The organism is Dyella monticola, assembly GCF_003363155.1.
In the GTDB taxonomy this organism is placed as follows: Bacteria; Pseudomonadota; Gammaproteobacteria; order Xanthomonadales; family Rhodanobacteraceae; genus Dyella_B; species Dyella_B monticola.
The window spans coordinates 1-57,671 of the sequence record NZ_QRBE01000003.1; the positions used below are offsets into that span (position 1 = coordinate 1).

General features: G+C 59.4%; 50 protein-coding genes. 23 read left to right on the forward strand and 27 right to left on the reverse strand.

The annotated features are described in order from the left end of the window. Positions 1-1,331: hypothetical protein (locus tag DWU98_RS21905; RefSeq protein ID WP_158544986.1), on the forward strand; the 1,331-nt coding region annotated here is incomplete at its 5' end. A 194-nt stretch (positions 1,332-1,525) separates the two neighbouring features. Here DWU98_RS21905 and fusA read toward each other — a convergent pair. The 4 genes from fusA to DWU98_RS06220 form a co-directional block, all read right to left on the reverse strand. Then, positions 1,526-3,664, reverse strand: coding sequence for an elongation factor G (fusA, locus tag DWU98_RS06205; RefSeq protein WP_115494647.1), 2,139 nt, complete (start codon positions 3,662-3,664; stop codon positions 1,526-1,528). Positions 3,665-3,793: 129 nt separating this feature from the next. Next, the gene (locus DWU98_RS06210; protein WP_230474728.1) at positions 3,794-4,462 is read right to left on the reverse strand and encodes a M24 family metallopeptidase; all 669 of its coding nucleotides are present in this window, start codon (positions 4,460-4,462) and stop codon (positions 3,794-3,796) included. Between the two features lie 4 nt (positions 4,463-4,466). Next, positions 4,467-4,826, reverse strand: a complete 360-nt coding sequence (locus DWU98_RS06215) for a DUF1304 domain-containing protein (protein ID WP_115494648.1) — start codon at positions 4,824-4,826, stop codon at positions 4,467-4,469. Positions 4,827-4,836: 10 nt separating this feature from the next. Beyond that, the gene (locus tag DWU98_RS06220; RefSeq protein WP_115494649.1) at positions 4,837-5,772 is read right to left on the reverse strand and encodes a carbohydrate kinase family protein; all 936 of its coding nucleotides are present in this window, start codon (positions 5,770-5,772) and stop codon (positions 4,837-4,839) included. A 236-nt stretch (positions 5,773-6,008) separates the two neighbouring features. On the opposite strand from DWU98_RS06220, the gene DWU98_RS06225 reads away from it, so the two are divergent. The 12 genes from DWU98_RS06225 to DWU98_RS06280 all read left to right on the forward strand — a co-directional run bounded on the left by DWU98_RS06225 (position 6,009) and on the right by DWU98_RS06280 (position 19,792). After that, positions 6,009-7,055, forward strand: a complete 1,047-nt coding sequence (locus DWU98_RS06225) for a rod shape-determining protein (protein WP_115494650.1) — start codon at positions 6,009-6,011, stop codon at positions 7,053-7,055. A gap of 22 nt (positions 7,056-7,077) precedes the next feature. Further along, positions 7,078-8,076: a rod shape-determining protein MreC gene (gene mreC, locus DWU98_RS06230; RefSeq protein WP_115494651.1), complete on the forward strand. Its 999-nt coding sequence runs from the start codon at positions 7,078-7,080 to the stop codon at positions 8,074-8,076. Further along, positions 8,073-8,561 (forward strand): rod shape-determining protein MreD, encoded by a 489-nt coding sequence (gene mreD / locus DWU98_RS06235; protein WP_115494652.1) that lies wholly within the window; start codon positions 8,073-8,075, stop codon positions 8,559-8,561. Before mreC ends, mreD begins: the two co-directional genes overlap by 4 nt. Then, complete coding sequence (gene mrdA / locus DWU98_RS06240) at positions 8,558-10,567, forward strand: penicillin-binding protein 2 (RefSeq protein WP_425480217.1); 2,010 nt, start codon at positions 8,558-8,560, stop codon at positions 10,565-10,567. Before mreD ends, mrdA begins: the two co-directional genes overlap by 4 nt. Next, entirely contained in the window at positions 10,567-11,682 is a 1,116-nt protein-coding gene (gene rodA, locus DWU98_RS06245; RefSeq protein WP_115494653.1) for a rod shape-determining protein RodA, read from the forward strand. Before mrdA ends, rodA begins: the two co-directional genes overlap by 1 nt. Before the next feature lie 327 nt (positions 11,683-12,009). Continuing rightward, positions 12,010-12,954: a lytic murein transglycosylase B gene (mltB, locus tag DWU98_RS06250; protein WP_230474752.1), complete on the forward strand. Its 945-nt coding sequence runs from the start codon at positions 12,010-12,012 to the stop codon at positions 12,952-12,954. Positions 12,955-12,992: 38 nt separating this feature from the next. Further along, entirely contained in the window at positions 12,993-13,874 is an 882-nt protein-coding gene (locus DWU98_RS06255; RefSeq protein WP_115495074.1) for a septal ring lytic transglycosylase RlpA family protein, read from the forward strand. A gap of 56 nt (positions 13,875-13,930) precedes the next feature. Continuing rightward, a complete protein-coding gene (locus DWU98_RS06260; RefSeq protein WP_115494655.1) occupies positions 13,931-15,160 on the forward strand; it encodes a D-alanyl-D-alanine carboxypeptidase family protein in 1,230 nt (409 codons plus the stop codon). Between the two features lie 169 nt (positions 15,161-15,329). Further along, entirely contained in the window at positions 15,330-15,620 is a 291-nt protein-coding gene (locus DWU98_RS06265) for a YbeD family protein (protein ID WP_115494656.1), read from the forward strand. 155 nt (positions 15,621-15,775) lie between these two features. Further along, a complete protein-coding gene (gene lipB / locus DWU98_RS06270; protein ID WP_115494657.1) occupies positions 15,776-16,444 on the forward strand; it encodes a lipoyl(octanoyl) transferase LipB in 669 nt (222 codons plus the stop codon). Positions 16,445-16,452: 8 nt separating this feature from the next. Then, complete coding sequence (gene lipA, locus DWU98_RS06275) at positions 16,453-17,460, forward strand: lipoyl synthase (RefSeq protein WP_115494658.1); 1,008 nt, start codon at positions 16,453-16,455, stop codon at positions 17,458-17,460. Between the two features lie 10 nt (positions 17,461-17,470). After that, positions 17,471-19,792 carry a carboxy terminal-processing peptidase gene (locus tag DWU98_RS06280; RefSeq protein WP_115494659.1) on the forward strand — a complete coding sequence of 774 codons (2,322 nt, stop codon included), beginning with the start codon at positions 17,471-17,473 and terminating at the stop codon, positions 19,790-19,792. A gap of 376 nt (positions 19,793-20,168) precedes the next feature. Here DWU98_RS06280 and DWU98_RS06285 read toward each other — a convergent pair whose 3' ends face one another. From DWU98_RS06285 to DWU98_RS06305, 5 genes are all read right to left on the reverse strand, one after another. Next, the gene (locus tag DWU98_RS06285) at positions 20,169-21,956 is read right to left on the reverse strand and encodes a M1 family metallopeptidase (RefSeq protein ID WP_230474729.1); all 1,788 of its coding nucleotides are present in this window, start codon (positions 21,954-21,956) and stop codon (positions 20,169-20,171) included. Between the two features lie 83 nt (positions 21,957-22,039). Then, positions 22,040-23,416, reverse strand: a complete 1,377-nt coding sequence (locus DWU98_RS06290; protein WP_115494661.1) for a leucyl aminopeptidase family protein — start codon at positions 23,414-23,416, stop codon at positions 22,040-22,042. A gap of 380 nt (positions 23,417-23,796) precedes the next feature. Further along, complete coding sequence (locus DWU98_RS06295; RefSeq protein WP_115494662.1) at positions 23,797-24,513, reverse strand: HAD family hydrolase; 717 nt, start codon at positions 24,511-24,513, stop codon at positions 23,797-23,799. Positions 24,514-24,527: 14 nt separating this feature from the next. Beyond that, positions 24,528-25,913 (reverse strand): LysM peptidoglycan-binding domain-containing protein, encoded by a 1,386-nt coding sequence (locus DWU98_RS06300; protein ID WP_115494663.1) that lies wholly within the window; start codon positions 25,911-25,913, stop codon positions 24,528-24,530. Positions 25,914-26,375: 462 nt separating this feature from the next. Then, positions 26,376-27,749, reverse strand: a complete 1,374-nt coding sequence (locus DWU98_RS06305; protein WP_115494664.1) for a DegQ family serine endoprotease — start codon at positions 27,747-27,749, stop codon at positions 26,376-26,378. 451 nt (positions 27,750-28,200) lie between these two features. Between DWU98_RS06305 and DWU98_RS06310 the strand changes: the two genes are divergently transcribed. The 3 genes from DWU98_RS06310 (at position 28,201) to DWU98_RS06320 (ending at position 31,853) form a co-directional block, all read left to right on the forward strand. Next, positions 28,201-30,348, forward strand: a complete 2,148-nt coding sequence (locus DWU98_RS06310) for an adenosylcobalamin-dependent ribonucleoside-diphosphate reductase (RefSeq protein ID WP_115494665.1) — start codon at positions 28,201-28,203, stop codon at positions 30,346-30,348. A 104-nt stretch (positions 30,349-30,452) separates the two neighbouring features. After that, positions 30,453-30,938, forward strand: coding sequence for a histidine biosynthesis protein HisIE (locus DWU98_RS06315; RefSeq protein ID WP_115494666.1), 486 nt, complete (start codon positions 30,453-30,455; stop codon positions 30,936-30,938). A gap of 180 nt (positions 30,939-31,118) precedes the next feature. Beyond that, positions 31,119-31,853: a TSCPD domain-containing protein gene (locus DWU98_RS06320; RefSeq protein WP_115494667.1), complete on the forward strand. Its 735-nt coding sequence runs from the start codon at positions 31,119-31,121 to the stop codon at positions 31,851-31,853. Between the two features lie 574 nt (positions 31,854-32,427). On the opposite strand, the gene DWU98_RS06325 is transcribed toward DWU98_RS06320, so the two are convergent. The 3 genes from DWU98_RS06325 to DWU98_RS06335 all read right to left on the reverse strand — a co-directional run bounded on the left by DWU98_RS06325 (position 32,428) and on the right by DWU98_RS06335 (position 34,930). Then, positions 32,428-32,952 carry a CcdC protein domain-containing protein gene (locus DWU98_RS06325; protein WP_115494668.1) on the reverse strand — a complete coding sequence of 175 codons (525 nt, stop codon included), beginning with the start codon at positions 32,950-32,952 and terminating at the stop codon, positions 32,428-32,430. Between the two features lie 164 nt (positions 32,953-33,116). Beyond that, entirely contained in the window at positions 33,117-34,016 is a 900-nt protein-coding gene (locus tag DWU98_RS06330) for a HEAT repeat domain-containing protein (RefSeq protein WP_115494669.1), read from the reverse strand. Positions 34,017-34,030: 14 nt separating this feature from the next. Beyond that, the gene (locus DWU98_RS06335) at positions 34,031-34,930 is read right to left on the reverse strand and encodes a HEAT repeat domain-containing protein (RefSeq protein ID WP_115494670.1); all 900 of its coding nucleotides are present in this window, start codon (positions 34,928-34,930) and stop codon (positions 34,031-34,033) included. A gap of 261 nt (positions 34,931-35,191) precedes the next feature. Between DWU98_RS06335 and DWU98_RS21910 the strand changes: the two genes are divergently transcribed. Continuing rightward, the gene (locus DWU98_RS21910; RefSeq protein ID WP_158544987.1) at positions 35,192-35,341 is read left to right on the forward strand and encodes a hypothetical protein; all 150 of its coding nucleotides are present in this window, start codon (positions 35,192-35,194) and stop codon (positions 35,339-35,341) included. 50 nt (positions 35,342-35,391) lie between these two features. On the opposite strand, the gene DWU98_RS06340 is transcribed toward DWU98_RS21910, so the two are convergent. From DWU98_RS06340 to DWU98_RS21640, 14 genes are all read right to left on the reverse strand, one after another. Then, positions 35,392-36,183, reverse strand: a complete 792-nt coding sequence (locus DWU98_RS06340) for an efflux RND transporter periplasmic adaptor subunit (protein ID WP_230474753.1) — start codon at positions 36,181-36,183, stop codon at positions 35,392-35,394. Between the two features lie 239 nt (positions 36,184-36,422). After that, positions 36,423-37,835, reverse strand: coding sequence for a TldD/PmbA family protein (locus DWU98_RS06345; RefSeq protein ID WP_147293230.1), 1,413 nt, complete (start codon positions 37,833-37,835; stop codon positions 36,423-36,425). After that, a complete protein-coding gene (locus tag DWU98_RS06350) occupies positions 37,832-38,800 on the reverse strand; it encodes a hypothetical protein (RefSeq protein WP_115494673.1) in 969 nt (322 codons plus the stop codon). Before DWU98_RS06350 ends, DWU98_RS06345 begins: the two co-directional genes overlap by 4 nt. A gap of 25 nt (positions 38,801-38,825) precedes the next feature. Then, positions 38,826-40,115: an ABC transporter permease gene (locus DWU98_RS06355; protein ID WP_115494674.1), complete on the reverse strand. Its 1,290-nt coding sequence runs from the start codon at positions 40,113-40,115 to the stop codon at positions 38,826-38,828. A 9-nt stretch (positions 40,116-40,124) separates the two neighbouring features. Then, entirely contained in the window at positions 40,125-41,291 is a 1,167-nt protein-coding gene (locus tag DWU98_RS06360) for an ABC transporter permease (protein ID WP_115494675.1), read from the reverse strand. Continuing rightward, positions 41,288-41,980: an ABC transporter ATP-binding protein gene (locus DWU98_RS06365; RefSeq protein ID WP_115494676.1), complete on the reverse strand. Its 693-nt coding sequence runs from the start codon at positions 41,978-41,980 to the stop codon at positions 41,288-41,290. Before DWU98_RS06365 ends, DWU98_RS06360 begins: the two co-directional genes overlap by 4 nt. Then, positions 41,977-42,381 carry a PadR family transcriptional regulator gene (locus DWU98_RS21915; RefSeq protein WP_158544989.1) on the reverse strand — a complete coding sequence of 135 codons (405 nt, stop codon included), beginning with the start codon at positions 42,379-42,381 and terminating at the stop codon, positions 41,977-41,979. Before DWU98_RS21915 ends, DWU98_RS06365 begins: the two co-directional genes overlap by 4 nt. 38 nt (positions 42,382-42,419) lie before the next feature. Further along, positions 42,420-43,196: an ABC transporter permease gene (locus tag DWU98_RS06375; protein ID WP_115494677.1), complete on the reverse strand. Its 777-nt coding sequence runs from the start codon at positions 43,194-43,196 to the stop codon at positions 42,420-42,422. A gap of 2 nt (positions 43,197-43,198) precedes the next feature. Beyond that, positions 43,199-44,107, reverse strand: coding sequence for an ABC transporter ATP-binding protein (locus DWU98_RS06380; RefSeq protein WP_115494678.1), 909 nt, complete (start codon positions 44,105-44,107; stop codon positions 43,199-43,201). Between the two features lie 469 nt (positions 44,108-44,576). Further along, positions 44,577-46,049, reverse strand: coding sequence for a hypothetical protein (locus tag DWU98_RS06385; protein ID WP_147293231.1), 1,473 nt, complete (start codon positions 46,047-46,049; stop codon positions 44,577-44,579). Next, on the reverse strand, positions 46,046-46,933 hold the full coding sequence (locus DWU98_RS06390) for an ABC transporter ATP-binding protein (RefSeq protein ID WP_115494680.1): 888 nt from the start codon (positions 46,931-46,933) through the stop codon (positions 46,046-46,048). Before DWU98_RS06390 ends, DWU98_RS06385 begins: the two co-directional genes overlap by 4 nt. Positions 46,934-46,973: 40 nt before the next feature. Next, complete coding sequence (locus DWU98_RS06395; protein ID WP_115494681.1) at positions 46,974-47,363, reverse strand: GntR family transcriptional regulator; 390 nt, start codon at positions 47,361-47,363, stop codon at positions 46,974-46,976. 453 nt (positions 47,364-47,816) lie between these two features. Further along, positions 47,817-48,902: a DUF748 domain-containing protein gene (locus DWU98_RS06400; RefSeq protein ID WP_115494682.1), complete on the reverse strand. Its 1,086-nt coding sequence runs from the start codon at positions 48,900-48,902 to the stop codon at positions 47,817-47,819. Between the two features lie 654 nt (positions 48,903-49,556). Further along, entirely contained in the window at positions 49,557-49,790 is a 234-nt protein-coding gene (locus DWU98_RS21640) for a hypothetical protein (RefSeq protein ID WP_147293232.1), read from the reverse strand. Positions 49,791-50,282: 492 nt separating this feature from the next. On the opposite strand from DWU98_RS21640, the gene DWU98_RS06405 reads away from it, so the two are divergent. From DWU98_RS06405 to DWU98_RS06430, 6 genes are all read left to right on the forward strand, one after another. Then, entirely contained in the window at positions 50,283-50,858 is a 576-nt protein-coding gene (locus tag DWU98_RS06405; protein WP_147293233.1) for a fimbrial protein, read from the forward strand. Between the two features lie 73 nt (positions 50,859-50,931). Beyond that, positions 50,932-51,678 carry a fimbrial biogenesis chaperone gene (locus tag DWU98_RS06410; RefSeq protein WP_115494684.1) on the forward strand — a complete coding sequence of 249 codons (747 nt, stop codon included), beginning with the start codon at positions 50,932-50,934 and terminating at the stop codon, positions 51,676-51,678. A 180-nt stretch (positions 51,679-51,858) separates the two neighbouring features. Then, the gene (locus DWU98_RS06415; RefSeq protein WP_158544990.1) at positions 51,859-54,528 is read left to right on the forward strand and encodes a fimbria/pilus outer membrane usher protein; all 2,670 of its coding nucleotides are present in this window, start codon (positions 51,859-51,861) and stop codon (positions 54,526-54,528) included. Between the two features lie 206 nt (positions 54,529-54,734). Then, entirely contained in the window at positions 54,735-55,289 is a 555-nt protein-coding gene (locus DWU98_RS06420; RefSeq protein WP_158544991.1) for a fimbrial protein, read from the forward strand. Between the two features lie 43 nt (positions 55,290-55,332). Then, positions 55,333-55,896 (forward strand): fimbrial protein, encoded by a 564-nt coding sequence (locus DWU98_RS06425; RefSeq protein ID WP_115494687.1) that lies wholly within the window; start codon positions 55,333-55,335, stop codon positions 55,894-55,896. Between the two features lie 238 nt (positions 55,897-56,134). Next, positions 56,135-56,650 carry a fimbrial protein gene (locus tag DWU98_RS06430; RefSeq protein ID WP_115494688.1) on the forward strand — a complete coding sequence of 172 codons (516 nt, stop codon included), beginning with the start codon at positions 56,135-56,137 and terminating at the stop codon, positions 56,648-56,650. A gap of 248 nt (positions 56,651-56,898) precedes the next feature. On the opposite strand, the gene DWU98_RS06435 is transcribed toward DWU98_RS06430, so the two are convergent. Then, positions 56,899-57,357, reverse strand: coding sequence for a hypothetical protein (locus DWU98_RS06435; protein WP_147293234.1), 459 nt, complete (start codon positions 57,355-57,357; stop codon positions 56,899-56,901). Positions 57,358-57,671 lie beyond the last annotated feature (314 nt).

Sequence of the window (57,671 nt, forward strand, 5' to 3'; positions counted from 1 at the left end):
CCGACGCCAATGCGACGACCGATTTCGAGGTCACGCTGGAGAATGGGTTGACGTACGCGCACCTGGCCTACCAGCTCGCCAAGATGATCGTGCCTAACTGGGTGACCATTCCGCTTGAATTGAGTGAGGTGGCCGCCAACCTCTTTCAAGGCTATCAAGCATATAACCTGGGCGACAAAGGGCGCGCCAGCCACGCGTTATTCGATGCGTTAGTGGGTGTGGCTGCCCTCCCGCTCGATGCGGTCGGTGCACGCAATGAATTAGGTGCGTTCAAGGTGCCGCGGTCGGTGGTGGCTGCGTCAAAGAATGGACTGCGCTTCGAAGCGCCTGGAACTTTCTCGGGTGACGCTCCGGGCTTCGTTCCGCTGCCGGCCGGATCGCGTTTTGCCGGGATGTATGCCAAGGAGGGTAAGTTCTACGTCAAGCTGGGCGATGACTATGAGGAAGCTTATTTCGATAAGGCAAACAACATCGTGCGCGTGGGAAATCCGCGCTCATCCACGGCGGGTACATGGGCTGATACGAATTCGCAAATACAGCGCGATCCGGTTTCGGGTCATTGGCGGACGGTGCCGCGTTTGGACCTTAAAGGTGGCAGCCCGGATTCGTTCGCACAACAGTTCAGCACGAAGTTTCCGCAAACGCCGGGCAGCAGTGCGCAAAAGTTCGACGCCATTATGAATCCAGCCGATGGCGACCAATTAGGTGCGGTGGGGGGTCGTGCCAATTTTCCTAAAGTCAGCTGGTACGACAGCAACTCAAAGTACCAGGTCATTCCTTCCGAAATGGCCTCGCACACCCCGAATGGATTTTATTCGGAGCAGTTCCTCAAGGACGTCACGCGCAATGATTACCATGTGCTCCTGGGTGAATTTCCCCGCACTGATGCAAACGGGCTCGTAGACATGCATGGCTACCAGGGCTTCAATATGAGACTGAACAAAGATCCTGCGAACCCTGCATCGCCCAAGGCAAAGCTTAAAGAGCTGAAGGAGGTGATTCCGGATCCGAACCTGCGCGCGAAAATGTCGGAAGTGGCGCATCAAGGTCTTATGTTCGACCCAACCTATGGGTTGATTACGCGCTTGAAGGGTGACCTTCAATTCCGAAGCGACAATGCAGAGTATTACCTCTACTACAATCCCGATAGCAAAGACACCGCTAAAGTGATGGTGGAGTCATGGGGCTCCATCTTGGATCCCAACACGTCAGCCAAGGTTCCTGGAATAGGCGTGCACATGCAGCGGTCGATCGATCTGCACAAGGATGCCAAGGGAGAATGGGAGCTCAACCCTTCTGCTCCCATTCGTTACGAAGTGAGGGTCTCGTAGGTTACCGGTGAAACCTCAACGCGCGACTGAGCGGATGACATCCCACGAAGCCTCATGCTGAAGCGTGGTCGCGAACGGCACCCTTCTTGCGATGACAAGCATGCGGATAGATCACTCGTACGAAGATGGCAACGCACAAATAAAAAGCCCGGGAAATTTCCCGGGCTTTTTCGTTACGGCGATCCGCAAAGCAATTACTTCGCTTCTTTCTCCATCAACTTGGCGACCATGCTCGCCGGCACTTCTTCGTAATGATCGAAGATCATTGTGAAGGTGCCGCGGCCGCTGGTGGCCGAGCGCAGGAAGTTGATGTAGCCGAACATTTCCGCCAGCGGTACGAAGCCCTGCACGAAGGCGTTGGTACCCTTCTGGCCCTGTTCGCTGATGGAGCCGCGACGACGGTTGATGTCGCCGATCACGTCGCCGAGGTAATCGGCTTCGGTCACCACTTCGAGTTTCATCACCGGCTCAAGCAGCTTGGGCTTGGACATCCGCTGCGCTTCGCGGAAGCAGGCGCGGCCGGCGATTTCGAAGGCGAGTGCGGAGGAGTCCACGTCGTGGTACTTGCCGTCGATCAGGCGTGCCTTGAAATCCAGCACTTCATAGCCGGCTACCTGGCCCTGACGCGATTCCACTTCGATGGCGTGTTCCACCGCCGGGATGTATTCGCGCGGCACGCGGCCACCAACGACTTCGTCGGAGAACACCACGCCGCTACCGGGTTCGCCGGGCTCGAAGATCATCTTCACTTCGGCGAACTGGCCCGAACCGCCGGACTGCTTCTTGTGCGTGTAGGTGTGTTCGACGGTCTGGCCGAACGCTTCACGGAAGCTGACCTTGGGCTTGCCCATGTTCGCTTCGACACCCAGTTCCGTGCGCATGCGGTCGATGGTGATTTCCAGATGCAGTTCGCCCATGCCCTTGAGCACGGTCTGCCCGGTTTCCTGGTCCACTTCCATGCGCAGCGACGGATCGGCCTTCACCATCTTGTAGAGCGCGGTGGAGAGCTTGTCGATGTCGTTGCGGCTCTTCGGTTCCACCGCCACGCTGATCACCGGGTCGGGGAAGCGCATGCGCTCCAGCAGCACCGGGTGCTGCGGATCGGCGAGCGAGTCGCCGGTCTCGGTTTCCTTCAGCGAGACGAACGCACAGATATCGCCGGCGCGCACTTCCTCGATTTCCTTGGTGGCGTTGGCTTGCACTTCCACGATGCGGCCGATGCGCTCTTTCTTGCCGCGCGTGACGTTCTGCAGCGTGTCGCCCTTCTTGATCACGCCGGAGTAGATGCGCGTGAAGGTGAGGGTGCCGAACTGGTCGTTGATCACCTTGAAGGCGAGCGCGCGCACCGGAGCGTCGTCGGTGACGGACTGTTCGCCGATGACGTTGCCGTCTTCGTCCACCATCGAGATGCCGCCGTTTTCGCCCGGGTAGGGCATGTAATCGATCACGCCGTCGAGCATCTGCTGCACGCCCTTGTTGCGGTACGAAGAGCCGCAGAAGATCGGTACGATCTTGCCGGCCACGCACCCCTTGCGGATGCATTTTTTCAGCGTTTCCAGCGTCGGCTCGTTACCGTCCAGGTAGGCGTGCATGGCGTCGTCGTCCATTTCTACGGCGCTTTCGATGCTGTGCGCGCGCAGTTCGGCAAGCTGGGACACCCATTGCGTGTCGGCGGTGGTGGTGAACGCCTTGACTTTCGGATGGTCGGCGACCTGGTCCAGGGGAATCGTTTCCCACTTGCTGTCCTTGTCGCTGCTGTCCCAGATATAGCCCGCGCCGGCGATCAGGTCGACCATGCCGATGAAGTCGTCGCTGCTGCCCAATGGCACCTGGCAGAGCACGATGTTGGCACCCAGGCGATTCTTGATACCGTCGACGGCGTGTTTGAAGTTCGCGCCGATGCGGTCCATCTTGTTGATGTAGCACATGCGCGGCACGTTGTACTGGTCGGCCAGGCGCCAGTTGGTCTCGGTCTGCGGTTCCACGCCGGCCACGCCATCGAACACCACCACCGCGCCGTCGAGCACGCGCAAGGAGCGGTTCACTTCAATGGTGAAGTCCACGTGCCCTGGGGTATCGATCACGTTGATCTGATGACCCTTCCACTCGGTCGACACGGCGGCCGACTGGATGGTGATGCCGCGCTTCTTTTCCTGTTCCAGGTAGTCGGTGGTCGTCGAGCCCTTGCCATCCTTCGTGTCATGCACGTCGATGATCTGGTGCTTCTTACCCGTGTAGTACAGGATGCGCTCGGTGGTGGTGGTCTTACCGGCATCGATGTGCGCGATGATGCCGATGTTGCGATAGAGGTTCAGAGGTTTCTGGCGGGCCACTGTCTTGGTTCCGTAGTAGAAAGTCGTTGTCGAACAGATAAAGAATCAAAGGTTAGCTAGACGGACCGTCCCTGGGCTCGCAGCGTACGTTTCAAATGTGTAGGCATCGTTGCCGGTCAGGCGCGTTCATCACGCAGGGTCGGCAAGCAAATCTTCGTAAAAGGCCCCGAACGGTTCGGTGGGGTGCGCAAGCTGGATTTCGAGTATCCACAAACCGTTGCCTGGTTTGCGGTCGAGGTCGCCCAGATTGCCGCCCTTGTGCACCGAATGCGGGAAATCGCTGACGCGATGGCCCTTGATGGCATGGTTGAAGCGCCAACCCATCGCCTCGGCGCGCTCGCGCGCATAATCATAAAGCTTCTGGCCGTTCCAGCCTTCGGTGCGCCAGATCCTGGCCACATCATGGAACACTTCGCGTGCAGCTTGCGCGCAAGCCTGCCGTTCGGGCGCATGGCCGACCACGAAAGTGTCGCCCACATCGCCCTCATGCCCACTGAATACCAGGCCCAGGTCGATGAAGTAGCTGTCGTTCTCGCCCAGGCGCACGCCCGGTTGGGAGGGCTCCCGGTAGGTCCGGACGGTGTTCGGGCCGATGCGGATGATCACCGGATGCCACAGGCGCTCCATGCCTAAGGCTTCGAACACCTGCATGGCCTGGGTTTGCGCTTGATCTTCGCTGATGCCTGGCTGCATGTGCTCGCGGATGCCGTGCAGCGCCTGCCAACTCAGCGCGCGGGCGCGCTGCATCAGGGCGGGATCGTACCGCTGGCCGACGGCTTCGCGATCGCCCTGCGCCATGGCGTCAGCCCGCCACCAGCAGGGCAATGCCGATCGCCGCGGGCAGTGCCTGCACCCACAGCACCTTGCGCGTGGCAGTCAGGCCGCCGTAGACGCCCGCGATCAGCACACAGGCGAGGAAGAACAGCTTCACGTGCATCCCTTCCACGCCACCCAGCAGCAGCCCCCAGAACAGGCCGGCGGCCAGGAAACCGTTGTACAGCCCCTGGTTGGCTGCCAGCACTTTGGTCTGCGCGGCGTATTCGGCGGTAATGCCGAACGCACGCAGGCCCGTGGGCTTGTCCCACAGCGCCATTTCCAGGATCAGGAACCATACGTGCATCAGCGCGATGATCGTGATCACGATGCTGGCAAGGGTCGGCATGCCTAGGTCCTCAACTCAGCGCGTAGCCGAATTGTTCCTTGAATTGGGCGGCGAACGACTCGTACGTGAAGTGCTGGTTCTGCGTGCCGGGATGTTCCACCTTCAGCGCGCCCATGAGCGAGGACATGCGGCCGATGGTGGGCCAGTCCAAGCCCTTCATGATCCCGAAAATGAGGCCGGCACGGTACGCGTCGCCGCAGCCGGTGGGATCCACCACCTGGCGTTCGCGCGCCGCCGGAATCTCGTGTGTGGTGCCGTCGGTGTGGATCAGCGAACCACGCGGACCTAAGGTGACGATGTAGGCCTTCACGCGCGAGGCGATCTCTGCCGCGCTCCAGCCGGTGCGCTGCTGCAGGAGCTGCGATTCGTAGTCGTTGACGATCACGTAGGTGGCTTTTTCGATCATCGCCCGGAATTCCTCGCCGTTGAACAACGGCATGGCCTGGCCGGGATCAAACACGAACGGCACGCCGCGCGCAGCGAATTCATCCACGTGCTGCAGCATGGCCTCGCGGCCATCGGGGGCGACGATGCCGAAGGTCACATCGGGAATGTTGCGCACATGGTTGGCGTGCGCGCTGGACATGGCGCCCGGGTGGAAGGCGGTGATCTGGTTGTTGTCCAGGTCGGTGGTGATAAAGCACTGCGGGGTGAACTGCTCCTCGAACACTCGGATGCAGTCCATGCGGATGCCGCAGCGTTCCAGGTGCTCTCGGTACGGGGCGAAATCCTGTCCCACGGCCGCCACCGGCAGCGGATCGCCGCCCAGGAGCTTGAGGTTATAGGCGATATTGCCGGCGCAACCGCCGAACTCGCGGCGCATCCGCGGTACGAGGAAGGACACGTTCAGGATATGCACCTGATCGGGAAGAATGTGGTTCTTGAACTGGTCCTGGAACACCATGATGGTGTCGTAGGCGAGCGATCCGCAGATGACGGCAGACATGGTTGGCGGTCCGTGTGGGCTGGCTGGCAAACACAACATCGTAGCTGGTGAGGTGGGGTGCGGGAAACGGGGAGGGTGACGCCGCCGGCGCCGACGCCGTTGGCTTTTCACCTGTCTGGCCGCGTGATTGCCCTAAAAAAACCGCATTTTTTAACGCCAATGTCCTTGCGGACAGGGGGTTTGCTGACTAGACTGGCGCGCTTACTTTTTAGCCAGAGTGGACACGCGGCGGCCCCATGTTCAAGAAGTTTCGCGGGATGTTTTCCAACGATGTTTCCATCGACCTTGGCACCGCCAATACGCTCATTTACGTGCGTGGCCAGGGCATCGTCCTGAACGAACCTTCCGTCGTCGCCATCCGCCAGGATCGCGGCCCGGGTGGCCCCCGCACAGTCGCCGCCGTCGGTGGCGACGCCAAGCGCATGCTGGGCCGCACGCCCGGCAACATCGCCACCGTGCGTCCGATGAAGGATGGCGTCATCGCCGACTTCACCATGACCGAGGCGATGTTGCAGCACTTCATCCGCCAGGTGCATCGCTCGCGCTTCTTGCGTCCCAGCCCGCGCGTGCTGGTGTGTGTGCCGTGTGGTTCCACCCAGGTGGAACGCCGCGCCATCAAGGAGTCGGCCGAAGGCGCCGGCGCCCGCGACGTGTTCCTGATCGAAGAACCGATGGCCGCCGCCATTGGCGCCGGCATCCCGGTGCATGAGGCGCGCGGCTCGATGGTGCTGGACATCGGTGGCGGCACCTCCGAGGTGGCGGTGATCTCCTTGAACGGCATCGTCTACTCGCAGTCCGTACGCGTGGGCGGCGACCGTTTCGACGAGTCCATCATCAACTACGTACGCCGCAACCACGGCACGCTGATTGGTGAATCCACGGCCGAGCGCATCAAGCTCGAGATCGGCTGCGCGTTCCCGCAGAGCCAGGTCAAGGAGATCGAAATTTCCGGCCGCAACCTGGCCGAGGGCGTGCCGCGCATGTTCACGGTCAACTCCAACGAGATCCTCGAGGCTCTGCACGAGCCGCTGGCCGGCATCGTGGCGGCGGTGAAGGCGGCGCTGGAACAGACGCCGCCGGAGCTGTGCTCGGACGTCGCCGAGCGCGGCATCGTGCTCACTGGCGGCGGTGCGCTGCTGCGCGACCTGGATCGCCTGCTCTCCGAAGAAACCGGCCTGCACGTGCAGGTGGCGGACGATCCGCTCACCTGCGTGGCGCGCGGCGGCGGCAAGGCGCTGGAGCTGATCGATCAGCACGGCAGCGATTTCTTCGCTCCCGAATAATCCGCACGCAGGGGTGTAGGCCATGCCGCTCGCGCGCGAGGAATCCTCGCCCCTGTTTGCCGGTACCGCCGCCGGAACCCTGCGGCTGATCTTCTATCTCGCGCTGGCGATGGTGTTGATGGTGCTGGACCATCGCAACGGTTGGCTCTGGCGCCTGCGCTACACCACGGCGATCGTGGTCGAACCCATCTATCGCCTGGCGAGCGCGCCGGCCGATGGCTTGCATGCGGCGAGCGTCGCCTTCGCCGACCGCCGCATGCTCACCGAGCAAAACCAGCGCCTGCGCGAAGACCTTTTGCTCGCCAACGCCAAGCTCAATCGCATGGCAGCGGTCGCCGAGCAGAACCAGCGCCTGAAGGAACTGCTCGATACCCAGCACAGTCTGGAACTGCATGTGCAGATGGCGCGGGTGATTGGCATCGATATGGGCGCGTTTCGCCATCGCATGATGATCAACCTCGGCGCGCGCGACGGTATCAGGGCCGGCCAGCCGGTGATCGATGCGCATGGCGTGATGGGGCAGATCATCGATGTGCTGCCCAATTCGGCGACGGTGATGCTGGTGACCGATCCGGATCATGCGCTGCCGGTGGTGATCCAGCGCACCGGCCTGCGTACGATCGCCTACGGCTCGCGCAACGGCGAGGAGCTCACCCTGCCGAACATCCCGATGGCTGCCGATGTGCGCGCTGGCGACAAGCTCTTGACCTCGGGTATCGGCGGACGTTTTCCTGAAGGTTTCCCCGTCGGACAGATCGATACGGTGCAGCCCGCGCCGACCGGCATGTTCCTGGAAGCGCACGCCACGCCCAGTGCCGATCTGGATCGCAGCGACGAGGTGCTGGTCCTGCATGATCTAGCCGAACCGGCTGGCCCGCCGCCGCCCGCAACACCGGCCGGTCCGCCCGCGAGCGACGCGCCTGCGCCTCCCTCGACGGCTTCGGCGCCGCGCGTGCCGATGCCCACTGGCGCGCCGCTCAAGCCTGCGTCCGCCCAAACCACTGGAACGCCGCCGACATGAGCCGCCAGCGACTGTCCTTCTGGTGGTTCGTGGGCACGCTGCTGGTGTCCTTGCTGCTGATGCTGGTGCCGCTGCCGCACGTGCTGGAGGCGTTCAAGCCGTATTGGCCTGCGCTGGTGCTGTTGTATTGGGCGCTCGAATCGGGTGATCAGCGCATCACGCTCGGCCTTGCTTTCATCTTCGGTGTCTGCGCGGACCTGCTCACCGGCGTGCTGCTGGGTGAACAGGCGTTGCGCTTGTGCGTGCTGGCGTTCATCGCGCTGCGGTTTCGCTCGCGATTGCGTTTCTTCCCGATGTGGCAGCAGACGCTGGCGGTGCTGGCGCTCTTGCTCAACGATCGTTTTCTGCAGTTGGTCGTGCGCGCGTTTGCCGGTGAATCCACGCCGCCGGCGCTATGGTGGATGTCACCGTTCATCAGTGCGGCGCTCTGGCCGTTCTTGTTCCTGCTGCTCGATGATCTGCGGATGCGGTTGAGGTTGCAGTGAAACGCCTGCGTCACTATAAGGACACGCGCGGCGAAGGGGAGATGTTCCGCCGGCGTGCGCTAGCAGGTTTCGGGCTGATTTTGCTCGGCCTGGGTGTGCTGGTGGGGCGCTACGTGTTTCTGCAGGTGCTGCATCACGACGAATACGCACTGCGTTCAGTCAGCAACAGCGTGAAGCCGCGGGCGATTCCGCCTGCGCGCGGTCTCATCTACGATCGCAACGGTGTGCTGCTGGCCGACAACGTGCCGGCGTTCCGTCTGGAGGTGCGGCCCGATCAAGTGCAGCACATGAACCAGATGCTGGCCGAGCTGGGCAGGGTGGTGCCGCTGGATCAGGATGATCTGGACGCCTTTCGCAAGCAGCTCAGGCAGAGTCGCCGGTTCGACAGCGTGCCGCTGAAAATGCGCCTCACCGAAGATGACATTGCGCGCTTCGCGGTGAACCGATGGCGATTCCCGGGTGTGGACGTGGTGCCGTACCTGACGCGCTATTACCCGATGGGCTCGCTGTTTGCGGACGTGGTCGGCTACGTGAGCCGCATCGATGCGGACGACCTGACGAAACTCGACCCGGATCGCTACAAGGGCACCACGCACATCGGACGCACGGGCCTGGAGCGTTCGTACGAAGACATGCTGCACGGCACGCCCGGCTATGAACTGGACGAAGTCAACGCCGATGGCCAGATTCAGCGCGTGCTGGAAACGCATCCGCCCATACCGGGCAAGAATCTTTATCTGAGTATCGATGCGCGCGTGCAGAAAGCCGCGCAGGATGCTTTCCAGGGGCGGCCTGGCGCGGCCGTGGCGATCGATCCGCGCAATGGGCAAGTGTTGGCGATGGTCAGTGTGCCGACCTACGACCCGAACCTGTTCGTCAACGGCATCAGCACCGCCGACTACAAAGCCTTGCTCAATGCGCCGGATAAACCCTTGCTCAATCGCGCGCTGGCGAGCGCCTATCCGCCGGGTTCCACGGTGAAGCCATTCATGGGCCTGGCGGGTCTGGAAGACGGCGTGCGTACACCGGAAGACACCGTTTTTTCCAACGGCGTGTTCTACATTCCCGGCCAATCGCGCGGTTACCGCGATGACCAGCGCTATGGCGCGGGCACGGTGAATCTGTATAAAGCGATCTACGCGTCGGTCAATACGTACTTCTACAAGCTTGCGCTGGACCTGGGCATCGACCGCATCAGCGAGTTCATGAGCGCTTATGGATTCGGACGGCCCACCGGCGTGGATGTTCCGGGCGAAGTGTCCGGCGTGGTGCCGTCGCGTGCATGGAAGGCCAAACATTCACCCAAGGAGCGCACCTGGTACCCCGGCGAGACGGTGATCACGGGTATCGGGCAAGGCTACTGGGAGGTCACGGCCATGCAACTGGCGCATGCCTTGGCGACGTTTGCCGGCCGTGGCGTGCCGTACGCACCGCGCGTGGTGATGTCCACCGCAGATGTCGGCAAGCCATCGTCGCCGCTGCTCAACCCGCCCACCGGTCCGTCCCTGATCAAGAACATGAAAGATTGGGAGGCGGTGAACGAGGGCATGCAATTGGTGATCTACAGCAACGACCCGCTGTCCACCGGTTATGGTCACAACCTCGGCGGAGGCTTCCCCTATCGCCTTGCCGGCAAAAGCGGTACGGCGGAGCGTTTCTCGCGTACCACCAACGCCTATAACGAGGACCGCAATACGGCCTATCTTGCCGCGCGCCACCGTGCCTGGTTCGAAGTCTTTACGCCTGCGGAGAATCCGCGCATTGCAGTGGCTGTGGTACTGGAGGCAGGCGCCTGGGGCGCGGAGGATTCCGGCCCGATTGCACGCAAGATTCTCGATGCATGGCTCACCACGCAGGGTGGGGCGGTGCCGCCGGATACACCGTTGCCGGAATCGGCGGTCGCGGCATCCTCGTCGGCGCAAAATTCGCCGAATGCACCGGAAGATTTGCCGCAAAGCGACGCACCTGCGCCGGACAGCTCCAGCGGGGGAGATGCCACGCCATGATGATCGATACTCTGCGCATCCGCTTTCACCGTTTTTTCCGCCGGTTGTGGACGCGTCCTCGCATCGACCTGCCATTGGCGTTCGCCTTGCTCGTTCTATGTGGTGTGGGGCTGGTTACGCTCTACAGCGCCGGCGACAGCAATCTTTCGCTAGTGATCGGACAGGCAGCGCGCTTTGTGCTCGGCGCGCTTTTCATCCTGGTGATGTCGCGCATTCCACCGTCGGCCCTACGCAATTGGACCCCTTGGCTTTACATCGGCAGCGTGATGCTGCTGCTCGTGGTGGCCGTGCTGGGCGAAGGCCGCGGCGCAGATCGCTGGCTGAATCTGGGCATCATGCGCTTCCAGCCGTCTGAGCTGATGAAGCTGACGATGCCGATGATGGTGGCCTGGTACCTGCATCCGCGCCAGTTGCCGCCGCGCTGGAAGGACATCGTGGTGGTGGGCGTGATGATTGGTATTCCCGCCGCGCTGATTGCCCACCAGCCCGATCTTGGCACTGCTCTGCTGGTGTCGGCGGCCGGTGGCTTTGCGCTGTTCCTGTCGGGTATGGCGTGGTGGCGCATCGGTCTGTTGCTCGCTGGTGCGGCTGGCATGGTGCCGATCGCTTGGCACTTCATGCATCAGTATCAGCGCGATCGCATCCTCACCATGCTCAATCCGGAGTCCGATCCACTCGGCAACGGCTGGCACATCATTCAATCGCAGATCGCAGTGGGTTCGGGCGGTATCTTCGGCAAAGGCTTCGAGCAGAGCACGCAATCGCGCCTGGACTTCCTGCCTGAACACACCACCGATTTCATCTTCGCCGTGTTTTGCGAGGAATTCGGCTTGATCGGGGTATGCGCCATCCTGGTGCTGTACGCGTTCATCATCGGCCGCTGTCTGTGGATTGCAATGGAGGCCAAGGATACGTATTCACGCCTGCTCGCCGGCGCTATCGGCATGAGCTTCTTCGTGTACGTGTTCGTCAATGGCGGCATGGTGGCCGGTCTCTTGCCCGTGGTGGGCGTGCCGATGCCGATGGTGAGCTACGGCGGCACCTCGGCGGTCTCGCTGCTAGTGGGCTTTGGTGTGCTGATGTCGATTCATGCCAATCGCAAAGTGCATGATTGAGGTCGTTCCGGCGTGTTCTTGCCGGGCAACCCCATTCCGCGTTGCCGTCATTCCGGCGACGGCCGAGGCGCTTTACAACGGCGAAGCTGGTCCATCCCGTTTTAATCAACCATGCGAAGCACACAAAATCCATTGGTGCTGAGTGCTTCGCACGACGTATTTGCACTGGATTCCGGCCTTCACCGGAATGACGATGAGGCAATTCCGTGCGCTCTGAAAAGACGCATGACGCAAGGAAAAAACAGGCGAGCAAAAATGCGCACGCATGCTAACCTCCACCGCATGAAGGGAAAAATCGCTTTTGCACTCGCAGCGCTATGTTTCGCGATGCCCATTGCAGCCTGGGCCGACCATCCCGGTCAGGCGCAACTGGTCGCCGAAGTGGCGAAAGATACCGGCAAGGATCCCGCCGTGCTGAACGCGCTGCTCGATGGCGCAAAACGGCAACAGAGCATTATCGATGCTATGAACCGCCCGGCCGAAGCCAAGCCGTGGAGTGAGTATCGCCAGATCTTCCTCACGTCCAATCGCATCGACGCAGGCGTGAGGTTCTATCGCGATAACGAAGCATTGCTGCAGCGGATCGGCGCGAAGTATGGCGTCGCGCCGGAGTACATCGTCGCTATTCTCGGCGTGGAAACCTTCTACGGGCGCAACACCGGCAAGTACAAGGTGCTCGATGCACTGGTGACGCTGGGTTTGTATTACCCGCCGCGCGCGGCGTTTTTCCGCGATCAGCTCAAGACCCTGCTGGAACTGCCGGAAAACCAGCTCGCCGGCCCGCTCGATTCGTTGACCGGTTCCTACGCCGGTGCGCAAGGCTGGGGGCAATTCATGCCCGGCAGCATCCGCGATTACGCGGTCGATGAAGATGGCGATGGCCGTATCGACCTGCAGAACTCACTACCCGACATCATCGGCAGCGTGGCCAATTACTTCGCCAAGCACGGCTGGGTCACGGGCGGCCCGGTCGCAGCGCGCGCGCAGCCTGACGCGGCGGCGAAGCCGTTGATGGTGAAGGATGCCCAGCCGCAGTGGACGGTCGAACAACTGCAGGCGTGGGGTTATGCGCCGCTGCAGCACCTGGATCCGGGTGCGCAGAGCAGCCTGCAGACGTTGCAGGGCGAGAACGGTCCGGAATACTGGTTCACCTTCAAGAATTTTCAGGTGATCACCACCTACAACCGCAGCGCGATGTACGCGATGGCCGTCAACCAGCTCGCTCAGGCGATCATCGAAGTGGTGCACGCGCAGGAGGCGAGCGCGCCTTGATCAAGACGCTTTGGCGCCTATGTTGCCTGCTCGCGATCATGCTGCTGCTGGTCGGCTGCGGCGGTCGCCGCAGCACGCGTCCATCTTCGTCATCCGCCGGCGGCGGATCGTATGGATACGGCTCCGCGTCCGGCGGTGTCTACGACGATACCAGCAAGCCGCAAGGCAGCCGTTATCGCGACGGCAGCGATAGCATCCCCAATGGCCCGCCCCCGGATGTGGACAGCCTGCCCGAGCCCGTGCCCAAGGTGGAGCCGCACTCGCTCTATGGCAACAAATCGCCCTACACCGTGCTCGGCCATACCTACACCGTGCTGCCCAGTGCGAGCGGCTACGACGAGCGCGGTATCGCCTCTTTCTACGGCAGCAAATTTCATGGCTACAAGACCTCGAATCTCGAGGACTACGACATGTACAAGTTCACCGCTGCCAGCACGGTGCTGCCGCTGCCCAGCTATGCGCGTGTGACGAACCTGCAAAACGGCAAGAGCGTGATCGTGCGCGTAAACGATCGCGGTCCCTTTCACGCGGATCGCATCATCGATCTGTCTTACGCCGCCGCGGTGAAGATTGGCGTCTGGCCCAAGGGCACCGGACTGGTGGAAGTGCAGGGCATCGACCCCTCTGCCCCTCCGGCGGCGGAGGCACCCTCCCCGCCCATTGTCAGCGCTACGCCCGCACATCCGCCCACTATTTACCTGCAAGTGGGCGCATTCTCCGATCCGGCCAACGCCGAACGCGTGGCCGCGCAATTGCGTGTTGCGAATTTCGCTCCGGTGCAGGTGTCAGACGCCACGATTGGCGGCCGACTCGTGCACCGCGTGCGCGTGGGCCCGCTGTCAGATGTGGACAGCGCGGACCAGGTCAGCGCCAAGATCGAACAAATGGGTCTGCCGCAGCCGCAGGTCGCGATAGACTGAGCACTTTTATCGAAGTAGGCGCCGCGCGCGCCGAGCATTGACGGATTAATCCCACCATGAACCTGTTCCGCCGCCCCTTGCACATTCTTGCTGCCGCCGCGCTGGTGTTTGGCACCAGCGCCATCGCCCAGCAAACGCCTCCCAAGCCCGTACCCAATCCGCCGCCAGCGCCAGCCGCCGTGGCAGTACCGGTACCGCCGCCGCCGGATGTGGACGCCAAGACCTGGGTGCTGATGGATTACGCCACCGGCCAGATCCTCGCGGCGAAAGACCCTGACGAGCGTGTGGTACCCGCCTCGATCACCAAGGTGATGACCGATTACGTGGTCTCGGCGCAGATCGCCTCGGGGAAGATTCACCTCACCGACCCGGTGACGATCAGCGAGCATGCCTGGCGCGCCGGTGGCGCGGGCACGGACGGCTCCACCAGCTTTCTCAAGCTCAACAGCCAGGTGCCGTTGAAGGATCTGCTGTACGGCATGATCATCCAGTCCGGCAATGACGCGGCCATCGCGCTTGCCGAGCACACGGCGGGTTCGGAGGACACCTTCGCGAACCTGATGAACGCCTACGCCAAACAGCTGGGCATGGTGAACACGCACTTCGCCAATGCGTCCGGCTATCCGGTCGATAACCACTACACCACGGCGCATGACATCGCCATCCTCACCCGCGCGCTGATCCATGATTACCCCGATGACTACGCCATCTCGGCGATCAAGGAATTCGAGTGGAACGGCATCAAGCAGGGCAACCGCAACACCTTGCTGTGGCGTGACCCCAGCGTGGACGGCGTGAAGACCGGCCACACCGCCGAGGCAGGCTTCTGCCTGGATGCGTCGGCCAAGCACGGCGACCAGCGCATGATTGCCATCGTGATGGGTTCCAGCAGCGAAAAAGGGCGCGCGGACGCGGCCATGGCGCTGCTCAACTATGGTTTCCGCTTTTTCGAAACCCACAAGCTGTATGAAGCCGGCAAGGCACTGACCTCGCCGCGCCTGTGGAAGGGCGAGGATGACCAGATTCCGCTCGGCGTCACGCAGGACGTGCTGGTGACCGTGAAGACCGGTGATTATGAAAAGCTCAAGGCCACGATGGACATTCCGTCCACGTTGATTGCGCCCTTCAAGAAGGGACAGCAAGTTGGCACGCTGCACATTGCCCAGGACGGCCAGACCGTCATGGATGTGCCGCTGGTTGCACTCAATGACGCGCCGCAGGGCGGCTTCTTCAAGCGCCTGTGGGACACGATCCTGTTGTGGTTCCACGGTAGCGGCAAAAAGTAACCGCACGCTCCCTCCTCTGCGTGCAGTAGGGGAGGGTTGGGATGGGGGTGAAGCCCTCAGCTCGCGGCGAGTGCAGTTTGCGTGGCAAGCTCGTACAACCCCACCCCAGCCTCCCTGCCAGGCAGGGGGGCGCAGTTTCGCGACATGTTGAGTTTTACGGAGGCGCCCCATGAAAGATCTGACCCGCATCCAGGCGCAGCAGGAAGGCCAGGGTTTCCAGTTTCCCGGCGAGTTCGAGATCACCGCGATGGGCAATGCCAGCGCGGACCTCAAAGCCCGCGTGCCGCAGATACTGGAAGGCATCGGCCTGCACGTGCTGCATGAGACGGTGAAGCATCGCCACTCGCGCGAAGGCAATTTCCTATCCGTCACCGTCAGCTTCCGCTGCGACACACGCGAGCACTATGACCAGGCACACGCGGCACTGCGAGCGGATCCCGATATCCGGTACACGCTGTAACACAGCGGTTTACCGCTCTCGGCTGCAATGGTTGTTTTCTCGTCGCCCCGGTGACGGCCGGAGCCCGGGGTCGGTAGTGAAATGGGTCTTTACTCACTTGCAAGCCTCCGCCTTCGGCCACAGATTTGGCTGCACTCTCCGCAGGTTCGCGATCCATGCCCCTTCCCCTGAAAATCCGCCGCCTGGGTCGCCAGCCCTATGAACCCGTGTGGCGGGCGATGAGCGCGTTCACCGACAACCGCACGGCGTCTACCACGGACGAGCTGTGGGTGCTGGAGCACGATCCGGTATTCACCTTGGGCCAGGCCGGCAAGATGGAACACGTGCTGGCGCCGGGGGATATCCCGGTCGTGCCGGTGGATCGCGGCGGGCAGGTCACCTATCACGGCCCCGGCCAGATCGTTGCCTATCCGTTAATCGACCTGCGCCGCGTGGGCGTGAGCGTGCGCGACCTGGTGCACGGGATCGAGCAGGCCCTCATCGATACGTTGGCGAACTGGAACATCGAGGCCGTGCGCCGCGAGGGCGCTCCAGGCGTCTACGTGGCGGACGCCAAGGTGGCAGCCCTGGGGCTGCGTGTGCGGCGTGGCTGCAGCTTTCACGGGCTGGCCTTCAATGTGAACATGAGCCTGGAACCCTTCCATCGCATTAATCCTTGCGGTTACAAAGGTCTGGCGGTCACGCAGGTGCTAGACTTAGGCGGTCCGTCGCGGCTGTCGGATGTCGAGGATGTGCTGATCGGCGAGCTCTGCCGGCAGTTCGGCTTCGAACCTGAACCGGCTGCTCCCGTGATCCCCGAACTCCCCGCTCGCATGGCGGTCTGAGCTATTTCATGAGCGATAACAGCGCATCATCCATCAAGGCTATTCCGATCAGCGTCGTCAGTGGCGCACCCGCCGAGAAGCAACTGGGTGGCGAAAAGATCGCGCTCAATCGCGCGGGCTTCGACACCAGCGTTCCCACTTTGCGCAAGCCGAGCTGGATTCGCGTGCGCCTGCCGCAAGGCAACGCCGTGCAGCAACTGAAAGCGCGCCTGCGTGAAAACGCGCTGGTGACGGTGTGCGAAGAAGCCTCCTGCCCGAACATCCACGAATGTTTCAGCAAGGGCACCGCCACCTTCATGATCCTGGGCGATGTGTGCACACGCCGCTGCTCGTTCTGCGACGTTGCGCATGGCCGTCCGGCTGCTCCCGATCCGCTGGAGCCGGCGCGCCTGGCCGACACGATCCGCGACATGCGCTTGAAGTACGTGGTAATCACTTCGGTCGATCGCGACGATCTGCGCGACGGCGGCGCCGAACACTTCGCTGCATGCATCCGCGCCGTGCGTCACGCCAATCCCACCACGCGCATCGAAATTCTCACGCCCGATTTCCGCGGCAAGGGGCGCATGGAACGTGCGCTGGAAGTGCTGAAGGATTTCCCGCCGGACGTGTTCAACCACAATCTTGAAACCGTGCCGCACCTGTATCGCGAAGTGCGTCCGGGCGCCGATTACCAGTGGTCGCTGGATCTGCTCAAGCGCTTCAAGGCGCAGCATCCGGACGTGCCCACCAAATCCGGCATCATGCTGGGTTTGGGCGAAACCTACGAGCAGGTGATCGAAACGCTGTGCGATCTGCGTGCGCATGACGTGGAAATGGTCACCATCGGCCAATACCTGCAGCCCACGCCGCATCATCATCCGGTGGTGCGCTATTGGACGCCGGATGAATTCGAATCGCTGCGCATCGCAGGCGAAGCCATGGGCTTTCATCACGTTGCCTCCGGCCCCCTTGTCCGTTCTTCCTATCACGCCGACCAGCAGGCTCACGCAGCTGGCGTCACCGAGCACGCCTGAAGAGAAACCCATGACCTTTCGCTTTCGTCCCTTGCTCGCTCTGCTGTTTGCCGTTGGCGTAAGCGCCTCGGCGTTTGCGCAATCGGCCGCCGATCTCGGCGCCACCACACCGCGCAAATACTCCCAGCTGCCGCTGCAGCCCACCAACGATGAAGCGGATGCGGCGCTGATCTCCGCGCATCTGCTCACGCGCTTCCACTACGACGCGCAGCCGCTCGACGATGCGATGTCGGAGAAGATCTACAGCATGTACTTCAAGCTGCTGGACGGTGAGAAGGTCTTCTTCACGCAGCAGGACATGGCGAATTTCTCCAGCAAGTACAAGGACAAGTTCGACGACGCGATCTGGAACAAAGATCTTTCCGGTCCGTTCGACATCTTCAACCAGTACATCCTGCGCGTCATCGACCGCATGAACTACGCGCGGGGCCTGCTCAAGCAAGGCTTCGACTTCACTACCAACGACACCTACACCATCGATCGCAAGAAGGCCGATTGGCCCAAGGACAAGACCGAGCTGGACAAGCTGTGGCGCGAGCGCACCATGAACGACTGGTTGCGCCTGAAGCTCGCCGGCAAGACCGACGACGACATCCGCAAGACGCTGGACAAGCGCTACAGCAACTACATCGACCGCATGAAGCAGCTCGATAGCCAGGATGCGTTCCAGACCTTCATGACGGCGTACACGAATTGCACCGACCCCCATACCGACTACATGGGTCCGCGTGCGGCGGAGAACTTCGACATCAGCATGAAGCTGTCGCTGGAGGGCATCGGCGCCGTGCTGCAGCAGCGCGACGATTACACCGTCATCCGCGAGCTCGTGCCCGGTAGCCCGGCGATCAAGTCCGGCAAGCTGCATGTGGGCGACTACGTGCTGGGCGTGGGCCAGGGCGACGCCGGCAGCATTCAGGACGTGGTCGGCTGGCGCATTGACGATGTGGTCAACCTCATCCGTGGCAAGAAAGACACCACGGTTCGCCTGGAAATCGTTCCCGGCGACCAGGGCACCGATGGCAAGCATGAAATGGTCTCGCTGGTGCGCAAGAAGGTCACCATCGAAGAGCAGTCTGCCAAGAAGAAGGTCATCCAGATCACCGAAGGCGGCGTCACGCGCAAGATCGGCGTGATCGAGCTGCCGATGTTCTATTCCGACTTCGGCGCGCGCAGCGAAGGCGACAAGGACTTCAAGAGCGCCACTCGCGATGTCGCCAAGTTGCTGGGCGAACTGAAAGCCGAAGGCGTGCAGGGCGTGGTGGTGGATCTGCGCAACAACGGCGGCGGTTCGCTGTACGAAGCGAACGAACTCACCGGCCTGTTCATCGACAAGGGCCCAACGGTCCAGGTGCGCAAGGCGAACGGCCAGGTGGAAGTGCAGGGCGACGACGACCCTGGGATGGCCTGGAGCGGCCCGCTCGCCGTGCTGGTCAACCGCGGTACCGCCTCGGCGTCGGAGATTTTCTCCGCCGCAATCCAGGATTACGGCCGTGGTGTGATCATCGGCACGCCGACCTTCGGCAAGGGCACCGTGCAAACGCTCATTGATCTGAACCGCTTCGCCTCCGATTCGGATACCAAGTCCGACTACGGCGCGCTGAAGATGACCATCCAGGAGTTCTTCCGCATCAATGGCGGTTCCACGCAGTTGCGCGGCGTCACGCCGGATATCCAGTATCCGAACAACGACGACGACAAGGATTACGGCGAATCCACCTACGACAACGCGTTGCCGTGGACGCAGATCGCGCCCGCCGATTACAAGCCGGTCGCCGATATGAAGGCCTATCTGCCGCAGCTCGAACAGTTGCACGACGCGCGCGTGGCCAAGTCGCCGGCCTGGCAGCTCATGCTGGACGAGTTGAACCAGTACAAGAAGCTGGCCGACCGTACGACCATCTCGCTCAACTACGATCAGCGCGAGGCCGAACGCAAGCAGCTCGATGCCGTCCAGGCGGAATTCCGCACGCGGCACAAGGCGATCGACGGCAACACTACTGATATCGACGATGAAAGCCAGCTTGACGACGGTCTCAACCCGAGCGAGCGCAGCCTCAAATCCGAGATCCAGGAACAGGAAGAAGCCAAGAACGCGCCCGATCCGGAACTGCAGGAAACCGCGCACGTCCTGTTCGACGCAGTCGGCCTGATCGATGCCAACCCCAAACTGGCGATGGAAGTGCTGCCGTACGGTGGCAAGCAAGGCGACACGGCTTCGGTTGCTTCGACAAACGCCGCTGTTTCGCTGCCAACGCCGATGGCCGAACCGGGTGCATCGTCCTCACCCGCGCAGCAGCAGCCGGCACCTGCGTCATCGAGTGGTGGCAAGTAGGGCGGCGCACCGTCAGGATCAAAAAAAGCAGCGCTTAGGCGCTGCTTTTTTTATGCGGCATTCCGGCGAAGGCCGCAATCCCGTTTGAATACGCCGTGGCCCGCGTGCGGCATCCGCAAGTGCGAAAGCGGCGCAGTGCTACGAGCTTGCCGTGATTGCTCCCTCCCTTGCGTGCAGGGGGCAGGTCTATGCAAGGGGAGGTAGCACGCGATGCGATCATCGACACGCGATGCCGCTTCCTCCCCTACGTGCAGTAGGGGAGGGTTGGGTTGGGGTGAGGTCCCCACTCTCGCGGTGAACGTGTGCCTGCGACAAGCGCGTGCAACCCCACCCCGGCCCTCCCCTGCAAGCAGGAGAGGAGGCACGTGTCGACGGGTTAGTTGGACTTCGCCTTACCCTTCGCTTTCTGTTCCTTTTCTTTCTCTTCCTTCTGCGCCTTCATCCAAGCCTGAAACTCCGTTATCTGCGGCATATCCCGCAGCAGCTTGGAATGCGGATCGATGACCACCACGGCATCCGCCGGTACCTTGAGCGTACCGCTGCCATCGGCCATCGGCAGCACATGCAACGCATCGTCCACTTGCACTTCCACCGGCATCGGGAACGGCAGGTTCTTTGGCGTGCGCCAATGCAAGGTAAGTGTGTCGCCCTGGCGTTGCTCGTCCAGCGCGGGGAGGGCGGCCTGGTAGAGATACACATTGAAGAACCAGCTCAGGTCGCGTCCGGTGACCTTGTTCACGATGTCGATGTAATCGTGTGAGCTGGCGTAATGCGGCGCAAAGTTGCCGGGCTTGGGATCAGGCCTTCCGTACACCAGCATGCGCAGCGACTCGAAGAACGCGTGATCGCCGATCAGGCCACGCAACGAGTGCAGCATCAATGCGCTCTTGTTGTAGATATCCAGGCCCGGGCCGTGGTCGTCATCGTAGACCTGCTCCTCGGTCTTGCTGCTACCCGAAACGATGGGGAAGCGATCGCGCAAGGTCAGGCGGATTTTGTCCAGCCACGCGTAATAGCCCAGGTCGCCATTGATCGACCAGCTATACAACGGCTGCATGTAGGTGGCGAAACCCTCGTGCAGCCACATGTCGTCCCAGTCGGCATTGGTCATCTGGTTGCCGAACCACTCGTGCGCGAACTCGTGCTGCAGCAGCCAGTCGAAACCGGTGCCGTCTTTCGCGTAGTGGTTGCCATAGGCGTTGATGGTCTGGTGCTCCATGCCCAGATACGGTGTTTCCACCACGCCCATCTTTTCATCGCCGAACGGGTAGGGGCCGATCATCGCCTCGTTGAAGGCCAGCATGCGCGAAAACTCGGCGAACAGCTTGTGTGCCTGTTCGTCTTCGCCAGGCAGATACCAATACTGCAGCGGAATTACGTTGCCGTAGCGGCTGTGGTATTCGCCGGTGAGTTCCTTGTACGGGCCCACGTTGATGGAAATGGCATATGTCGTAGGATGCTTCGCGCGCCAGTGATAGGTGCGCGTCTTGCCTTCGTCGCTGATGCCCACCAGTACACCGTTACCCGGCGCCGCCAGCGGCTTGGGCACGGTCACATACAGATCCACCAGATCGGGCTTGCCTTGCGGATTGTCGATGCATGGCCAGAACAGGTCGCAGCCTTCGCCTTCCACGGCGCTGCCGACCCAGGGCTGGCCGTCTTTCGTATGGCTCCACACGAAACCACCATCCCACGGTGCGTGCTTTGCCACGTGCGGGCGACCGCCATAGTGGATCGTGGTCGAGACCTGCTGGCCGGCGTTCAACGCCTTCGGCAATTGGATGCGCAGGCGTCCCTCCGGATTGCTCCATGTGGATGTCGCTACCGGCTTGCCGTCGACCTCGATGGCGCTGATCGGTAGATTGCGATCCAGATCGAGCACCAGCACGTTGGTCGGCTCGTGTGCGGTGAAGGTGAGTGTGGCGGTGGCGTCGATGCTCTGCTTGGCCGGATCGACGGCGATATGCAGCTCGGCATGATCGAAATGCACGCGTTTCTGCTCGACCGGCATGACGCCACCGGAGTTCTCCGTCAGCGTCGTAAGCGGAGGTTGCGCGGGCTGGCTGTTTTGCGCGTGGACATAGCCGGTAAAGCCGAGGGTGAGACTGAGAGCGAGCAGGGCGGGACGCAAGGGGCGCATAGCAAGGGTGCCGAGGGTGGACATCCCAGCATCATGCGGCGTCGCGCGACCCGGCGACAAAGCCAAAAGTCATGGGTAAGGCGGCCTGGAGCCCCTGCAAGCGCGGCTCAGCCGTAACGCTTGCACAGCAGCGCGAACAGCGCACGAAGGCCCATCGCCTCGCCACCACGCGGGCGCCCGGGGCGATCACCATCGTTCCACGCGTAGGTATCCAGATGCAGCCATGGCATGCCTTCGGGGATGAAGCGCTCCATGTAGAGCGCCGCGGTGATCGCGCCGGCATGGCGCGAAGGGCCCGCATTGGCGAAATCGGCCAGATAAGACTCCAGCAGCTTGCGATACGGACGCCACAGCGGCAATCGCCACAGCGGATCGGCAACGGTCCTGCCGCAATCGAGGACCGCGTCCGCCAACGCGTCGTTGTTGGCGAACAGTGCCGGCAGGTCGGGCCCCAGCGCCACGCGCGCGGCACCGGTGAGCGTGGCGAAATCGATGATCAGCTCCGGCTTCTGCTCGGCCGCGTAGGCGAGCGCGTCGCACAGGATCAAGCGGCCTTCGGCGTCGGTGTTGTCGATCTCCACGCTGTGACCTGCGCGCGTGATCACCACTTCGCCCGGCCGCATCGCATTGCCGCCCACCGCGTTTTCCACGGCAGGAACCAGCAGCGTCAACCGCAGTGGCAGCTTCGCATCCATCACCAGACCGGCCAGGGCGATCGCATGCGCAGCCCCCCCCATATCCTTCTTCATCCAGCGCATGCCGTCGGAAGGCTTCAGATCCAGGCCGCCGGTGTCGAAGCACACGCCTTTGCCCACCACGACCACTTTGGGATCGCTCGCCTTGCCCCAGTTCAATTCAACCAGGCGTGGCGCGCGATGGCTGGCGCGGCCGACGGCGTGGATGGTGGGGAAGTTGTCTTCCAGCAAGTCCTCGCCCACCCACTCTCGCACCTTGGCTTTGTGCGTTTTGCCGAGCTGCTTCACCTCGTCGGCAAGCTGCTTGGGGCCCATGTCTTCGGTCGGCGTATTGACCAGATCGCGAACCAGATACGTCGCCTCGATCAGCGGCGTGAGTGCGGCAAGCGTGTCCGCGCGCACTGCAAGCGCGGCCGGTTCGCGCTTGGGCGTGCGATAGCGGGTGAATTGATACGCACCCAGCGCCCAGCCGAGCGCGGCCAGTTGCGCATGCAACGTCACGCCATCGGAGGCCAGCGCGTATTCGCCCGGCGGCAGCATAAAGGGCAACGCGGCCAGCGCCGCGAGCGGATCTGCCGCATCCACACCCACGATCACGCGTGCCAGTTTGCCGTTCGCATCAGGTATCAGGCGTACGCTGCCAGGCTGAGCGTCGAACTGGGTTTCATCCAGCCAGCTGCGCTGTGCGGCACTTAGCCGTTTGCGCGTAGCAGTCAGATGAGTGGCGTCGGTGGCTTCGATCGGTGTGGCTGAGCGGCGGCCGGAAGGAGTTGCGATCAAGGCGGGCATGCGATTCCTTACGCATGGCGGCCATGCGCGAGTGGGATGACAGGCCGGAAATGATGCGCGTTTTTACAGAGAGGTTCAAAACGCGCGCGATGCGGTTCCCTCCCCAGCGTGCAGTAGGGGAGGGGCGGGGTTGGGTGAAGCCCTCACTCTCGCGGTGAATGTGTGCCTGCGGCAAGCGCATGCAACCCCACCCCGACCCTCCCCTGCATGCAGGGGAGGGAGCGGGCCTATGCAAGGTGAGGTCGCGCGTCGTTCATCCACACGCGATGCCACTCCCTCCCCCACGTGCAGTGGGGGAGTGCTGGGGTGGGGGTGAAGCCCTCACCCTCGCGGTGAACGTGTGCATGCGACCCCGGCACGCAGGGGGAGCGAGCAAATGCTTACCTCGCTTGCTGGAAGGAAGAGAGGCTGGAGACCTCGAACCACTCCACCAATGCCGCGAGATCGCGCAAGTCCAGATCCGGCGCTGCCCCCAGCGTGGCCGGCCACGGATGTCCCGCGCGATTGATCCACGCCGTGCGTAATCCCGCATCGCGCGCACCCACCACATCCAACTCAGGGTCATCGCCCACGTGCAGGATGTTCTCTGGCGGAATGCCTAATCGTTCCGCCGCGGCGAGAAAGATGCGTGCATCCGGTTTGGCCACACCGACATCGCGTGCGCAAATGTGATGGGCAAAGTGCAGGTGCAGCCCGATGCGCTCCAGATCGGCGTTGCCGTTGGTAAGGCTGGCCACCGGCCACATCGCACGCAGGCGTTCCAGCGCGGGCAGCGCGTCGGGATAGAGCTCCACGCTGTTGCGCGCGGCGGCGAAGACGTTCCATAGCGCATCCAACGGCGCCTCGGCAATGCCGCACGCGTCGAAGGCGCGTTGCATGGTGATGTAGCGCTGTGCCGTGAAGTCGTGCGCCAGGTCAATGCGTTCAGCAGCTACCTGTGCGCGCAGCTGGCGTAACGCAGGAATGGGCCATGTTCGCGCCACATGCGGGAAGTGCTGGTGCAGGTAACTATCCAGATCGCGATCGGCCCGTTCCAGCGCCGGCATCACCGGCCACAGGGTGTCGTCCAGATCGAAGGTGATGGCGAGAATCTGCAAGCGTTTGACAGCGATCAGCGTGATTGGATGCGCAGCACCTGGCCGACGCGCACCGTGTTGTCTTTCAGGTGATTCCAGGCGCGGACCTGTGCGACGTCCACGCCATGCTTGCGCGCAATGGAATACAAGGTTTCGCCGGCACCCACGCGGTAGGTGCGAGCCGGCTTGTCGATGCTGGCGACTTTCTTGGCGTCTGCCTTGTGAATTTTCTCCGCAGGTGCCTTGGATGCATTTCTCGCCGCCGTGGCCTTGCTGACAGGGACCTTGCCGTAGCTCACGAAGGCGTCGCCCCTGACCTTGGCGAAAGCACTCTGCGGCGCCGCGTTGATCTCAGTGAAGGCATCGCCGCGCACCGCTTTGAGACTGCTGGGCGCCGCTTCGATCACACCGCCGCTGACCTTGCTCAGTGACGGCGTGGACGCCACCGCCGCGCGCGAAGCGGCCGCCACGGCCGCCGGGGCAATGGGATGCGCTGCGGGCGCCGATGCGATCTGCGTGGGTTCGGCGCTGGCGTGCGCGCCCACTTCGGCCAGGATGTGGCTGCGACGCGAGGCATCCATCGCAATCAGCGTGCTGCCGGCGTTATAGGGCACCAGGCTATGCGAGCGCAGTGCGCCTTCACCCTTCGCGCTCAGCGTGAAATCGACGAATTCCTTCGCGGCGGCGGCATTGGGGCTGTTCGGATTGGTGACCAGATATAGCGGAACGAACAACGGATACGAACCGCTGCTGACCGTCGCCACGCTGGGCGCAACGCCATCGATGCGCAGCATCTTGATCTTCGAATTGCCGGCCACGCTCGACAGCGTGGTGACCCCAAAGCCACGCGGATCGAGCGCGACGGATTGCTCCAGCTGCGTGGTGTTCACATACAAGCGCGGCGAGTACACCGGCTGGCTGCCGCGACCGTACAGCAACTTGCGCAGGCTGAATTCCACGCCATCGCCGGGGCTCGCCACGGCGAACACGTCGATCGGCGCATCGTTGCCGCCGACCTGGTTCCAGTTGGTGATCTTTTCGAAATAAATGTCGTGCACCTGTTGCAGCGTGAGGCTGCTGACCGGATTGGACGGGCTGGTGATCAATACCAGGCCATCCCACGCCACCGGCGTAAAAGTCAGGCCGCTATCGGTTGCGCTGCCAGAGCTGGGGCGTGCACTGCCGGCCAGATCGGCCGCGCCACTGGCGACCGCATCCAGGCCGGAGGCCGTGTTGAACGATTGAATCTCCACATTGCCATGGCCGGATGACTGCCACGCTTTCACCACGCCCTTGGTGACATTGGCGCTCACGACGTCGCCGCGCCAGATGAGCGACTGGGTGGCTGCAGCCAGCACGACAGTGGAGAGACCGGCGCCGATCATGGCGGCGGAAAGCAGACGGGTGATGCGTGCTGGCATAGAAGGGTGCGACCTGGAAAAGGGATAAACAATGCGAGTGTGCCGTCATCGGCGCCGGAACGCAGTGACAGGTACGAGTATTTCAGCGGTCTGGAGGCAAAACATCAAGCAATTGCGTCCATGAACATCGAGTGTGTTCATGCAGTTGCGTGGAACATTTGATTGGAGGTGGAAGGAATCGGGCGCGTTTTCCGTTTTGCTCGGAGTCATCATTGCGAATGAAGTGACTCGCGCCGACCACCGATGCCGCTCCCCTCCCCTGTGCGTAGGGGGAGGGAGCAGATCTGTGCAAGGGAAAGTAGCACGTGATGCGTTCATCGACACGCGATGCCGCTCCCTCCCCTACGTGCAGCAGGGGAGGGTTGGGGTGGGGTGAAGTCCCCACTCTCGCGGCGAACGTGTTGCGTGCGGCAAGCGCATGCAAAACCAACCCTCCCCCGCACGCAGGGGAGGAAAACAGCCCTACTGCACCACCACGTAATTGATGCCTCCTTCGGTGGCCACCAGCAGCACGAGCTGGCGCGGTTGCGCACCGGCCAAACCCTGCAGGTCGCGCAGGCTGGTAATGCGTCGATTGCCCACGCCCACGATCACATCACCGGCCGAGAGTCCCGCCTGCGCACCACGGCTATTGGGATTGACCGAGGCTATCGATACGCCGCTTAAACCCTGGCTTGCCTGCTCATCGGTGAGATCGGTGAACGTTACGCCGGCGAGACGAGGATCGAGCTTGGCGCCGTCCACTGTGCTGAGCTTCTGTGGCGTGAGCTGCGCGGTCACCTTGCGCACTGCGCCGTTGTGCATCACGGTCAGGTTCACCGTGCTATTGACCGGCAGCAATCCCACCGCGTTGGTGAGCTGGCCGGCATCCTGCAGCGGCTTGCCATTCACCGCGGTGATCACGTCGCCCACGCTCAACCCGGCGCGATCGGCCGCGGAGCCTGGCATCACGCGCGTCACCACCGCACCCTCATTGCTCTTGAGGTTGAGCATGCGGGCGATGTCCGGCGTGATGTCCTGCGCCTGCGCACCCAGGCTTCCACGGCTCACCTTGCCGTGCGCGATGAGCTGGTTCATCACCTCGGTGGCGATGTTGCTGGGAATGGCAAAGCCGATGCCCACGTTGCCGCCCGAGGGGGACAGAATCATCGTGTTGATGCCCACCAGTTCGCCACGCAGATTCACCAGCGGACCACCGGAGTTGCCCGGGTTGATCGACGCATCGGTCTGGATGAAATTCTGGAAGCTCGACCCACCCAATCCCGAACGACCCAGCGCCGAGACGATGCCCGACGTCACCGTCTGACCCAAGCCGAACGGCTCGCCCACCGCCACCACGAAATCGCCCACACGCAGCGTGGAGGAATCGGCAATCGGCAGAGCCTGCAGGTGATCGGCATGGATCTTCACGACCGCTACGTCGGTGGCCGGATCGCTGCCCACCAGCGTGCCTTTCACGTTGCGTCCATCCTGCAAGGTCACAGTGATGTCATCGGCGCCGCCCACCACATGATTGTTGGTGAGGATGTAGCCCTTCTGCGCATCCACGATCACGCCCGAGCCCAGGCTTTGTTCCACCTTCTCGCGTGGCACGCCTTGCAGGCCGAAGAACTGCCGGAACACCGGATCGTCGAAGAACGGGCTGCTCACCCGCACGCGGGTCTTGGTGGAAATGTTCACCACCGCCGGCGTCACCTTTTCCAGCATCGGCGCCAGGGAGGGCAGTGGCTGACCGTTCACCTCCGGTGGCATCCCGGCCTGTGCACGCAGTGGCCATACCGCGATCGAAGCGGCAGCAACGAGCGCGGCAAAACTGAGCAGAAGACGATGGCGCATGAAGATCCTCGACTGGATGAAAAAAACGCTACTTCGACTCGCACACCGCACACGCGGTTCCCGAACGTGTGGCATGCGTGCTTGATCCGCGGCGGGCCGTATACGAACGCCATTGTCAGTGTGCATCTCGCTACCGAATAGGCATGTCAGAGGAACGTCTTCAGCCCACCACTCGCCATGCTGCAGTCAGCCCTTTACATCGACCGGTTGCAGGGGTAACGTTCGCTCTATCGCAACCACAACATCTTGTGTTTCGGTATCAGCGTGTCACACAAGTGCTGGGGCCGGTTGAATAACGTCAGGAGGGGCTGCCGCTGTTCGCAAACACCGAACCTGATCCACGCCGCGGGGCGCGAATCAGGCGCGACCGGGTCGTTTCCCGATCGATGACGCCATTACACCTATAAGAACCAACGAGGCCGTGAGGCCACGCCGGGAGGTCAGGAAGCCGATGAGCACCTTGCGTGCAACAAACACCAGTCGCGATGCCGCAGCCATTCCGCTGCAACCAGCGTCACTGGACATCTGGGACAAGAAATACCGCCTGCGCTCCAAGACCGGTGCACCGGTGGATGCCAGCATCGATGAAACCTGGAAGCGCGTCGCGCGCGCGCTGTCGGACGTGGAAACCACGCCGGAACTGCGCGAGCACTGGAACGAGCGCTTCCTGTGGGCGCTGCGCCGCGGTGCGATTCCCGCCGGCCGCATCACCTCCAATGCCGGCGCGCTGGAACACAAGCCGGCCACCTCCACCATCAACTGCACCGTCTCCGGCACCATCCGTGACTCGATGGACAACATCCTGGAGAAGGTGCACGAGGCCGGCCTCACACTGAAAGCCGGCTGCGGCATCGGCTATGAATTTTCTACGCTGCGTCCGCGCGGCGCCTATGTGTCGGGCGCTGGCGCTTATACCAGCGGCCCACTGTCGTTCATGGATATCTACGACAAGATGTGCTTCACCGTCTCCTCCGCCGGCGGTCGCCGCGGTGCACAGATGGGCACGTTCGATGTCAGCCATCCGGACGTAAAAGAATTCATCCGCGCCAAGCGCGAAAACGGGCGCCTGCGCCAGTTCAACCTTTCGCTGCTGATCACCGACGGCTTCATGCAAGCCGTGGAGCACGATCAGGATTGGCCGCTGGTCTTCCCCGTGCACGTGAAAGAGCAGGGCGACATCGACCTGGGCGATGTCACCAAGGTCGTGTGGCGCGAATGGCCCACCACCGAAAACTACGTCACGCGCGAGGACGGCCTGGTGGCCTGCAAGATCTACGGCCACATCCGCGCGCGTCACCTGTGGGACATGATCATGGTCTCGACGTATGACTACGCCGAGCCCGGGTTCATCCTCATCGACAAGGTGAACGAGATGAACAACAACTGGTGGTGCGAGCACATCCGCGCCACCAACCCGTGCGGCGAGCAACCACTGCCGCCGTACGGTTCGTGCCTGCTCGGCTCGGTCAACCTCACCACCTTCGTGCGCGATCCGTTCGGCCCGAAGGCGCGTTTTGACTGGGACGAATATCGCGAAGTCGTGAAAATCTTCACCCGCATGCTCGACAACGTGGTGGAGATCAACGGCCTGCCGCTGGAACAGCAGCGCAACGAGATCCTTTCCAAGCGCCGCCACGGCATGGGCTTCTTAGGCCTGGGCAGCACGCTCACCATGTTGAAGATGAGCTACGGCAACGCCGACGCCGTGGCCTTTACCGAAGACGTATCGCGCGAAATGGCCGTCGCCGGCTGGGAAGTTGCGCTGGACCTGGCGAAGGAAAAAGGCCCCGCGCCGGTGCTCGCCAAGAACTACACCGTCACCGGCGACATGCTGCGCAAGCGCCCGGAAATGGTCGCCGACGGCTACAAGGTGGGCGATCTCATCGCCGGTCGCGTGCTGCATGCCAAATACAGCCGCTACATGCAGCGCGTCGCCGAAGTGGCGCCCAATCTCGTTAAGGAATTGGCCGAAACGGGTGCGCGCTTTACGCATCACACCTCCATCGCGCCTACGGGCACCATCTCCCTGTCGCTGGCCAACAACGCCAGCAACGGCATCGAGCCCAGCTTTGCCCATCACTACTCGCGCAACGTGATCCGCGAAGGTCGCAAAACGAAAGAAAAGGTGGAGGTCTACAGCTTCGAGCTGCTCGCTTATCGCGCGCTCATCAACGCCGACGCCCTGCCGTTCAGCGACGATGCCAAGACCAAGCTGCCGGAGTATTTCGTTTCGGCCGACGACATCAACCCCAAGGAGCACGTGGATATCCAGGCCGCCGCGCAGCGTTGGGTGGATTCCTCCATCTCCAAGACCGCCAACGTACCCACCGACTATCCTTACGAAGATTTCAAAGACATCTACTTCTACGCCTATAAACAGGGCCTAAAGGGCTGCACCACGTTCCGCTTCAACCCCGCTGCATTCCAGGGCGTGCTGGTGAAAGAAGCCGACCTGGAGAACACCCTCTACCGCTTCGAATTGGAAGACGGTAGCGTTGTGGAACTGAAAGGCAACGAAGAAGTGGAATACGACGGAGAAATTCACTCCGCCGCCAATTTGTTCGATGCTTTGAAGGAAGGCTATTACGGAAAGTTTTAGTGTTAGTGCTGGCACGCAACGCGAAATCGCGCTACGTTCCGCACACACGCCGTAAGCAAGTCTGCTGAAGGTTCCATAACAAACGTCCGGAGGGGAATACCCGCATGTCTATCGATACCGAGTTTGAAGTACATCATGACGATCTGCTCACACCGGCCGCGCCCGTAGCCGAAGCGCCCGCTCCGGCCGCGCCGAAGAAGGCACGCCGTAAAAAAGCCGCCAAAAAAGCCTCCGCCAAGAAAGCCGCCCCTGCAAAGAAAGGTGCAGCGAAGAAAGCGGTAAAGAAGGGCGCTGCGAAGAAGGCCGGCAAGAAGGCCGCTAAGAAAGCAGTAAAGAAAGCCGCCAAGAAAGCCGTAAAGAAGACAGCGAAGAAAGCCAGCAAGAAGGCCGCCAAGAAAGGCGCCGCGAGGAAAGCTGCAAAGAAGGTCAGCAGCAAAAAGACGGCCCGCAAGGCCGCAGGCAAGAAGACGGCCCGCAAGGCCGCTAGCAAGAAAACCGCCAAAAAGGCGGTAAAGAGGTCCACTGCCAGCAAGAAGGCCGGTCGTAAGGCGAGCAAGAAAACCGCCAAGAAGGCCGCCCGCAAGAAGTAAGCAACATCCAATCCGGCCCGGCGCGAGTCGGGCCGGATTTCTTTTTTTGAATTCTCGCCCTGTCTCTTCCGGGAGCGGGCTGGGGTGAAGGGCCAACCTCGCCGCAGCGCTTGAAAAAGCCGCTAACGAAACCACTCACCTCTTAACCCATAGCGCCACCCCACCTCAGGAAGCATCACCATGACGATCAAGATCGAAAAGAAGATCAAAGGCTACGAGGTCGTCAAACCCGAAGACAAAGCCGCTGCCGCCGCACAACCCGCCGTCGTTGAGCCCAAAGAGGCGCCGATGGCCGAAGTCATCCAGATGCATGAGAGCCTGGAGCGCCCTGAAGCGCTTATCGGCTCCACCTTCAAGATCAAATCCCCGCTGTTCGAGCACGCCCTCTACGTCACCATCAACGACATCGTGCTCAACGCCGGCACCCCCTACGAGCAGCGCCGCCCCTTCGAGATCTTCATCAACTCGAAGAACATGGACCACTTCCAGTGGATCGTCGCGCTCACCCGCATTCTTTCAGCCGTGTTCCGTAAAGGCGGCGACGTCACCTTCATCGTCGAAGAACTCAAAGCCGTGTTCGACCCCCGCGGCGGCTACTTCAAAGCCGGCGGCGTCTACATGCCCAGCATCGTTGCCGAAATCGGCGCGGTGATCGAACAACATATGAAAAACATCGGCCTCATCCACGACCCCGAAATGAGCGATGCGCAGCGCGCCCTCATCGCCGAAAAGCGCGCTGCCTACGAGCAGGTCACTCAAAAAAAAACGGAGCTGAGCCCCACTGATGCGGACACCAACGACTCCGCTGGTTTTCCGCCTGGAGCCACCTTGTGTGCGAAATGCAACACCAAGGCGCTGGTGCTGATGGATGGGTGTCAGACGTGCCTTAACTGTGGCTACAGCAAGTGCGGATGATCTTGGTTCGCAAGCAGCACTTGGATTAAATGAAAATGTGGGAATGCCCATAAAACGCTAGTAGGGAACCCATAGGTCGCTAGTGGGGGCCATAAGTCGCTACTTCTAAATTCAATTTTGTTTTCGAGTGATAGGGACTCCTCAGAGTCCCTATTTTTTTATGTGGCACATTTGCCAAATACGCCTCTAGAGGGTATGCCGCTGCGATGGCAGCACCAGCGCTGTAAAAAATGAAGGGCACTCAACGAGGAGGGGTTCGAATTGTCGTTGAAAAGTGACAACGGGCTCCAAAGCATCCCGCTACTCAAGGCGGGGGGACGTCGCCGGTTCGAAATGACTTAAATGGAACTGCCCGTACCAAACTCACGCCCACGAAGGATGAATATGCCTTGAGGTGTAGATTTGTTATCGCAGCCTGCTGCACTGGCTGGCGCTTGCTCAATCGACGTTTCCTTGCCGGCCTGCGAAGCGCATCGCGAAGCGCGACCCCAAGGCTCGACAGGAACGTATATTTTTTGCTGGATACGGACTTCGGTTACTGTCAAAGACATCAAAAAGCAACTTGCCTCGAGCTTCAAGAACCTTTACTAAGATTCTGCCTATATTGACGCCAACGAATCAGAAGGCCGGCGTTGAATATCAAATAGTAGCCAAGAAGCAAACCCAGCAACGACTGCGTTAAAGGGGTGCGTCCCATTGAAGCGATTGCGTCGGCATTTGCATTCGAAGCGGCCATTGCTGAATGCCATTCAAAAAATTTATATGCAATGCGACCAATGAGTAGAGCGATAAGGCTGCCACCTATCCAAGCATTGGGAGAGTAGTGCAGAAACTGGTCATCCGGATGCATGCGAGCCAGATGCAAACCAAGCAACCCGACAACGCTGCCGACGACAATTCCGGCAAAGAGTCCCTCGATGAGAGGAGCTCGATGAAACCCACTCACAATCAGCAGCGCGCATACGACAAACGAAAAGATAAGCCGAGTGCGTAGAGCATTCGGCTTGACTGGTTGTCGCCCCACAGATCGCCTGGCCCGCCAGTAGATCATGAGGGCTATCAGTGGGACGGCGAGGATATATAAGTAGTAACTTTGCATGAACCATCACCTTACGTTGTGTACGAGGATCGGAAAAAGTTGAGGCAATCAGGGCGGCTTAGCGCCAATACAATAAGCAGAACACGTCATCTTTGGCGATCAACGTTCCACTTGGACCGGTCTGCAGCCGCACCGATCCATATATATAGCGATGCTGTAGGCGCTCATTTAATTTCGACACCCTCTTGCATGCCTCGAATGGCCATTTCGGCCTGCTCGCTTACGAAACGGCTGCTGTCCGAGGCGGCGCGCGCCCAAACTTGGTCCGCACCGGCGGGATCAAGCATCGCACATGCTCGATAAGCCTCGTAGCGCGCTCTTGCATCAATATGCTTGCGCGCAATCGTCGCCATCACGTCGATGGTCTCTCCATCACCCATATATGCGGCTGCTTGGCAAATTATCGGCAAAGAATTCCGATTTATTAGACTTCGGATTCGCGACTCTTTGGTGTCAAACAAGAACTGATTGACACCTCTTGTCTCGCGAGCGTTGTTGGAAACAATATTCAAGGATATGGAGAATGTCTCGGGATAAAGCTGTTCGTGAATGTCGATGCACTTGCGGTAGAACATCATGCTGTGCTGCGGAAGCGTTGCGGTGCAAACATAACGCAGGTCAACGGGTTCGCCGACATATCCCGCCACGGAATTATGGTCGTACTCGTAGAAGTTGCTGCCGTAGCCTGGCCCGTAATAACCGACCGTGAGAAAGTCAAAGTTATGGTCGTGTGGATAGCCGTAAAAAAAGGCGTCGGGCCCGCTTGACCGGACCGCGGCGTCCCGCTGCGATGGCCAGAAATTGGCGCGCATGAAGAAATCTTTGCCAGCACCAAGGAAGAAGACCTGCGAGGAGTATCGATTTTCGGCCTGCACCTTGTAAGCATCCTTGAGTTCGCTATTGATCAACTCAATGAGGAAGCGACGATTGTTGGACAGCCCGGCGAGAAGCCCCGCCCTCGAAAGGATTTCATCTCGATCCAGTGATGGTTGCGACTTGAGCTGATCGAGTACGTCGTCAAGCTCGAGGGAGGCCGATTCTGGCGTATCTAAAAAAATAGGCATGATAAGGGCTCCGATCAGGAAAAAAACAACTTCATGGTTGTTTGGGCGGCATCTCTGACTTCCTCGTGCGTGTCGCCAAGCGCCTTTTCCACGTAATGACGCGCGCGGCTCGGGTCGATCCTGAGAAGATGCCGTGCCGCATTCCAACGAACATAGTGCTCCCGGTGATCGGTAAGCGCGGCGATCTGTTCGAACGATTCAACATCCCTGAACTCGGCGAGGGTATAGGTAAGAAGCTCGAGGCGCGATGCAGTGGGATCGGTACTGATATATCCGGATAGCCGAAGGCTATCGGAATCGAACATCGGCAAGACTGTCTGTTTGGTTGGGCCGATGATTTCAAGCGTGATGAGCACGTCTTCTGTTTCGAATGATACGGCTTGCGTCATCGCAGGGATGAGCATGGAGACCCCGTTGGCCAACTTCTGCTGCCCACTCTTCACCAGTGAGGGGGGGGCACCTGCCTCTCCGGTTCGATATTGATGCAATAACGCGCCATCGGCCTTGATCGTATGGATGAATACATCCGATGCATAGGGCTGTATTCGAAACGAAGGCCTGGATCCATTACCGATATTTTGTGCGTCCGTCGATGGATCGCGTATTACGATATTCATCGCGAACAAGTTCGTTACGAGTAATGTCCAAAGCTGAATACTTCCGGTCATGGAGAAGTTGCTGAGTTGGAAGTCATCGCTTTTGCTGGCGTGGATAAGTGCTTGCCGTACGGCGTACTGCGCAAGGCCGCTTTCCGCGATCTTAGTCAAAAAAACCCTTTCGGAAGCAAAATTGAAGGGAATTTCACTATCGGCGCGCGCCTCAATTTCGGAAACGATTGGGTGACTACGCACAAATTCGTCAATGATGATCAAGGCCATTTCTCCCTTATTCGGCTGTACGCGAAGAATATTCATCGGAATCGAAGATACCTAAAAGCGCATGTGACTTGATTCGATATGAAGAAAAATCTCACACATGAATATCGCTGTACATACATAGCAATGCTATGTGGCAGGGAGTATTCAACATAGCGGTGCTACGGATAGATCGACGCGTAATTTGATGCAAGGATGATTTGCGCACCATGCAGTTCGAAGTCATTAAACATACTGCGTCTGCTTGGGGCCGCACAAACGTACTGGATTAAGTCATTCACCAACAGAGGAGTGTCAATTATGAAAGTGTCGATCCACGAATTCGAAATCCCCTCCCTTCGCAACGAAGTAGCGCTGGCCGGCTCCAATATGTCCGACGGCACGCAATCGAACGATCCGGTCACCGTTGGCGTTGCCATCGGCATCGCCGTCGGCATCTTCCTGCTTTAAGGAAGAGGTGTCCCCACTATCACGTATGGTGGGGACATCTATTGGGCTTCTTAATCTTCGAACGAAATGCGGGCCGCCATGTTGGGTACGATGCGTGCATCTTTTTTAAGACTGAGTCGAACGCGAATTGTGGCTCGGCTGCGATCAGCCGATGGAATAACGGCTATCACTGACGACGGGATCGTCCAATCTGGGTAAGCATCCAGCCTAACTACCGCGCTGCTTCCCGTTTTCACGCGACTGATGAATGACTCGTTGATGTCCGCATCGATCTCCAACGAGTCCATATCGACAATCGTCACCACACTGGTGCGCGTGCTACTTCCATTTGATCCTTCCGGCGAAATGATGTCGCCAATTTGTGCATCTTGGCTGATAACCACTCCTGAGAAAGGGGCTCTTACTTCTGTAAAGCCGAGTTGTACGCGAGCCACATCCGCACGGGCCTGATCCGCGCGCGTGGACATCCCGTCCGCCCGCACTACAGCTTCCGCTTCCTTTGCAGTGGCGACATAAGAGTCATATTGCGAGGCCGAGACGAGTTTGGCTTTCGCCAACGGTTCGTACCGAGATAGATTTTTTTCCGCCAGCTCGCTTGCATAGCGATCCTGGATGGTCTTGGCCCGATCGGCTTCCACTGCCGCGCTCATCGCATTCAGCGAAGCTCGGTAATCGTCTGAAGAGAGCCGCGCAATGAGTTGGCCCTGTTGCACGTGATCACCTTCTTCGACGAATAGCTGAGCGAGCTGTGCGGTAATCTGCGCCGATACTGCAGATTGCCTGCGCGCGGTGACGAAACCGCTGGCTTCGAGCGCCGCGCTCTGCGTTATCGCAGCGGGCATCGACACGGCCGGTCTGATTGCCGTTTCGCCATGGGCGGGGCTCCCTTGGCTGGTGTGGACGCCAAGCGCCTCAGAGTGGCTACCAATGCCATAGCATACGAAACCGACCACTAAGCAAGCGCCCCCAATGCCCAGCGATCTCCGGATCCAGGCCGACTTGGGTGGCTCCGACGCAACGTCGTGAGCGCGACGCATGCTCTCAAGCTGCAGACGCCTATCTTGATCGATGGGCATAATAGTCATGGCGCCCCCGCAATATCGAGATCATCAATGCGAATAGTTGGTTGGCCCACGCCGACGGTGACGGTTTGCCCGTGCTTTCTGCAGCGCCCAACGCCTGGGTCCATTTCCAAGTCATTGCCGATCATCGTGATGCCCCTTAGAAAATCCACTGCTGTGCCCGATACAAAAAAACTTTTAATCGGCGTTCCGATCGTCCCGTGCGCTATCAAATACGCCTCGATGACCTCGAAAACGAAGCGTCCTGTGACCGGATGAACCTGGCCGCGGCCAAGGGTTCGAGCGTAGATGCCGTGATCCACACTGGCGACGATTTCCGAAGGGGAGTGTGGGCCTGCGCCGAGGTAGGTGTTGGTCATCCGCGGAATCGGCCGGTGGGCATAAGACTGCCGGCGCGCATTACCTGTCGGGCGAACGCCATCGTATAGGGCTGTCTTCCTGTTATGCAGTACCGCCTTCAATACGCCACGTTCGACCAGACAGACGCGTCCCGCCTCCTGCCCTTCATCGTCGATACGACTCGTGCCCCACAAGCCGGGGAGAGTCCCATCGTCGAACACATTTACCAATTCCGACGCGACGCGCGAGCCGATTTTTCCAGCAAAAGCTGAGGTGTTCGCCTGCATGGAATCCGCCTCGAGAAAATGGCCAACCGTCTCGTGTAGCAACATCCCATTCCAGCCAGGGGCAAAGATCACCGGAATCCGACCCTGCGGTGTCGGCTTGGCGAGCATCTGAGCAACGGCCATGCGTTTGGCCGCGTCCAGGGCTTTGTGCATGCCACCAGCGTCATGCAGTGCGGCATATGTCGTGCGCCCACCCGCGCCGGCCCCACCTCTACCCACGAGACCGTGATACTGGACAGTCACATCGCAGCGAAACTGCGTCTGGGGGCGATGGTCGGCCACCAGCAGGCCCGAGGTATCGGCAATTAGAATGTCTTCGCAAGCTCCGGCCAAGCTCATGGCTACCTCGCTGACCTCGATATCCCCCTTGCAAGCGTATTCATTCAGCTCGTAAAGCATGGAAATCCGGTCTTCAATCTCTGTCTGGTGCTCGCGCGTTCTCGTCGTCTGAAATGGCGGTGGTTCTTCTGTCTCTGGATCAACGCTACCGGCTACGACGCTGCATGCCTTGTCGACGTCTCGGGTGGCCAGCGAGCTCGACGACGCGAAGCGCGAACCGCCGCCTACATCCAGGCTTGCGCGAATACCTGCCCCGGAGCCGATCGTGTGGCGACCTCCGTTGATGCGTCCTTGCTCCATCGCCAGTTCTTCGTGCCATGCTCGTTGAAAAAAGAGATCGCCCGACACTCCACGACCATCCAGCATGCCAAGCCAACGCTCCAACTGCATGCCGGAGAGGCCAATACGATCCATGCAGACGGATGGGGCGAGAGAGTCGATGCTCACACGCCTACTCCCCGAATCTTCCGAACATCGAGAACCCAGCGATACACCGCCCAGATGAAACCGCCCCACCAGGCAATCGAAAGAACCAACGCACCTACCTTGGCTACAACCGCAATCTTCGTGTAATCGCCCATGACATCAGCAACGTTTGTCCACGCCGTGGCGGAGGGGCCGCCGGTGCCTATCAGCAAGATGAAAGCGCAAACCAGCATCAGCCCTCGCAAAGCGACCGAGGCGCCTCCCGGCACGAATCGGCGACGAATGATTGCAATGACGTAATCGGCAATCAATGCGCCAACGAAAACATCGGCAACCGGCATTAATTTGGTAATAGCTTCCGGTCGAAAAAGCGGAATGATGCGTATCCCATCTTGGATATAGGGAAGGCCCACCCATGCCGGATGGATACCCGCCAACATCACCAGCAATGTCGCGATGATGACGCGAATCGTACGGCGACGTCGCGAAGAACGTCGCTCGTACCTGCGGTGCAGTTTTTTTTGAAAAATGAGATCGGGAGGTGTCGTTCGTGCGAAGCCGAAACGATCGAGCAGAGCGAAAGTAATTGTTGTAATCAAGAACGAGGACGTGAGGCCACCCCAAACATGGCGCATTACGGCCGAGCCATCGATCGGGCCACCACGCATGGCTGAGGTAGCACCAGCTATTGCGGCGACGATTACCAGAAGCCATTGTGCGACGATGACCTTTTGGTAAATCGGGTACATAAGTGAACCGATCAGGGCCCGGGAAGGGGGGCGAAGCGATGCCGCTATGGCCTCTGGCGATTGGCGTTTCGCAATGACTTGGACCATGGCAACGTCGGTCGGTACACTGGGATGGCTGCGTCGATAATCATCGAGCTCATCATCCAAATCCGCTTTTAGCTCCGCCTGTACTTCATCGGTGAGCTGGCTCGGTAACAGGGAAGCCAGTTGCGCCAGATAGGTCTCGAAAGCATTCATAGTGGCTCTCCACTGTTAGTGAATGTCAGGTGTAGCGCAGCCCAGAGACCAATTCGCGGTTCAAAAACACGATGCCTGGTACCGCGCTACCGACGATGCCAAGAGCCAGCGCGATACGGGCGCTCGCAAGAACGGCCGAAGGATCCAGGTGGAAAACGAAAGCTATCTGCGTAAAGCCGGCACCCGCAGTGCTAAACACGTGTCCTGATAGGGCGAGCCAGACAAAGCCGACCGTCATAACGCCCCCAGCGAGTGCGAGAAGCGCACCCTCTATGCAGAATGCTACGACCACGCCGATGCTCGAAAAGCCGATGGCGCGCAGGGTGGACATTTCGCACATGCGCTCTTCCGCTACGGTGAACATCGTATTGAGTACCGCGAAGAATGCGCCCAGTCCCAACAGGATGGCGATGCATACGGAAAAAATACGGATTACCTGGGTGAACACTTTCGACTGGGAGGCATAGAAGTGCCGTGTGCTATCCACCTCAAGGTTCAGGCGGGAATTTGCACGCGCCCAAGCCGTTAGCGTGGACAGACCCTGTGCGCCATTTAGACGAACCACGACATCCTGGTAGTCGTTGCGGCCGAAGGCCGAGGCCAGCGTAACACTGTCGCCCCAAAGTTCAGCGTCGTGAGCATCTCCGCTACGGAGGACGCCGACAATGCGCCAGGGCTCACCATTGATGGTCACTGTGGCACCGATCGGGTCGCCATCGAATTGGCCGGACAGATTCGCTCCGGCCACTAACTCGTGGACACCTGAGCGGAACATTCGACCCTCAATCAAGTGGGATGACGCATACACCAGGTTGGCCAGCGCAGACACGCCGCGTACGTGAAGGTGACGACCCTTCAAATCCTCCGCGGTGATGGCAAGCTCCTGGGACGCCACTCCCTCGCCTGAGGCTGTGCGAGCGACTCCGTCCGCACTCACAATACGACTAACGACGTCCCGCGATAACGATGAGTCCGCCTCGGTGCGTGCGCCTTGCTTGAGGATAATGGCGGTCGCATCGTCTCCGGTCGACTGCATGATCCCATCCAGGCCAGTACCGACCGAACGCATTCCAACGTAGGTTGCGCATACGGCACCTACGCCAACCATGATGACTAGGGCTGCGGCTTGCCGCTGGAGCAGAAGCGTGAGCGCCGATCTCAGTAAGAGCAGGATTGGACGTCCTGGTCTTGTCAGCCAAATCACTAAAGCAACGGCCACGACTCCTGCCGCAATCCAGCGAATGTCCAGGAGGAGAATCGCCAACGCGGCGAGCAACGCGACACTAATCTGAAGGAGGGATATCAAGGTGCGCATGGTCGACCCTCACTGCGCTTGTTTAAGCGCGCTAGCCATATTGAGACGCGCCGCCTGGGCGGCACCAAATGAACCTGCCAAAGCAGCGAGCGCGAGGGTCCCGCACGCCACCACGGCAAAGGTGCCAAGATTCACAACGGGTACGGGAAAATTCGACACATGGCTCGCATGCAGGCACCGGCACAGGCCAGCTATCAATAAAGCGCCAACGACAACGCCCGTGGCCACTTGACCAACGCTTTCGTAGATCACCATCCGTGCGATCGTGCTGCGTGTGTAGCCGATCGCCCGCAACGTCGCATGTTCGACCGAGCGGCGGCGTACGGCATGGGTCAGCGACGTAGCTGTCACGAGTACTAACGTAAAGATCGAAGCGATCACCACCATCCGGATGGCGCCACTTAGATCTCCCATTTGCCGAAAGAGGGAGAGCAAGAGAGCTTGCGCGGTCTGTGTCCGCGTCGGATGGTCTGAATTGGCCGTGGCCCTGTCTATGGCCTGAGAAACCGCGTCCGGCGACGCACCCGTTTCGAGGCGAACTTTGAAAAGACCTACCGCATCGGAACGAACCGCACGGGACTCATTAAGGTAATCCCAGCGCACCAGTGCGATATTGTCGAACTTTGCGCGATCAGCGGTTAGCCCGTGATAAATACCAAGTATTTCAAACAGCTCGCTATCGCCACCCTCCTTATTGACAAATCCGGTGATGCGAAGAGGGATCTGCTGTCCTACTTTCCAACCATTATGCTCAGCTAGCTGTTCGCCGACCAGAATGCCGTCGCGTGTCCTTGTGAAATTGATTTGCTGATCGTTGGAGAGAGACAACCCCTGAAGCGCGTCGGTAGGTAGACTGACAGCCGCCAAAATCAATTGATTGGTCGGTTGCTGATAGACCGCCAGATAGCCGCTCTGGTAATACACATTGCGCACACCAGGCACCTTTGCAATGGTGTCGTGCAAAGCGACCGGCAATGGCGATTGCGTCGAGTATCGCGAGGTCACCGCTAAAATATCGGCGCCCGAAGACCCCGCGGAAGGATGAAAAACCTGGTAAACCGCACCAAGTAGACCGAGCAATACAAAGACCATTGCAACCGTGGCAACCGTCAGAAAACCGCGTAGGCGATTGCGGAAGGGCTTCGCGTAAGAGAGATAAATTGAGACCATGGTCATGCCACCCGCAATACCGGCTCGTCAACCGAGCCCTTGTCGAGCACAACGACACGATCGGCATATGCCGCCGCCTTAGGATCGTGTGTGACCATGACAAGGGTGACCCCATTCACGCCCCTAAGCTCAGCTAGCAACGCGAGTATCTCGTCAGCTGCCTCGCGATCGAGGTTTCCCGTCGGTTCATCGCAGATAAGCAATGAAGGTCCACCGACGATGGCCCTGGCGATGGCTACTCGCTGTTGCTGGCCACCGGAAAGTTGTCGCGGCTTGTGATTGGCGCGCTCGCTCAACCCAACCAGATCCAAAGCGGTACGACTGCGACGCAGGCGTTCGGAGCGGTTTAGAGCCGTAAGCATGAGGGGAACCTCGACATTCGCCAGTGCGCTTAGCGAAGGCAGCAGGTTATAGGACTGGAAAACAAACCCAACATGAGCCGAGCGCCAGCGACCCAGCGCAGCATCCGAAAGCGCTTCGAGCGACTGAGCTCGAAAGCGGATCCGTCCACCGGAAGGACGATCGATGCCGCCAATAAGATTGAGCAAGGTGGTCTTACCCGATCCGGAAGGCCCCATCAACGCGATGAATTCGCCTTCGGCAACACGAAGGTTTATATCCTTCAACACGTTTACCGCGGTCTCGCCAGAACCGTAGCTCTTATTTAGCTGAGAGAGTTCGATGAGAACATTCACGCCAATTCTCCTTGATAGCGATAAATGGAATCACAGTTAGCCGGGAGCGACTCGCCAGGATGGTCGCAACAGGTTTGGCGCCGGACTTCTATGACGATGTCGGAAAGCCGGTGGAACTGGTCGAACATGTTCGCCACGTAGGCTTCGCCATCCGTCGTAAGGGCGTAGAACTTGCGCATGCGATCTCCCCTCGTTTCCCAGCGCCCCATCAGATACCCGCCGCGCTCGAGCCTTTTCAATAGCGGATAAAGGGTTCCTTCCTTTATGGTCACTCCCAGCGTTTCCAAGGAGCGCCTGACTGCGTACCCATGGTTCTCGTCCTTGAGAAATAGCAGCACAAGAATGATGAGTATGCCCCGCCGCATTTCGCTCACGTCCCGCTGAACAGTCGCTTCCTTCATCGCATTCTCCGAAGTCATTTCGGCACAAGGGATGTCGTTTAGTAGCCACTCACCAGGCCGCGTTGTTTCGCGACCTTCACCGCGCGATCGAGCATCACATACCCCAATGCGAACCAAGCCAGGCCGTTTGTCAGGCAGATTACGTAGTCGGTCGTGCTCATGGCCGAGTGCTGGGAAAGCAAACGCCCAAGCATTTGCGCGGACGGATTGATCGGGACTAAGTCGGTCAGCATTCCAAACGACCCGCCATGTCCACCAAGCGGCGCCGCAACCAGCGCAAGCATGATGAACTGCCCGAGGCTCAAGAGCGATTGGACACGTTTGACCACCATGGCGTAGCCGGCCACAAGCAGGCCAAGGCCGATCGACGCCAGAATCACGCATAAAAACGGAATCAACGCATTGATCGAATAATGCAGACGAACGCCGGTGAACAGGCAAATGATCGACAGCACCAAGGCAACAAGCACCAGATGGTGTACCAATCCGCTGAACACGCGTACGACAATGAAGCTCGCAAAGCGGCAGGGAGCTAGAAAAATCTGCTCTAAGATGCCGGTCCGTGCATCGTCGGAAATTTGTGCGCCGGGACCAGCGAACAAGCCGGTCGTTGTCAACCATACGACGTAAGTCGCCACCGTCAAGGCAAGCCTCTGATCGCTTACTTGGGCGCCACCAGCCAAATAACGAGAGCCGAAGAAAATGCCCATAAAAAACAAGGTAAAGACAATTGCCCCAAGAACCGACTCAATGGGATAGCGTTTGATCGTAATAATGTTCTTGCGCATTTCGGCATACGCGAGCAAGGTAAACATGGTCAATCCCTCACAGTTCGTAGAAAGGTGGAGGTGATGTCGCTTGCCTCGCGCGTCAGCGTGCCTAATGTCATGGGTCTCAATACGTCGAACACCTCGTATAGCTTTTCCTCTGGGAACGTAAGCGCGCGTTCGCCTATGACCACGCCCAGCGCGCCCAAAACTTCAGCGCGGGATCGATCAAGTCCATCGACGCTCAACGAATAAAGGTTGGTCGAGCCTCGCGTGAGGAATGCCTTGATGTCCTCCGCCAGTTTGATTCGGCCCGATTGAAGCACGGCAACATGGTCGGAAAGCATTTCCACTGTGTCCATCTGATGCGATGTAAGGATGATCGCCGTGCCGTCGTCTTTTAGCTGCTTGAGATAAGCGACGATGTTCAACACGTTTTCAAGGTCCACGCCCAAAGTGGGTTCGTCCAGCAACAACACTTCCGGACGATTGATAACTGCAACCGCCACGGCAAGCCGCTGCTGCATGCCTCGGGAGAGATTGCCTGCCAAGGTATGGGACCGATCGTCCAGCCCTATTGCCCTGAGCAGTTCATTCACGCGTCCCTTGGAAGCCGAATGACTTAGCCCCTGTACCGCGGCGAAATATTCGAGGTTCTCTCGTGCCGTGAGCCGCCAATAAATGTTGCGGTTACCCTCGAAAACAGCGCCTACCCGGCAATGTTTTGTGAGCGACCCTTTAATTGGGTGCCCGTCCAGTTCAAGGTGACCACTATCGGGTTCAATGAGTCCGCAAATCACTTTTATCAGTGTGCTCTTGCCCGCACCATTGAGGCCAAGCACCGCAGTGACGTAACCGCAATGGATGTCGATGTCGACTCCCGTGAGCGCGATAACATCTGCCGCGCCGTTGCCGCGCCGATAGGTTTTCGAAATCCCTCTAATAGAAAGGCACTTCATACTGCCTCCGTCTGCCTTGAACAACGCATGCCCATGGGAACCGTCCGTTTAGCCAGTTGTTGCAACCAGACGGTGTAGATGACGATGTGTCCTTGTGTATTGATATAACGATACACATGGCCTGTCAACACTTTTTGTAAAAGGCATCGCTCAAGGGTGGGCGAGGTTTCGGCCTGTTGGCGGCCAACCGGGCGTTGCGGTTGGGCCGGTTCGACGGCATGTTGCGTCTATGGCGTTGTTTTTGCGAGCTCTAATGATCGCTTCGCGAAACCGGTTGTCTGAAAGATGGCGATGACGTCCGCCCCAACACAGGTGATTTGATATACGGGAGTAGTGAGACGAGAAGTCTCACGTTGCGCGCATAAATGGCGGCGAAATCGACGCTCAACTTAAATTGTTAGTGGCAGCTACACCCGAGCGAAAGCTAATGATCTAGCGCCAACTGCAATGCGGTCGCTAATCGAGCCACTTACGGTTGCCGGTTTTGGAGCGTGTTTTCAATCAAAAAGATATGAGGACGCCGCAAATATCCAAACATGCCCCGCAACCCGATCCACAGCGCAACGAGCCCAAGCAATGCCCATCCAGATAGCGGCACAGCAAGATAAACCGTAGAGACGCTGCCATCCAGGTGGAAAAACGCCAAGGGCACCACGCAAGCATTGGCTAACACGATGAAGACCAGCATGAGGATGACCATTGCCCAGTCCGATGGCGTGCGTCCACCCAATATCGCCAAAACGTATCCGATCATGATGATCGCGCAAGCGGGAATCACTGCGGATATCATGGCTAATGTCATTTCGGGCACTGGCGTAAACATTGCTGTGAGCCATACTGAAAATAACGCCATGGCCTGAACGGCGAGGGGCCCTTGTAGAGAGACGCGCAGCACATGCCATCGTGCAATTTCCGGAGTTCCAAGGCCTGGTAGTAGAGCCAAGAGAGCCAACTCCGCGTTGGGCTTTCGCCACCGCTGTCCTAGCACTTTTACTGCGGTGAATGTGGCGACCATCGTAGAAATGATGGCTAGATAGCAAATCGTCAAAGCGATATTCGGCGGCGAGAGCAGTGCAGATAGATCAAGCTGACTCGTCAGCATGACCAGCGCCATTAGAAATACTGTCGGCCCCCATCTGCGCAAATGCCCTGAGAGCGTCCTAGGTAAATACACTCCGCCTAGCGCGACGCGCAACGAACGAGATATCGATTGCGGTCCAATTCCTCGCAAACTGGTGTCACCTACTAGCCAGCTGGGGGCGCGCTTGAGCTTGCTCGTAGTATCTTCACCGCTCCAGGAGTGCAGGCCGCCGTCCCGCCGCTGATATTGCAGTACTAATGCATCTCGACCTGACCACGTCGAGGCGCTTTCATTGCGCAATACCAAGCGCCAACGTGCGACGCATAGCAACAGCAAAGCGATCGACGCCAACGCCGAAAGGCCGCTCACGTTAGCGTAGGACATGTCGTGCGTGTTCATAAAACGAGCGACGGCAGCCCAGGCCAACGGCATAAACCCAATCAGGGCCATGACGTGACCAGGCAGCAAAGCCAACGCCAGGCCGCCTAGCATAAACAACACCAGCCAAATCGCCGTGATCACAAGCGGTGCTTGCACTATAGTGGCCAACACAAGGGCTGGCAGAAGGCACATCAAACCGTAAAAAATAAAGCTGCTAATCACTGAGCGCTCCACCGCGGGCATTAGCAACCGGTTGCCATCGCGCGCAAGCAGCAACATACGTGCTACCACAAATGCCCAGACGACGGTCAAGGTGACTCCGTAACAGAAAACAAAGGACGCCCAATGCTCTTGTCCGGTGCCAATCGACGTGATCCACGCACCAAAACCGATGGCCGCAACCATTAGTGCCAACGCATAACGGCATGCCGAACGCGGCGAAGCCCACCAAGGTGCCAGCAAGAATTGCGCGAATCTCATCCGGCGATCTCCACAAACAAGTCTTCCAGACCCAGCGTTTCGATACGCGCCCCGGAGGCGTAGGCCGACTCCGGCCAGTTGCCGTCATTGTCTCGCTCTACGACCAAGCTCAGACTGCCATCATCATGGACTCGCCGGACTCGCGCTGACGACGGCGCTGACGTTGCCGCCGACTCAGGAAGCCAAAGACGCCCAAAGCGCTCCTTGGCGTCGTCCACACTGCAGTTTAGCAACAGGCTGCCTTTATGTAGAAAAGCAACGTCAGATGCGACCCGCTCCAAGTCGGACACAATATGTGTCGAAAATAAGACAGTTGTCCCCGCCTCTCCAGCACGTAGCGCGATCTCGCGCAGCAGCTGGCGTCGCGCAACCGGATCTAGCGAAGCGGCTGGCTCGTCCAAGACTAACAAATCAGGTTGAGAGGCCAGGCCGCGAATCAGTTCCACACGCTGTCGTTCGCCAGGCGAGAATTTTGCCAATACACGATCGGGCGGGATGTCCCATTGCTTGAGCATCGTTCTAACGAACGTAGCATCCCAACGGGAATAGAAGCGACTTACATAGTCGAGCATCTGCTGTGCGGTCAGCCATGCCAAAGCCTCTGGCTGCTGGGGGACATAGGCAATACGCGCTTTAACCGTGTCCGACAACTTCAGCGCTGGCTCACCGAACACTTCAGCGCAGCCTGACAAAGGCTCCAGCAGGCCCAGCATCGCTCGAATTAGCGTAGACTTGCCGACCCCGTTACGGCCGATCAGGCCCAGGACACTACCCTCGGGCAGGTCGAGGTCCACACCATTGAGGACGCTCACACCAGCATATCCACATACAAGCTTGCGCACCGACAGCGGTGAACCAGTTGTGGCCAGCCCTACATTCCCCATAGCATTCACCGCTGTCTCCCTTCCTGAATCGCTTCAGCTGCTACCGGTACTGCTCTATGAGCTTATCCAGTCGCTGCAATACCGACTCTACCGGTAACTCCAATTCGTGCGCTTGACGGGCAACTTCGATTAGAGGCCTCTCCAATAGAGCTAACCGCTGAGCTTGCGATAGCGTCCTTTTATGGACCGCGGCGACTACCATCCCTTTCCCCCGCAGTCGTTCAAGCAGTCCTTCCGCTTCGGCCATGCCGTAAGCACGGGACACCGTCATTGGATTGATGGCATGAAACCCAGCCACATCACGTACCGATGGCAACAATTGCCCCGGTGTGATCTGCCCTGCCGCGATAAGTCTGCGTAATTGCTCGACTATTTGTCGATAAATAGGCTCGGCTGCGGTCGGTTGTATGGCGAATAGTGAAGCACTCATGTGTATGATGAAAACAATACACCAAGCTCCTTGTCAATAGTTAAAGGTTCTGGGGCGGACGTAACCATCATTTTCTGATCTTTAAGCGTCCCGATTGGTCCGCGCCATCTAGTCGGTCCGGATGCACAACCGGTGTACGCAGCCAAATGCGTCCGCATGCTTAGCAAGCCGGATCGCCGCGTGGCAGATGGCCGTCACGGTATAGCTCATCGGTCGAAGCCATGATGTACGTTCCGATGAACGCTCCTGCGATGCTGCTGACGAAGGCGTTAAAGATGTCGGCAACGTAAGCCCTCATGTCCGCACAGGCACCCTTGCATCGCTCTCTCGCCGAAGGCGTCTATATCTTGCCGCTACGCTTGTTTCCAATGTGCCGCCATTCCGGCGAAGGTCGGAATCCATGGCGCACACGACGCATGGATTCGGGCCTCGCGGAATGACGAAACGGGTTGATCAATGACTCGCTTCATCCGGCGAAGGCTGCAGATGCGTGAGCTGGGATTTATAGGCCTGCACAAAGGATTCGTGTACCACATTGAAGATAGCTTGCGGCTCACCAAACTGGCTATCGCCAATACGCCCGCTGATCGGCACCTTTGTCACCAGTTGATCGTTGGTAGGCCCTTTCAATAGCGAGACCACGCCTTGCGCGGCCGCTTCGTAAAGCAGCTTGATCGGTCCTTTCTTTTCTTGCTCCACATCTTTCTTCCAACTGAATAACTTCAGATCCTTGAAGACCGGCTCAGCATAGCCATCCAGCTGACCGTTTTGCGCATTGAGCTCCATGGTGAAATCACCGGTGCCGGCTGCGAAATCAAGACCCGTGTAAGCGCGGGCAAGCGCATTGACACGCACCAGCTGAATACCGGTGGCGTGAATGTGATAGTGGAAATTGCCAAAGCGATTGGTGGGGTCGAAGGTGGCCTGCGTCTCCAGCGGCGCATCGCCAAGAATGCTTGCCGTTGCGTGCAAGGTAGCCATGCGCGCCCCGCGTTGGCTTTCTTCGGGTGCGAGGTTGGTAACGGTGCTGTTGACGTTGCTCATGGTCAAGTCAACACGCGGGTCGGAGATGAAATTACGGAAGGTCACGGTGGCATTGTGCACGCGGATGTTGTTCACCTCGGCAGGAATCAAAATGTTGAGCTCGTTGCTCCAATTGACGCCCTTGCCCATCTGCCGTTCGCTTTCGGTTTTGCCATCGATGAAGTTGACCGTAGCGTTGTAGAAATCCACATCGCTGCGAAGATGGCCACGCAACAGCCTGCCATAGCTCACGGCGATATCGGTGCGAGGTGCCATGAGGAACGGTTCGTTCGATGGCGCGCCGATCTTGTCGATGCGTAGGTTTTCAATCGTGTAGCTGCCGCGCCAGATGTGCAGATGCACCTCGGCCATGGCGCCGTGGTATGGACCCATGCGTTCGATGCGCCGATCGAGATAGTGGTGTATCCAGTGGGGCAGCAGCATACGCACCACGGCAAGCACAAGCACCAAAGCAAGCAAGGGCCACAGCAGTTTGTGCGAGTACGTGATTTTCACAATGGTGCGCAGGTGCTCGAATAAGGCCCAAGGACTTTAGCGCAAGCGCGCGGCACCCGCGTCAATAGGCCTTTTACGCAAAGCCGACGTTTGTATCCGAACGGTTACCGCGGCGCAGCGGGCTGGATCAGTGCCATATCCTCGCCGCATCATCTGGCGCTGCGTCGCGAACGGTGCCATCGAGCGCTTCGCCGAAACATTTGCTTTTCCGGTTACGGCGCCCGAGTCGCTTGTATTTGTTACGCGCCCATCGCAGCAGTACAAGGTCCAGCTGATCGGCTAACCTGTGTACTCGACTACGTGTCGTCTTGGGTTGCCGCCCAGGCGATCTGCGATACTTCACATCATGTCGGGCGTGTCGCGGTCATCACAGCGGATGGACACGCCCGGCTACCGCACCTTCGCATAATGCGCAAGGTGTTATCTGCCAGGGACAAGTGGTTCTGCGCATTGGTAAATGCCTACTTCGTGGATGCGGAGGGGTTCGCGCGGGCGTTATTGGGTCGGTGACCGCACCGTGGCATTAAATATGCGTGGCTTGACCCGCCCCGGATGACGTGACGCATTTGGTTTGTCCGCGCGCCGCCCGGACAGGATGGACACGTGTCCGCGGACGGTCGGTCTCGTTTTCACAGGCCTGAAAAAGTGGCGTTTTTACGCTGTTTGCGCGGTTTCAGGGCGGTTGGCATCGGCTTTGCTACATCTCCCTTGAAAGCCGCAGTCATTCAGCTTACGGAGAGCCGCCATGAAATTCGAAACGCTGATGCTCAATAGCCTGTTTGCCGCCTGCGTTGCCATTTGCGTATCCATGCTCGCCGCGATGATGGCCTGATTTTTTTTGGTAGTACCGGCGATGCGTTCGCAATCACCCAGTGCATTGACGCGCACCACCTACGCCAGCAGTGGGGCAAGCTGCATCCACTATCGGCGCGGGTGAATGGCTTCATTCCCCGGCCAAGCCATGCGCTGTGGCTAAGGTAAAAAGGTGGGGAAAAGCATCGTGCGTTGGCACAGCGTCATCGCGTCGGCCCGGCGAATCGTCGGCGGAAGATCAAATCACGCTGTCGCGCAAGTAAGAAAGATCCGAAGATGCACCTCTTTTTGGCGATTCGGCTTGAGAGATTGATGCCGTCGATCACCGCGTTGGCCATTCCTGGTCACGGACTAATTCCTTTTAAGAATTCCCTGATAGCAAATGAGATGGCGATGTAAATAATTATGCGGCTGCCCACGAAAGACGCATCGACATTGTTCTAGCAGCACTCTAGCGTGGGACATGTTCCCAAGTCTTCAGTGCTGCTAGTTCGCTTTTCTGTTGACGTGGCGCAGCGTTGCAGTTGTACACGCATCAATCAATTTGACACCTTCACGGAAAAAGACATGAAAAGCATCAAGCTCGTATGCGCCATTGCGGCGATCACTGGTTTCGTAGCGGCAGGTTCGGCTTTTGCACAGACCAGTGGTGGTCAGATCACCTTCACGGGTGTGGTATCGGATTCCAGTTGCGTCATTTCGGGCGGTCCGGGCACGGGTGGTGGCGGCGGCAATTTCTCGGTTGCTCTGGATCCGGTTTCCAACACCGTTTTGGCGGCCCCGGGGGCAGTGGCAAACCCCAAGACATTCGTCTTCCGCATCAGCGATGGTAGCGGTACCGGTGAATGCGCGGATGGCACGATTGCCACGGTATCGTTCAATCCCGTCGGCAACGACCCGATCGATCCGACCACCGGCAATCTGACCAACACGCTGGCCGGCGAATCCAATGTGCAGGTTCAGCTGCTGAACGACGCAGGCACCGCGATCAACCTGTTCAACCCGAATAATTCCGTGGTCAGCAACCCGGTTACCGGCGGTATCGCCAGCATCCAGATGCAGGCTCAGTACTACGCCAAGACGGCCACCACCACCCCGGGTCAGTTCAATAGCACCCTGCGTTACACCGTCGTTTACAACTAAGTAGACATCTAGACGTACATCGGTGATTTGAAAGTCACCGATGTACTCTTCATCACTATTCAGGTTCATTGCAATGCGTTACGTTCTTCGTTACGCCATGGTAGGCGTGCTCTTCGTCGCCGGCGGGTTTGCGGCGCGCGCTCATGCCGATGTGGTTATCAGCGGTACGCGCGTTATCTATCCTTCTCAGGAGAAGGAGGTGACCGTCAAACTTAATAACCAGGGTTCTTCCCCTATGCTTGTTCAAGTATGGATGGATGACGGTGACGACAAAGTCACACCGGAAAAGGCCAAAACGCCTTTTACGCTGATGCCGCCCATGTTTCGCATGGAGCCGGGCAAGGGTCAGGCCGTACGCGTGGTCTACACGGGCGAGAGCTTGCCGGCCGACAAGGAAACCTTGTTCTGGTTCAACATGCTCGAAGTACCGCCCAAGCCGAAGGATACCGAAGGGCGCAATCTGCTCCAGTTCGCCTTTCGCACGCGCATCAAATTTATTTTTCGCCCAGCGAACCTCGCTGGCATTCCGGGTGACGCGTACAAACAATTGTCGTGGAAGCTCGTGAATGACAAGAACGGCAAGGGCCTTGCATTGCAGGCCACCAACGCGTCTTCGTATTACGTGAATTTCGCTCACGTCGGCCTGAAAATTAATAGCCAGCGCGAAGTCGATCAGGGTGGCATGGTGGCGCCCGGCGCTACGGCAGTTTTTCCGCTCTCAAAAGTACGTGATCGCCCCAGCGGCGACGTGAAGGCTACGTTCGATGTCATCAATGACTACGGCGCTGTTGCCGAACACGACGTAGCGTTGGGTTCGTAGCCGGCCGCTTCTTGCTGGCCCGTATCAGTTAATTCGCTCTGCGGTTAATAGACCATGCATCGCGCGCAGCCCGTCAGCTGCGCGTGTGAGCGCTCGCGCGACACATTTTTTGGAGAAGTTTTCATGCGTTTGCCAAGGGCAATATCAGGGGCAAAGCGTGTGACGTGGAGACGTCGTGCCTTGCTGCCATCTCTTATCGTCGGTGCGCTTGCGCCTGCTGCGGCACATGGTGCCGCGGCGGCAGCCGGCCCTGGAGGTGCGGACCCTGCTACCGGCTTCGATCCAGCCGTATTGTTTGATCCGACGCTCTTCCCCGGTGGTGGGGAAACACAAGTCGATTTGTCGCGCTTTGAGAAGCCTGGTTATGTGGCGCCGGGTACCTATCGCGGGGACATTACCGTCAACCAGGTCTGGCGCGCGCGCGAGGATTTCGAGTTTGTCGCGGGAGCTGGTGATAATTCGCAGCTTTGTTATGACGCCGCCTCACTTTCCCGCTATGGCATCGATCTGGCAAAGCTCAGTGCCGACCCGGCCCATGCGCCGCGTAAAGTCATGCCGCATGGAAAGTTCTGCGGCGACATTAGTGACTACGTGCCGGGCGCCACAGCGAGTTTCGACGGAGGCGAACAGTCGCTGTCGCTGTCCGTGCCGCAGATTTATATGTCGCGCGACGCGCGCGGTTACGTCGATCCTTCCCAATGGGATGCGGGCATCAATGCGGACGTCTTAGGTTATGACGTCAACCTTTATCGCAGCGGGCCCAATGCGCGGCAATATGCCAACGGTTATATCGGGCTCAACAATTCGTTGAGCTTGGAGTCATGGCATTTCAATCACACCGGCTCGCTTGGTTGGACGCAAGGACGGGCGGCGCGGTACCAAAACACGGCCACCTACCTGCAACACGATATTCCTGCATGGCAGGCCCAGTTCGTAGCCGGCGAGACCTTTACGCCGGGCGACTTGTTCGACAGCGTTCGCATACGCGGCGTGCGCATGTATGCGGACGACCGCATGCTTCCGCAGTCGATGCGCGGCTACGCGCCTGTGGTGCGTGGCGTTGCCGAAACCAACGCGCACGTCGTGATCCGCCAAAATGGCTACATTATCTATGACACCACCGTCGCGCCCGGGCCGTTCGTCATCGATGACTTGTTCCCCACCGGCTACGGTGGCGATCTGGATATCGAAATTACCGAGGCGGATGGGCGTGTACGCCATCTCACCCAGGTTTATTCGGCAGTGCCGCAGTTGCTTCGTCCAGGGCAGCAACTATGGAGTGTTACCGCAGGGCGTGTCGAGCAGACCGGCATGCGCAATCTGCCCATTATCGGCCAGGCCACCTACCAGCGCGGTCTCAATAACTGGGTAACGAGCTACGGTGGTGCGACTGCGGGCGCGGGTTATCAATCTGTCTTGGTCGGCAATGCGTTCAATACACCCATCGGCGCACTTTCCGCTGATGTGACTTATGCCGGTAATCGCGCGCCGGGAGTGGCGGCGACTAGTGGCTATGGTCTGCGCCTGGGTTACAACGAGAATTTCACCAGCACCGGCACCAATCTCGGTATTGCGGCGTACCGATATGCCACGCCGGGCTTCGTGGGTCTCAGTGACGCCATGGTATTGCGCGATGCCGCGGCGCGCGGTCAGGCCAACCTCGTGCTACGCCAGCACACGCGCATGGATATCACTGTCGCCCAGTCGCTGGGTGACAACTGGGGGCAGTTATATCTCAATGCCTCATGGCGCAATTATTGGAACGGCGGCGGTCGCCAGGTGGATTTCAATGCGGGCTACTCCAATCATTGGAAGTCGCTGACCTACAGCATTTCCGCCACGCGAACGCGTGACAACCTGTCCCCGCGTCTGCCAGGCCAAGCTGCGCTCGGCCAAATGCTGCCGGTGCAAGACGGAGGTTATTTCACTTCCGATACTGCCAACACGGTGCGCGATACGCGTTTGATGCTTACGTTCACGCTACCGCTGGGGCGCACGGATAGCGCGCCATTGCTTTCCACCGTAATTAACCGTTCGCGGCTCGGCGGCAATAGCAACCAGACGTCAATCAGCGGATCGCTTAGAGCCGATAAACGCTTCACTTACAACGCCTCGATCGGTCGCAGCGGTGGCGCTATGCAGGGTTCCCTCAGCGGCGCGTACATGGGTACGCGCGGCAATATCAATGGATCCTACAGCCAGGGTGCAAGTTACCGGCAAATGGGTTTCGGGGGCAGTGGCGCGTTAGTGGCTCACGCCGGTGGTGTCACGTTTTCGCAGCCGACCGGCAGCACGATTGGCCTGATCGATGCGCCAGGTGCCACGGGGGCGCAAAGCAGCAACGCCGCCGTAGACGGGCGCGGCTATGCAGTGGTCGCCAACCTCATGCCGTATCAGCTCAATACCATCGAGCTCGATCCCAAGGGCGCGGCGGCCAACGTAGAACTGCAAAGCTCCACCCAGAGCGTTGCGCCACGCGCTGGCAGCGTTGTGCGTTTGCAATACAAGGTGGATAGCAGTCAGCTATTGCTGATTGATGCCACCAAGCCCGATGGCGGCCCGTTACCGTTTGGCGCGGATGTATTGAATGAAAAAGGCGACACGGTCGGTGTCGTGGGTCAGGCCAGTCGATTGGTCGTTCGCGGTGTGGAAGCTTCCACGATCCTCACCGTACGTTGGGGCGCAAACGCAAATGAGAGTTGCCATCTGTCGGTTGATATTCCATCAAAAGCGAAGGGCGCGCGGAGCGGTACTCAAATGCTGCAATCGACGTGTGGCGCAACAGCGTCGATCGGTTCCATGGTCACGCAGCCGTTAACGGATGTATCGGCGCACGACGCGCGTCCATGAATCATCCATCTTGGCAGTTGCAGTGCGGCCAACGATTCATTTGAAAGTACATAACTAACGCACCGAGTGCAGAACGCATGAGTACGATGTCGATCATTACGGTCCATTTAAGGTTCATATAAACCAACCATGTTTGCTCAACCGTCCATGAAACATATCGAACGAACATTCACCGTGTCACCCACTCCTATTGGATTTGCCAAATCGTGAATACACAGACTACTAATCTCCGCATCAAACCCCTGGTTGCCTTGGTCGTCTTGTTGGCTGCGGGTGGATTCGCACACATCGCGCCGGCGCAGGGTACCGGATCGGCCACTGTCAATGTCACGGGCAACATCACCGGTGATTGCTCCATCACTGCCGGAAGCACGGTAGCACTCAACATTGGCTCGATACCCGCGGCCAATCTGCCATCGGTAGGTTCCACCTCCACGGCCAGCCCCGCGCAGAACATCACCATCACCTGCACAGCCAACCCCGGCATCACCATGACTTTGAACGGTACGCAGTTAGCCGGTCAGCCCAACACCGTATTGCAGTTGAGCAGTAGCGGCGCAGGTGCGGCGGGCGGCGTGGGCGTGCAGATTCTCAACAACGGCACCGGCACCCCTACCACGGCACTCCAAATTGGTGCGAGAAACACTATTCCCACGGCCGCTACCGTGACCATACCCGTCGCGGCGCGTTATTACCGTGCCGGCGCGGTGACCGCAGGTACGGCCAATGCGACCGCGACGCTGAATTTTACGTTCAATTGATTCAGCGAAAGCCACGTCAACAGCTAATTTGAAGCGATTTTCCGTGTATACACAAAACGTCACACATCAGGCCAAGCATTTTCTTCTTGTTGCGCTGTCGCTGGCGGGATCGGGTATGGCAGGCACCGCACTTGCACAAAGCGCGGCGGTAACGGCCACGGGCGACATCAGCAGTTCGTGTTCTTTCACTTCCAGCGGCGTTGTCACACTCAATATCGGTCAGGTGCCCATCGGTGTCTTTACACGCCCGGGCGCCATCTCCAACGCCAGCGCGCCGGACTTCATCGTTCTTACGTGCACGGCCAATCCTGGCATCACGATGACCATGACGGGAACGCCGGCAGGCAACGGTGCACCGGATTCGGTGCTCGCGTTGGCCCCAGGAAGCGGGGCGGCAACGGGGGTGGGCGTACAGGTACTCAACGATGGCACCGGTAACCCCACGACACCGCTGATTTTGAACGCCGTAAACACCGTTAATCCCGGTTCGTGTAATACGGGATGTTCGGTGCGAATTCCGGTGGTGGCGCGCTACTACGCCATCTCGAGCGCTGTGACGACGGGTGCGGGCAACGCCACGGCAACGTTGAACTTCACCTTCAACTGATGCTGCGTCTGCTGCGCAGAAGGCTGCCCGCGGGGTGCGCTTTCGCAGGTGTGGGACAAAGACTTGCAGTTGAGCGAAGTGTCGCCAAGAGCGTCACTGTCCAGGCACAAGAAAAAAGCCATGCCTGCGTCATGGTTCAGCGGCGAATAAGTACGTCGGCAATACGGCAGCTTGCCAACGGCTGCAATCATAAAGGTTCTCTATGCGAGCTATAGCACTTACAACGAAAGGCGCATGCTTGATCGCGCTGGCCCTGACGGCTTTGACCGGCATTGGCGAAGTATCCGCCCAAAGCAACGCGGTCAGCATCAACGGAAGCATTATCGCCAACACCTGCACGCTGAATACGCCCAATCTGACGGTTGACCTGGGGCAGGTAAGTGTTGGCGCAATCATGGCGGTTGGTGTGGGCTCACCCATTCCAGCATCCACGCCAGTCACTATCCAATTGACCTGCCAGGCGGGCGCCAATGTCGCGATGACCATGCAGGATGCCGCCACGCCCGGCTCTACCTTGCCCTACATCGCGCTCACCCCGGCAACGGGTGTAGCAGGGGGCGTAGGTATTCAGCTTGCGCGCGCCAGCGACAACAGCGCGGTGCCTTTGGGCCCGAATGCTCAATGGACCGTCGCCACGAACGTGACTGCAGGTGTTTTAAGCATCCCGTTGCAGGCGCATTACTACCGTACCGCCTCAGGTGTGGGCAGTGGCGCTGCCAATGCAGGGGCGTTGTTCACGCTGGAGTATCCATAGCGCGAGCTTCGCTCGGCTGTTCGCCGCACGGGCCTGGAGTAGTTTGACGGGTCCATGGAACATGGCCTTGGACTGGATCGATCGGGCTACTGCTTGAGTCCGTCGCCCACTTGCGCCGGTAACCCGCGCTTAGTCCCGCAGGTGTAACGGCATGAGCTGGATCCATTGATCATCAGATGATGGACTGCATCATCCCGGTACATAGTGTCGCCGTGCCATGTACAAGCGATGCATGCGGGTTGAAATTATTATCGCCACAGTGTCGCGATTCGATTTGTTCCGAACGTCTTCACGCGACAAAACGACGAATATTCAATTATTTGTCGCGGAATGATCGGGTGAGAATTTCTATAAAATGTTCTTGGTTGGATCGATTTGGCGCGAATAATCACCGTTGATGCACGCTTCGCAAGCGTGCAATAAAGCGCCATCGATACGAATTCGCAATCATTGTCGACCTGTACGCCTGTAGCTATGGTCTGACCACTGCGAAATATTTCGAGCGCGGCCGGAATCTTTTCTCCGCGTATGTCCCGCGCCAATCGCGATCGCCAGATTATCGCCGTTACATCGTCGATGACGGTTAGCCCATACAAGCGTCGACCACCGAAGAGCGACGCGAACATGAAATCCACGCGAAAAAGCTGAGCTGGCGCTGCGAGCAAAGGCCGCTCCAGCTGCATTACCGCCGCGGGTGCTTCATGCACCGATTAAAACCCGCCGAACGGACCGACGATGGATACGCTCGCGGTTCGCCGGGCGGCCTTTACGTCGACGCAAAACATGGATGCGTCGCGTGCCGCATAGTAAGTGCATTAGGCCATCCCACTCATGCGTACGATCCTCATCGCTTTCCGCAATGGATGGCTGCATGGGAGTACCACCTCCCGTCAGGGATAACCGTATGAGGGTGCAGGCGAAACACGCACCGACACTGTAGGTCTTCTGTAAGTGTCGACCAAGGCCTTGTGTTAGATCGGCCTGAGGGCTCCTTTTCCAATACCTCCTGCAACAACGATTT

Bases quoted from the DNA above. Each gene is read 5' to 3' on its own strand.
- DWU98_RS06375 (WP_115494677.1), bottom strand. From the start codon at position 43,196: ATGTTTACCTTGCTCGCGTATGCCGAAATGCGCAAGAACATTATTACG.
- DWU98_RS06255 (WP_115495074.1), top strand. From the start codon at position 12,993: ATGCTGCTGCTGGTCGGCTGCGGCGGTCGCCGCAGCACGCGTCCATCT.
- DWU98_RS06360 (WP_115494675.1), bottom strand. From the start codon at position 41,291: ATGACCATGGTCTCAATTTATCTCTCTTACGCGAAGCCCTTCCGCAAT.
- DWU98_RS06410 (WP_115494684.1), top strand. From the start codon at position 50,932: ATGCGTTACGTTCTTCGTTACGCCATGGTAGGCGTGCTCTTCGTCGCC.
- DWU98_RS06210 (WP_230474728.1), bottom strand. From the start codon at position 4,462: ATGGCGCAGGGCGATCGCGAAGCCGTCGGCCAGCGGTACGATCCCGCC.
- DWU98_RS06260 (WP_115494655.1), top strand. From the start codon at position 13,931: ATGAACCTGTTCCGCCGCCCCTTGCACATTCTTGCTGCCGCCGCGCTG.
- DWU98_RS06310 (WP_115494665.1), top strand. From the start codon at position 28,201: ATGAGCACCTTGCGTGCAACAAACACCAGTCGCGATGCCGCAGCCATT.
- DWU98_RS06390 (WP_115494680.1), bottom strand. From the start codon at position 46,933: ATGGGGAATGTAGGGCTGGCCACAACTGGTTCACCGCTGTCGGTGCGC.
- DWU98_RS06355 (WP_115494674.1), bottom strand. From the start codon at position 40,115: ATGCGCACCTTGATATCCCTCCTTCAGATTAGTGTCGCGTTGCTCGCC.
- lipB (WP_115494657.1), top strand. From the start codon at position 15,776: ATGCCCCTTCCCCTGAAAATCCGCCGCCTGGGTCGCCAGCCCTATGAA.
- DWU98_RS06330 (WP_115494669.1), bottom strand. From the start codon at position 34,016: ATGCCTATTTTTTTAGATACGCCAGAATCGGCCTCCCTCGAGCTTGAC.
- DWU98_RS06380 (WP_115494678.1), bottom strand. From the start codon at position 44,107: ATGAAGTGCCTTTCTATTAGAGGGATTTCGAAAACCTATCGGCGCGGC.
- DWU98_RS06320 (WP_115494667.1), top strand. From the start codon at position 31,119: ATGACGATCAAGATCGAAAAGAAGATCAAAGGCTACGAGGTCGTCAAA.
- DWU98_RS06225 (WP_115494650.1), top strand. From the start codon at position 6,009: ATGTTCAAGAAGTTTCGCGGGATGTTTTCCAACGATGTTTCCATCGAC.
- DWU98_RS06385 (WP_147293231.1), bottom strand. From the start codon at position 46,049: ATGAGATTCGCGCAATTCTTGCTGGCACCTTGGTGGGCTTCGCCGCGT.
- DWU98_RS06405 (WP_147293233.1), top strand. From the start codon at position 50,283: ATGAAAAGCATCAAGCTCGTATGCGCCATTGCGGCGATCACTGGTTTC.
- DWU98_RS06395 (WP_115494681.1), bottom strand. From the start codon at position 47,363: ATGAGTGCTTCACTATTCGCCATACAACCGACCGCAGCCGAGCCTATT.
- DWU98_RS06350 (WP_115494673.1), bottom strand. From the start codon at position 38,800: ATGAATGCTTTCGAGACCTATCTGGCGCAACTGGCTTCCCTGTTACCG.
- lipA (WP_115494658.1), top strand. From the start codon at position 16,453: ATGAGCGATAACAGCGCATCATCCATCAAGGCTATTCCGATCAGCGTC.
- DWU98_RS06215 (WP_115494648.1), bottom strand. From the start codon at position 4,826: ATGCCGACCCTTGCCAGCATCGTGATCACGATCATCGCGCTGATGCAC.
- DWU98_RS06335 (WP_115494670.1), bottom strand. From the start codon at position 34,930: ATGAATATTCTTCGCGTACAGCCGAATAAGGGAGAAATGGCCTTGATC.
- mltB (WP_230474752.1), top strand. From the start codon at position 12,010: ATGCCCATTGCAGCCTGGGCCGACCATCCCGGTCAGGCGCAACTGGTC.
- DWU98_RS06300 (WP_115494663.1), bottom strand. From the start codon at position 25,913: ATGCCAGCACGCATCACCCGTCTGCTTTCCGCCGCCATGATCGGCGCC.
- DWU98_RS06280 (WP_115494659.1), top strand. From the start codon at position 17,471: ATGACCTTTCGCTTTCGTCCCTTGCTCGCTCTGCTGTTTGCCGTTGGC.
- DWU98_RS06265 (WP_115494656.1), top strand. From the start codon at position 15,330: ATGAAAGATCTGACCCGCATCCAGGCGCAGCAGGAAGGCCAGGGTTTC.
- rodA (WP_115494653.1), top strand. From the start codon at position 10,567: ATGATCGATACTCTGCGCATCCGCTTTCACCGTTTTTTCCGCCGGTTG.
- mreD (WP_115494652.1), top strand. From the start codon at position 8,073: ATGAGCCGCCAGCGACTGTCCTTCTGGTGGTTCGTGGGCACGCTGCTG.
- DWU98_RS06325 (WP_115494668.1), bottom strand. From the start codon at position 32,952: ATGCAAAGTTACTACTTATATATCCTCGCCGTCCCACTGATAGCCCTC.
- DWU98_RS06285 (WP_230474729.1), bottom strand. From the start codon at position 21,956: ATGTCCACCCTCGGCACCCTTGCTATGCGCCCCTTGCGTCCCGCCCTG.
- mreC (WP_115494651.1), top strand. From the start codon at position 7,078: ATGCCGCTCGCGCGCGAGGAATCCTCGCCCCTGTTTGCCGGTACCGCC.
- DWU98_RS21910 (WP_158544987.1), top strand. From the start codon at position 35,192: ATGAAAGTGTCGATCCACGAATTCGAAATCCCCTCCCTTCGCAACGAA.
- DWU98_RS06220 (WP_115494649.1), bottom strand. From the start codon at position 5,772: ATGTCTGCCGTCATCTGCGGATCGCTCGCCTACGACACCATCATGGTG.
- DWU98_RS06340 (WP_230474753.1), bottom strand. From the start codon at position 36,183: ATGCCCGCTGCGATAACGCAGAGCGCGGCGCTCGAAGCCAGCGGTTTC.
- DWU98_RS06290 (WP_115494661.1), bottom strand. From the start codon at position 23,416: ATGCCCGCCTTGATCGCAACTCCTTCCGGCCGCCGCTCAGCCACACCG.
- DWU98_RS21915 (WP_158544989.1), bottom strand. From the start codon at position 42,381: ATGAAGGAAGCGACTGTTCAGCGGGACGTGAGCGAAATGCGGCGGGGC.
- DWU98_RS06315 (WP_115494666.1), top strand. From the start codon at position 30,453: ATGTCTATCGATACCGAGTTTGAAGTACATCATGACGATCTGCTCACA.
- DWU98_RS06305 (WP_115494664.1), bottom strand. From the start codon at position 27,749: ATGCGCCATCGTCTTCTGCTCAGTTTTGCCGCGCTCGTTGCTGCCGCT.